The sequence below is a fragment of the Pseudomonas sp. CAM1A genome (genome assembly GCF_047501685.1).
Classification (GTDB): domain Bacteria; phylum Pseudomonadota; class Gammaproteobacteria; order Pseudomonadales; family Pseudomonadaceae; genus Aquipseudomonas.
The window spans coordinates 905,096-952,583 of sequence record NZ_JBFNXP010000003.1 but is presented as its reverse complement, the minus strand read 5'-3'; the positions used below and the strand labels follow the sequence as shown (position 1 = coordinate 952,583).

At 64.4% G+C, this 47,488-nt stretch carries 43 protein-coding genes, 6 tRNA genes and 1 pseudogene (1 of these 50 only partly in view); 21 read left to right on the top strand and 29 right to left on the bottom strand.

The features are described 5' to 3' along the window. The first annotated feature begins 26 nt into the window (after nt 1–26). The gene (locus ABZO33_RS12885; RefSeq protein WP_414536324.1) at nt 27–4,058 is read left to right on the top strand and encodes an RHS repeat-associated core domain-containing protein; all 4,032 of its coding nucleotides are present in this window, start codon (nt 27–29) and stop codon (nt 4,056–4,058) included. Between the two features lie 75 nt (nt 4,059–4,133). Here the strand turns inward: ABZO33_RS12885 and ABZO33_RS12880 are convergent. From ABZO33_RS12880 to ABZO33_RS12860, 5 genes are all read right to left on the bottom strand, one after another. Further along, nucleotides 4,134–4,209 (bottom strand) — tRNA-Gly (locus tag ABZO33_RS12880). Nucleotides 4,210–4,298: 89 nt separating this feature from the next. Next, nucleotides 4,299–4,374, bottom strand: a tRNA-Gly gene (locus ABZO33_RS12875). A 5-nt stretch (nt 4,375–4,379) separates the two neighbouring features. Further along, nucleotides 4,380–4,455, bottom strand: a tRNA-Glu gene (locus ABZO33_RS12870). A gap of 92 nt (nt 4,456–4,547) precedes the next feature. Next, nucleotides 4,548–4,623 (bottom strand) — tRNA-Gly (locus tag ABZO33_RS12865). 4 nt (nt 4,624–4,627) lie between these two features. Beyond that, nucleotides 4,628–4,703, bottom strand: a tRNA-Glu gene (locus tag ABZO33_RS12860). A gap of 448 nt (nt 4,704–5,151) precedes the next feature. Here ABZO33_RS12860 and ABZO33_RS12855 point away from each other — a divergent pair. Next, complete coding sequence (locus ABZO33_RS12855) at nt 5,152–5,919, top strand: hypothetical protein (protein ID WP_414536323.1); 768 nt, start codon at nt 5,152–5,154, stop codon at nt 5,917–5,919. Between the two features lie 84 nt (nt 5,920–6,003). On the opposite strand, the gene ABZO33_RS12850 is transcribed toward ABZO33_RS12855, so the two are convergent. Together ABZO33_RS12850 and ABZO33_RS12845 are read right to left on the bottom strand one after the other, a co-directional pair. After that, entirely contained in the window at nt 6,004–6,486 is a 483-nt protein-coding gene (locus ABZO33_RS12850; protein WP_414536322.1) for a GAF domain-containing protein, read from the bottom strand. Continuing rightward, complete coding sequence (locus ABZO33_RS12845) at nt 6,487–7,374, bottom strand: ATP-binding protein (RefSeq protein WP_414536321.1); 888 nt, start codon at nt 7,372–7,374, stop codon at nt 6,487–6,489. It lies immediately after the preceding gene. 177 nt (nt 7,375–7,551) lie between these two features. Between ABZO33_RS12845 and ABZO33_RS12840 the strand changes: the two genes are divergently transcribed. Next, on the top strand, nt 7,552–9,906 hold the full coding sequence (locus ABZO33_RS12840; RefSeq protein WP_414536320.1) for a response regulator: 2,355 nt from the start codon (nt 7,552–7,554) through the stop codon (nt 9,904–9,906). Here the strand turns inward: ABZO33_RS12840 and ABZO33_RS12835 are convergent. Together ABZO33_RS12835 and msrB are read right to left on the bottom strand one after the other, a co-directional pair. Beyond that, entirely contained in the window at nt 9,896–10,384 is a 489-nt protein-coding gene (locus tag ABZO33_RS12835; protein ID WP_046856557.1) for a glutathione peroxidase, read from the bottom strand. The two genes, ABZO33_RS12840 and ABZO33_RS12835, sit on opposite strands and share 11 nt — an antisense overlap. Nucleotides 10,385–10,396: 12 nt before the next feature. After that, nucleotides 10,397–10,792: a peptide-methionine (R)-S-oxide reductase MsrB gene (msrB, locus tag ABZO33_RS12830; protein WP_414536319.1), complete on the bottom strand. Its 396-nt coding sequence runs from the start codon at nt 10,790–10,792 to the stop codon at nt 10,397–10,399. A gap of 167 nt (nt 10,793–10,959) precedes the next feature. On the opposite strand from msrB, the gene ABZO33_RS12825 reads away from it, so the two are divergent. Both ABZO33_RS12825 and htpX read left to right on the top strand, forming a co-directional pair. Then, nucleotides 10,960–12,171 (top strand): pyridoxal phosphate-dependent aminotransferase, encoded by a 1,212-nt coding sequence (locus ABZO33_RS12825; protein ID WP_046856559.1) that lies wholly within the window; start codon nt 10,960–10,962, stop codon nt 12,169–12,171. Nucleotides 12,172–12,419: 248 nt separating this feature from the next. Continuing rightward, nucleotides 12,420–13,307, top strand: a complete 888-nt coding sequence (gene htpX / locus ABZO33_RS12820; RefSeq protein ID WP_038705666.1) for a protease HtpX — start codon at nt 12,420–12,422, stop codon at nt 13,305–13,307. A gap of 132 nt (nt 13,308–13,439) precedes the next feature. Here the strand turns inward: htpX and ABZO33_RS12815 are convergent, their stop codons facing one another. Further along, nucleotides 13,440–14,090: a thiopurine S-methyltransferase gene (locus ABZO33_RS12815; protein WP_414536318.1), complete on the bottom strand. Its 651-nt coding sequence runs from the start codon at nt 14,088–14,090 to the stop codon at nt 13,440–13,442. 101 nt (nt 14,091–14,191) lie between these two features. Here ABZO33_RS12815 and ABZO33_RS12810 point away from each other — a divergent pair, with 101 nt between their 5' ends. After that, nucleotides 14,192–14,944, top strand: a complete 753-nt coding sequence (locus tag ABZO33_RS12810; RefSeq protein ID WP_414536317.1) for a DODA-type extradiol aromatic ring-opening family dioxygenase — start codon at nt 14,192–14,194, stop codon at nt 14,942–14,944. Between the two features lie 85 nt (nt 14,945–15,029). Here ABZO33_RS12810 and ABZO33_RS12805 read toward each other — a convergent pair. Both ABZO33_RS12805 and ABZO33_RS12800 read right to left on the bottom strand, forming a co-directional pair. Further along, nucleotides 15,030–16,746, bottom strand: a pseudogene (locus tag ABZO33_RS12805) (DEAD/DEAH box helicase). A 291-nt stretch (nt 16,747–17,037) separates the two neighbouring features. After that, nucleotides 17,038–17,793: a spermidine synthase gene (locus ABZO33_RS12800; protein WP_414536316.1), complete on the bottom strand. Its 756-nt coding sequence runs from the start codon at nt 17,791–17,793 to the stop codon at nt 17,038–17,040. Nucleotides 17,794–17,909: 116 nt separating this feature from the next. Between ABZO33_RS12800 and ABZO33_RS12795 the strand changes: the two genes are divergently transcribed. After that, on the top strand, nt 17,910–19,256 hold the full coding sequence (locus tag ABZO33_RS12795; RefSeq protein WP_414536315.1) for a class II 3-deoxy-7-phosphoheptulonate synthase: 1,347 nt from the start codon (nt 17,910–17,912) through the stop codon (nt 19,254–19,256). On the opposite strand, the gene ABZO33_RS12790 is transcribed toward ABZO33_RS12795, so the two are convergent. After that, the gene (locus ABZO33_RS12790) at nt 19,237–20,457 is read right to left on the bottom strand and encodes a winged helix-turn-helix domain-containing protein (protein ID WP_414536314.1); all 1,221 of its coding nucleotides are present in this window, start codon (nt 20,455–20,457) and stop codon (nt 19,237–19,239) included. The two genes, ABZO33_RS12795 and ABZO33_RS12790, sit on opposite strands and share 20 nt — an antisense overlap. Nucleotides 20,458–20,528: 71 nt before the next feature. Next, nucleotides 20,529–20,747, bottom strand: a complete 219-nt coding sequence (locus tag ABZO33_RS12785; RefSeq protein WP_414536350.1) for a DUF1127 domain-containing protein — start codon at nt 20,745–20,747, stop codon at nt 20,529–20,531. A 96-nt stretch (nt 20,748–20,843) separates the two neighbouring features. Between ABZO33_RS12785 and ABZO33_RS12780 the strand changes: the two genes are divergently transcribed. Next, nucleotides 20,844–21,695 carry a LysR substrate-binding domain-containing protein gene (locus ABZO33_RS12780; protein WP_414536313.1) on the top strand — a complete coding sequence of 284 codons (852 nt, stop codon included), beginning with the start codon at nt 20,844–20,846 and terminating at the stop codon, nt 21,693–21,695. A gap of 17 nt (nt 21,696–21,712) precedes the next feature. Here the strand turns inward: ABZO33_RS12780 and ABZO33_RS12775 are convergent, their stop codons facing one another. After that, complete coding sequence (locus ABZO33_RS12775; RefSeq protein ID WP_414536312.1) at nt 21,713–22,462, bottom strand: sulfite exporter TauE/SafE family protein; 750 nt, start codon at nt 22,460–22,462, stop codon at nt 21,713–21,715. A 115-nt stretch (nt 22,463–22,577) separates the two neighbouring features. On the opposite strand from ABZO33_RS12775, the gene ABZO33_RS12770 reads away from it, so the two are divergent. The 3 genes from ABZO33_RS12770 to ABZO33_RS12760 all read left to right on the top strand — a co-directional run bounded on the left by ABZO33_RS12770 (nt 22,578) and on the right by ABZO33_RS12760 (nt 24,604). Next, on the top strand, nt 22,578–23,534 hold the full coding sequence (locus ABZO33_RS12770) for a LysR family transcriptional regulator (protein WP_414536311.1): 957 nt from the start codon (nt 22,578–22,580) through the stop codon (nt 23,532–23,534). Between the two features lie 55 nt (nt 23,535–23,589). Next, nucleotides 23,590–24,045 carry a MarR family winged helix-turn-helix transcriptional regulator gene (locus ABZO33_RS12765; protein ID WP_414536310.1) on the top strand — a complete coding sequence of 152 codons (456 nt, stop codon included), beginning with the start codon at nt 23,590–23,592 and terminating at the stop codon, nt 24,043–24,045. Between the two features lie 130 nt (nt 24,046–24,175). Then, the gene (locus tag ABZO33_RS12760; protein ID WP_011532840.1) at nt 24,176–24,604 is read left to right on the top strand and encodes an organic hydroperoxide resistance protein; all 429 of its coding nucleotides are present in this window, start codon (nt 24,176–24,178) and stop codon (nt 24,602–24,604) included. Between the two features lie 102 nt (nt 24,605–24,706). Here the strand turns inward: ABZO33_RS12760 and efp are convergent, their stop codons facing one another. Further along, nucleotides 24,707–25,276, bottom strand: coding sequence for an elongation factor P (gene efp / locus ABZO33_RS12755; RefSeq protein ID WP_060483780.1), 570 nt, complete (start codon nt 25,274–25,276; stop codon nt 24,707–24,709). A 48-nt stretch (nt 25,277–25,324) separates the two neighbouring features. Next, a complete protein-coding gene (earP, locus tag ABZO33_RS12750; RefSeq protein ID WP_414536309.1) occupies nt 25,325–26,458 on the bottom strand; it encodes an elongation factor P maturation arginine rhamnosyltransferase EarP in 1,134 nt (377 codons plus the stop codon). 135 nt (nt 26,459–26,593) lie between these two features. Here earP and ABZO33_RS12745 point away from each other — a divergent pair, with 135 nt between their 5' ends. Beyond that, on the top strand, nt 26,594–26,992 hold the full coding sequence (locus ABZO33_RS12745) for a hypothetical protein (RefSeq protein ID WP_414536308.1): 399 nt from the start codon (nt 26,594–26,596) through the stop codon (nt 26,990–26,992). Between the two features lie 2 nt (nt 26,993–26,994). Beyond that, nucleotides 26,995–27,477, top strand: a complete 483-nt coding sequence (locus ABZO33_RS12740) for a GreA/GreB family elongation factor (RefSeq protein WP_414536307.1) — start codon at nt 26,995–26,997, stop codon at nt 27,475–27,477. A 10-nt stretch (nt 27,478–27,487) separates the two neighbouring features. On the opposite strand, the gene ABZO33_RS12735 is transcribed toward ABZO33_RS12740, so the two are convergent. Continuing rightward, the gene (locus tag ABZO33_RS12735) at nt 27,488–28,414 is read right to left on the bottom strand and encodes a LysR substrate-binding domain-containing protein (protein ID WP_414536349.1); all 927 of its coding nucleotides are present in this window, start codon (nt 28,412–28,414) and stop codon (nt 27,488–27,490) included. A 125-nt stretch (nt 28,415–28,539) separates the two neighbouring features. Between ABZO33_RS12735 and ABZO33_RS12730 the strand changes: the two genes are divergently transcribed. Continuing rightward, a complete protein-coding gene (locus tag ABZO33_RS12730; protein WP_414536306.1) occupies nt 28,540–29,289 on the top strand; it encodes a 3-oxoacyl-ACP reductase family protein in 750 nt (249 codons plus the stop codon). Between the two features lie 79 nt (nt 29,290–29,368). Here ABZO33_RS12730 and ABZO33_RS12725 read toward each other — a convergent pair whose 3' ends face one another. Beyond that, nucleotides 29,369–30,256 carry a LysR family transcriptional regulator gene (locus ABZO33_RS12725; RefSeq protein WP_414536305.1) on the bottom strand — a complete coding sequence of 296 codons (888 nt, stop codon included), beginning with the start codon at nt 30,254–30,256 and terminating at the stop codon, nt 29,369–29,371. A 108-nt stretch (nt 30,257–30,364) separates the two neighbouring features. On the opposite strand from ABZO33_RS12725, the gene ABZO33_RS12720 reads away from it, so the two are divergent. Further along, nucleotides 30,365–31,552, top strand: a complete 1,188-nt coding sequence (locus ABZO33_RS12720; protein ID WP_414536304.1) for an MFS transporter — start codon at nt 30,365–30,367, stop codon at nt 31,550–31,552. 123 nt (nt 31,553–31,675) lie between these two features. Here ABZO33_RS12720 and ABZO33_RS12715 read toward each other — a convergent pair whose 3' ends face one another. The 5 genes from ABZO33_RS12715 to ABZO33_RS12695 form a co-directional block, all read right to left on the bottom strand. Beyond that, nucleotides 31,676–33,028, bottom strand: coding sequence for a TolC family outer membrane protein (locus ABZO33_RS12715; RefSeq protein ID WP_414536303.1), 1,353 nt, complete (start codon nt 33,026–33,028; stop codon nt 31,676–31,678). A gap of 9 nt (nt 33,029–33,037) precedes the next feature. Next, nucleotides 33,038–34,330, bottom strand: a complete 1,293-nt coding sequence (locus tag ABZO33_RS12710; RefSeq protein ID WP_414536302.1) for an HlyD family type I secretion periplasmic adaptor subunit — start codon at nt 34,328–34,330, stop codon at nt 33,038–33,040. Beyond that, nucleotides 34,327–36,048 carry a type I secretion system permease/ATPase gene (locus ABZO33_RS12705; RefSeq protein WP_414536301.1) on the bottom strand — a complete coding sequence of 574 codons (1,722 nt, stop codon included), beginning with the start codon at nt 36,046–36,048 and terminating at the stop codon, nt 34,327–34,329. The genes ABZO33_RS12710 and ABZO33_RS12705 overlap by 4 nt, the downstream gene beginning before the upstream one ends. Nucleotides 36,049–36,093: 45 nt before the next feature. Beyond that, nucleotides 36,094–36,456, bottom strand: coding sequence for an AprI/Inh family metalloprotease inhibitor (locus ABZO33_RS12700; RefSeq protein WP_414536300.1), 363 nt, complete (start codon nt 36,454–36,456; stop codon nt 36,094–36,096). Nucleotides 36,457–36,520: 64 nt separating this feature from the next. Further along, nucleotides 36,521–37,978, bottom strand: coding sequence for a serralysin family metalloprotease (locus ABZO33_RS12695; RefSeq protein ID WP_414536299.1), 1,458 nt, complete (start codon nt 37,976–37,978; stop codon nt 36,521–36,523). Between the two features lie 442 nt (nt 37,979–38,420). Here ABZO33_RS12695 and ABZO33_RS12690 point away from each other — a divergent pair, with 442 nt between their 5' ends. Next, a complete protein-coding gene (locus ABZO33_RS12690; protein WP_046856576.1) occupies nt 38,421–38,798 on the top strand; it encodes a hypothetical protein in 378 nt (125 codons plus the stop codon). Nucleotides 38,799–39,027: 229 nt separating this feature from the next. After that, the gene (locus ABZO33_RS12685) at nt 39,028–41,157 is read left to right on the top strand and encodes a TonB-dependent siderophore receptor (protein ID WP_414536298.1); all 2,130 of its coding nucleotides are present in this window, start codon (nt 39,028–39,030) and stop codon (nt 41,155–41,157) included. Between the two features lie 160 nt (nt 41,158–41,317). Here ABZO33_RS12685 and ABZO33_RS12680 read toward each other — a convergent pair. Then, a tRNA-Ser gene (locus ABZO33_RS12680) sits at nt 41,318–41,407 on the bottom strand. A gap of 290 nt (nt 41,408–41,697) precedes the next feature. On the opposite strand from ABZO33_RS12680, the gene ABZO33_RS12675 reads away from it, so the two are divergent. The 3 genes from ABZO33_RS12675 to ABZO33_RS12665 all read left to right on the top strand — a co-directional run bounded on the left by ABZO33_RS12675 (nt 41,698) and on the right by ABZO33_RS12665 (nt 44,323). After that, nucleotides 41,698–42,387 carry a crotonase/enoyl-CoA hydratase family protein gene (locus ABZO33_RS12675; protein WP_414536297.1) on the top strand — a complete coding sequence of 230 codons (690 nt, stop codon included), beginning with the start codon at nt 41,698–41,700 and terminating at the stop codon, nt 42,385–42,387. 181 nt (nt 42,388–42,568) lie between these two features. After that, on the top strand, nt 42,569–43,288 hold the full coding sequence (locus ABZO33_RS12670) for a lysophospholipid acyltransferase family protein (RefSeq protein ID WP_414536296.1): 720 nt from the start codon (nt 42,569–42,571) through the stop codon (nt 43,286–43,288). Between the two features lie 63 nt (nt 43,289–43,351). Continuing rightward, nucleotides 43,352–44,323 (top strand): magnesium and cobalt transport protein CorA, encoded by a 972-nt coding sequence (locus ABZO33_RS12665; protein WP_046856580.1) that lies wholly within the window; start codon nt 43,352–43,354, stop codon nt 44,321–44,323. A 124-nt stretch (nt 44,324–44,447) separates the two neighbouring features. Here the strand turns inward: ABZO33_RS12665 and ABZO33_RS12660 are convergent, their stop codons facing one another. Further along, nucleotides 44,448–45,173, bottom strand: a complete 726-nt coding sequence (locus ABZO33_RS12660; protein WP_414536295.1) for an amidotransferase — start codon at nt 45,171–45,173, stop codon at nt 44,448–44,450. A gap of 526 nt (nt 45,174–45,699) precedes the next feature. Between ABZO33_RS12660 and ABZO33_RS12655 the strand changes: the two genes are divergently transcribed. Continuing rightward, nucleotides 45,700–46,503, top strand: coding sequence for a c-type cytochrome (locus tag ABZO33_RS12655; RefSeq protein ID WP_414536294.1), 804 nt, complete (start codon nt 45,700–45,702; stop codon nt 46,501–46,503). A 20-nt stretch (nt 46,504–46,523) separates the two neighbouring features. Here the strand turns inward: ABZO33_RS12655 and ABZO33_RS12650 are convergent, their stop codons facing one another. The 3 genes from ABZO33_RS12650 to ABZO33_RS12640 all read right to left on the bottom strand — a co-directional run. After that, nucleotides 46,524–46,856, bottom strand: a complete 333-nt coding sequence (locus ABZO33_RS12650) for a ribonuclease E inhibitor RraB (RefSeq protein ID WP_038705647.1) — start codon at nt 46,854–46,856, stop codon at nt 46,524–46,526. A gap of 185 nt (nt 46,857–47,041) precedes the next feature. Beyond that, nucleotides 47,042–47,278 carry a hypothetical protein gene (locus ABZO33_RS12645; protein ID WP_023629732.1) on the bottom strand — a complete coding sequence of 79 codons (237 nt, stop codon included), beginning with the start codon at nt 47,276–47,278 and terminating at the stop codon, nt 47,042–47,044. Nucleotides 47,279–47,423: 145 nt separating this feature from the next. Then, nucleotides 47,424–47,488 carry the 3' portion of an LTA synthase family protein gene (locus ABZO33_RS12640; RefSeq protein ID WP_414536293.1) on the bottom strand. 2,011 nt of this gene lie beyond the right edge of the window, so only the last 65 of its 2,076 coding nucleotides appear in the window; its start codon lies off the right edge, out of view; it ends in the stop codon at nt 47,424–47,426.

The window sequence follows — 47,488 nt, the reverse complement described above, 5'->3', positions numbered from 1 at the left end:
ATGGCCTGGACTACCTGTTCAGTTCGGTGGGCACCTACGCCTACGGCTCGACCGAGACACGCACGAAGCAGGGCGAGGAGCACAAGGTCGAGCGCGAGTACAACCGTTTCCACCTGCTGGTCCGCGAGGAGACCACCCACACCGATACCAAGACCCAGGTCACCTCCACCGAAATCACTGAAACGAAGTATTACAGCAAGGACGGTTATTTCCATGAGCAACCTGCCTATTGCCAGCTGCCGGGGATCACCACGCGCATCTGGAAGCGCAACAGCGGCATGCCTTATCTCGAAGGGGACATCCGCCTATACACGACTGACGGCAACCTGGAGAGCGAGGCTCAGGTGCATGGCGATCCACGCATCGACAGGCCGGTGCTTGGCCTGACCACGGCCTACGAGTGGCATCCGACCGGCGGCGAGGGCGCCGATCCGCGTGACCCCAACTTCTTCACGCCACGCCTGAAACGCACCGCACGCATTCCCGACCCTACCGCCGCGCACAAGGATGCGCCGACCCTGTACCAGCACTACAGCTACGAGAAGGCCGCTGCGCTGCCCGGCAACGGGCCGAAATCCTGGCACCGGATCGAGCGCGAGGTGCTGTCGCTGAGCGAGAACGAATCGGGCGATGGGCTGCAGGCGACCGATTACGCCTATTTCGACACGCCCTCCCAATACCAGACCCATGGCAGGGTAAAGGCCGAAACCGTCACCCTCAACGGCAAGCCCACCGTCACCGCCTACTGCTATGACTGCGAGGAGGAAGCGGGCCAGCACGTCACCGCACCGGTGGATCTCCCGGTGCACGTCAAGGCGCTGCATGGCAGGATCAAGCCTCTGCAGGCCAAGTTGCTCGATGACGAGCCGGTGCTGACGATCTTCCAGACCGTGACCGGGTGGGATCACAAGGAGGACGGCAGCCCGGAGGAGTCGCGGCAGAGGACCATGACATTGACCCATTCACTGCTTACCGGCGAGCCAGTGCTGTTCGAGGACAACAATGGCGTACGCATTCTTACCCGGTACGATGAGTTGCGCCGGGTAACGGACGAGATCGTCGCTCCGGACGAGGATGAGTTCAAAGCGACACGCCATTATGACTACACACTCTGCGGTGCCAACAGCTCTGAAACCAAGCAGATCATGACCAACGTCCGCGGCGTCATCACCACCACCTATGTGGATGGCCTGGGCAGGCCGGTACGCGAATGCCGTAGCCACATCGACGAGAACAAACCGGATACGCCGATGGAAACCGTTTCCATCGTCTATAACACCTTCGGCCAGAAGGTCAGCGAAACGCTGATCGACTACCTCCCCCAGATGCCAACAGTAAGCGCCCCCACCCCACCTCCAATCGCCTTGCCCTTGAGACGCACTTTCGCCTACAACAGCTGGGGCGAGGAATGCTGCGTGACAGGCGCCGATGGTGTACAGCAACACAAGTTCATCGAGCCGACCGGGAGTACGGCCCACAAAGGACATATCGAAAAAGCCTGGCGCCAAGGGGTGACGGTGAAGGGCGTAACCCCGATCAGCGGCAAAACGGAATCCTGGTTGAATGCCTTCGGCAAACCCGTCAAAACCCAGCGTCTGCTGGCGAACGGTGAGCCTTATGCCGAGCAGAATTACGAATACGATGGGCTGGGTAACTGCAAAGTGCAGACAGACGAACGCACCCACTCCACACGGTTCGAATTCGACATTTGGAATCGCATGACTCAAACGACGTTGGCCGATGGCACGCAGGTGGCCCGCGACTACAGCAAACATTCGAGCAAGGAGCTTGCTATTGCGATACGTACCAGCAAATCCGCCACGCTGCCGCGCTCAATCGGTAGCCAGATATTCGATGGCCTCGATCGCCTTGAAAGCAAAACGACAGGTGACCGAACCGAGAAGCTTTTCTACCCATCTGGCATGACTCGACCTTCCAGGCACATTTCGGCGAAGGGTGATCAAATCAGCTTCAACTATGATCCCCAGCTGACTGACGCCCCGAAGATGACCGAGGCCCCCGAAGGCATTGCCGAATTCACGTTCAACAAAACCAGCGCACGCCTTGAAAAAGCCATTAACCAACAGGGCACCCGCACCTACGAGTACGACTGGAACAACCGCGTCAGATTGGAAAGCTGGAGCGACGACCGGGGCAAGGTGCTCTACACGATCCGCCAGGGCATATCGCTACACGGTCGTCTTTGCTGGCAACAAATCGATGATGGCCCCGACAGCACGTTCACCTATGACGCGTATGGGCGCCCCGAAAAAACCACCCAGGGCAATCTGCAATCAGATTTTTACTATGACCCCCTCGGGCAACTGAAGAAGGTTGAGCTGGTGGACCTGCACACCCAGGAAAAACTTACCACCACCTTCATCTATGACGATCAGGGACATGAAGAGAAGCGCACCTTCAAACGCGGGGCACAACCGGAACGCTCAATTACGCAGAAATGGCTGCCAGGAAATCTGCTTGAGCTGCGCCATCTGGAAGAGGGCAAAACCAGCCTTTTGAAAGAAGAATTCACTTACGATGAGCGTGGCCGCCTCCTTGAACACTTGTGCTCGGGCCGCGACCTACCGAGCAATGATCAGGGCCAGGAATATACCGCACAAGCATTTACCTACGATGAACTGGACAACATCACCTCGCGCAAGACCACGCTCAAGGATCAGACAGAACACACCGCCACCTTCAAGTACGAGGAAGAGGACCCTTGCCAATTGAGCCGGGTCATTTACTCACCCGCCAGGCCCGACACCACCGAGCGGTTTGACTATGACGCCAATGGCTGCCAGCTCAACGACGAGAACGGCAGGTCGATGCGCTACGACAGTGAAAAGCGCCTGCTGCAAGTGAGCAAAACCTCGAAAAAAGCCGGCGGCACCTACCACTATGACGCCCACGGCCACCTGATTCGCACGAAACAAGCCGAGAGCAGCGACGACACCCTGCTGTTGTTCGAGAAAAACCGCTTGCGCCTGGCTATCCAGGGGGAGATCCAGACACATCTGCTGCATGCCGGCGACCTGCCACTGGGCCAGCAGCAAGCGGGCGACACCAGCGCGACTCGGATGTTCAGTTGCACCGCCAGCGGCAGCGTGATTGCCGACAGCCCGCAGCCTGCCGACGGCAATCCAGGCTACAGCGCCTACGGCCAGCGTTTTGGTACCCTGGCCAGCCTGCTGGGCTTCAACGGCGAATACCTTGACCCCGACAGTGGCTGGTACCTGCTCGGTCGCGGCCACCGCGCCTATAATCCCGAACTGATGCGCTTCCAGGGCCCGGATACACTCAGCCCATTCGGCAATGGCGGTATCAATTGCTACGCCTATTGCCAGGGCAACCCCATTACCTTCAGCGACCCGACCGGGAGGGCCAGCCGCGGCCTGGCAGAGCGCGATGAACGAGGATTGGCCAAACGGGGAAAAAGGGGCGTGGAAATTACGCCTGAGCAAAAGTGGATGATCCAACAACAACAAGGCGGGGGCAGCGGAGTATGGATAGCGCTCGGTGTAGGAATACTGTTCACGGCCCTGGCCATTGTTGCGGCCGTCGTGACGGCTGGTGCGGCAGCAGGTGCCGTAGCAGTATCGATTGCCGCCACCGCTGCCAGCGCTAGCGCAGTGACAGGTTCCACGGCCGCTGCAGTGGCGGGGGTGGCAGTAGCCGGAACCTCGGCGGTGGCAGCTGTAGGCGCCATGGGCGCGTCGGCTGCCCTGCTTGCAGCGGCGCCACAAGTCTTGATGGCGGGCATGTCTGTAGCCGGGGCCATTGCCCAGACCGTTTCATTCGGGGTGGAAACGGCTGCCAACTTCACCCTGGACCCCAGCTTGGCCAAGGCGGCCATGGTAGTTGGTTACGTGTCCATGGGGCTGGCGCTCTCCGACAACGTCTCAGGCCTGGCTCTTCAACGCATTGGTCAAGCTGGGAGTCCAAAGCCTGCCGGTTCGGGACTTGGCTCACAATGGCATGATCAAAAATCAAATTTCCGCATACCCAGACCTACATATGACCGCACTACCCAAAGCGGCAGAAATATCAGGATGTAAGCCAGTTTTCGCTCACGGACGATGATCTGTTGCTCAAAAAAAAACGCCACTTCAAACGAAGTGGCGTTTTCAATTTGGAGCGGGAAACGAGACTCGAACTCGCGACCCCGACCTTGGCAAGGTCGTGCTCTACCAACTGAGCTATTCCCGCAGGGTGAAGCTTTACCGCATGTGGCGTGAAGCGCCTTGAAGACCTTCACCACCGGCACCGCCGGCACCGCCGAAACGATGCATTGAAACTGGAGCGGGAAACGAGACTCGAACTCGCGACCCCGACCTTGGCAAGGTCGTGCTCTACCAACTGAGCTATTCCCGCAAATATGGCGTCCCCTAGGGGACTCGAACCCCTGTTACCGCCGTGAAAGGGCGGTGTCCTAGGCCACTAGACGAAGGGGACTAAGCCGACGCTTTTCAGCGCACCAGAACATGAACCTCGCGATTCAGCCTGGATTTTCTTTTCCTGCCCTGCCGAAGCAGTGCCGGAGAAACTGGAGCGGGAAACGAGACTCGAACTCGCGACCCCGACCTTGGCAAGGTCGTGCTCTACCAACTGAGCTATTCCCGCAATATGGCGTCCCCTAGGGGACTCGAACCCCTGTTACCGCCGTGAAAGGGCGGTGTCCTAGGCCACTAGACGAAGGGGACACGCTGCTCGCACTACCTATTAAAGCACTGCTTGCTTTCACTCCCTGCCGCGTTTCGCTGTGTGCTTTACGCTGCAAGTGGCGCGCATTCTATGGATGCCTTGGGAGGTCGTCAACCCCTTTGTAGAAATTTATTTAAATCAATGACTTCCCGTCGTCATGGGCAGTGATGCAGGATGTGTCCGGGGATTGGCGTTGCTTTTCTGACGCCGGCTCGGCAAGCTCGTAGCGATGTGCCAGCATCTGTAGGTTTTGGATTACGAGCCGATACATTTAGGCAAGGCTTGAAGGCCTGATCGCGGGCAAGCCGCATCGGCGCACCGCCGCTCCCACGAATGCTTCACAGATTCAAGGGCGCGCAGGACTGTTCCGCCAGGCTGCACTGTTCGCTTGCGGGCGGACTCACTACACTCTCGATAGATGCAAAACTTCTTCATGAGGCGTTAACGGTGACACCACTTCTGATCACCCTGCTTATCGTTGCAGGTATCGCGCTGCTGATCGTGATCGGCTACCTGAACAATGTGGTCGAAAACGGCAAGCTCGAGCGTGCCCGGCTCAAGGTCGAACTGGCCGACCGCCTGCGCCGTTGCGGCGAGATCACCGAAACCTTCCCCGGGCAGTTCATGACGCCCGCGCTGAAGCTGCTGCTGACCCGCCTCGAACTGAACCTCAACCAGCGCCAGCTGGCCCTGGACAAACACAGCGGCGACCTCAAGGCGCGTATCGCCGAGTTGGACGGGTTGATTGCCCTGGGCGAGCGAATCCCGGTGAGCAACCCGCCCGCGCCGATCCATACCGAGGTAAAGGCCAAGGACGTACGCTTTTTGCTCGAATTGCTGCACAACCAGATCGTACGCGCCACCCAGGAAGGCTTCCTGGCGACCAACGAAGGCAAGTACTGGGTCAAGGAGATCCGCCATATCCTGGTGCTGCTGCATATCGAGTTCTTCAACAACCTCGGCCAGCAAGCCCTGCAGCAGAACCAGCCGGGCCAGGCGCGCCTGGCCTTCGAGCGTGGCGTGCAGTACCTGCGCAAGCAGCCGGAGCCCAAGCAGTACGAAGAGCAGCTGACCTACATGGAGAAACTGCTGAACCGGGCCAACGCCCAGGTGCTGGACCAGATGGAGCCGGCGGAGAACGACCAGAACGCGCTGACCCAGGGGCTCAAGACCGATGAGGACGAGACCTGGAAGAAGAAGGTGATCTACGACTGACAATGCCGGCCCTATCGCGGGGCAAGCCCGCTTCCACGCCGTAACATCCAAGAACAAGGGGCCTTCGCAGGCCCCTTGTTCATTTCAGCAGTCGGTCAACTCGAGGAACACCTCGACCAACCGCTCCAGCCCCGCCTGGTCGGCCGCGCTGAAGCGCGCCAGCTTCGGGCTGTCCAGGTCAAGCACGCCGATCAGCCTGCCGGCCTTGACCAGCGGAATCACCAGCTCGCTGTTCGACGCGCTGTCACAGGCGATATGCCCGGGGAACGCATGCACGTCCTCGACCCGCTGGGTGGTGCGAGTGGCCGCCGCGGCGCCGCACACGCCACGACTGAACGGAATGCGCACGCAGGCCACTTGGCCCTGGAACGGGCCGAGCACCAGCTCTTCGTTGCGGTTGATATAGAAGCCCGCCCAGTTCAGGTCCTCCACCTGGTTGTAGAGAAACGCCGAGAACTGCGCGGCATTGGCGATGAAGTCACGCTCGTCGGCGAACAGCGCCTGCACTTGCGCGGCCAGCAGGTCGTAGCCGTCGAGGCCTTTGCCACTGGCGTTGAGGTCGATCATTTATTTCTGCTCCAGCAATTGCAGCCCGACCCAGTAGCGGGCGAACTGATAGGCACAACGGCCATTACGGTTGCCGCGGCCGGTGGCCCAGCGCACGGCGAGGATGTCCAGGGCTTCGTCACGCTGCCAGCGCAGCCCGGCCGGGCGCGCCAGCTGGCCGATCCAGTGCTCGACCACGTTGAGGAAATGCTCCTGGCTGAACGGGTAGAACGACAGCCACAGGCCGAAGCGGTCGGACAAGGCGATCTTGTCCTCCACCGCTTCGTTGGGGTGCAGCTCGCCGTCGACCATCTTCCAGTTTTCGTTGTCGCTCTGCTTCTCCGGCACCAGGTGGCGGCGGTTGGAGGTGGCGTACAGCAGCACGTTGTCCGGGGCCTGCTCCAGCGAGCCGTCGAGCACGCTCTTGAGCACCCGGTAGTCGCCCTCCCCGGCCTCGAACGACAGGTCGTCGCAGAACAGGATGAAGCGCTGCTCGAGCTTGTGCAGTTGCTCGACCACCCGTGGCAGGTCGGCCAGGTGGTCGCGCTCGATTTCGATCAGGCGCAGGCCCTGGCCTGCGTGCTCGGCCAGCAGCGCGCGCACCAACGACGACTTGCCGGTGCCACGCGAGCCCCACAGCAGAGCGTGGTTGGCCGGCAGGCCGTTGATGAACTGGTGGGTGTTGCGGCCCAGTTGCTCGCGCTGCTGGTCGACGCCGATCAGGTCGGACAGGCGGATATCGAGGCTGACCTCCAGCGGCATCAGGTAGCCGCTGCGGCCATCGCGCTGCCAGCGGGCGGCCAGGGTGCGGGCCCAGTCGATATCCGGGCGCGGGGCCGGCAGCAGGGGTTCGAGGCGGGCGAGGACCGATTCGGCGCGGTCGAGGAAAGCGGTAAGGCGGGCGTCCATGATGGGCTCCTAGGGATTTCAGTTATCCAGGGCATCGGAGGCGCCATCGCGGGGCAAGCCCGCTCCCACGTAATACTCCGTGGGAGCGGGCTTGCCCCGCGATGGGCCGCAGGCCCCGTTTACAGCGATCAACTGAAATGAATAGACAGACCCGCCAGCAGCCAGGGCTGATCGGCTATGCTTGCGCAGCGCACGGAGCAAGTAACCGGCTTGGGACCCATGGATATCAAGTTCACCAATCGCCTGTCATACAAGCAAGCCCGGTTGACAGTCCTGGTCGGCTTCATCCTGGGAACATTGCTCAGTCTCATCCAGATCGGCATCGATTATGCCAGCGAAGACGCGTCCATCAACCGTGAAATTCAGGCGCTGCTGAAGATCAGCCACGACACCGCCTCGCGCATCGCCTACAACATCGACACCGAACTGGCCCAGGAGCTGACCGGCGGGCTGTTGAAATCCCCGGCGCTGATCCGTGCGCGGTTGATCGATAACAACGACACGGTGCTGGCCGACGTGCAGCGGCCGCGCATGGAAAGCCGCTATCGGCCACTGTCGGACTTCCTGTTCGGCGAGCAGCGCCTGTTCCAGGACCGCCTGTTCCTCGCCCACATGCCCGAGGAATACCTCGGCACCCTGTACCTGGACGTCGACACCTACGCCTTTGGCGGGCGCTTCCTCGACCGCGCCGGGATCACCCTGGTAAACGGTTTCGCCCGCAGCCTGGTGCTCACCGGCATCCTCCTGGCGCTGTTCTACCTGATGCTGACCAAGCCGCTGGTGACGGTGATCGGCGCGCTCAGCGGCAACGATGCGCGCACACCCCGGCAAAACCGCGTGGACTGCCCCAAGGGCCATGAGAACGACGAGATCGGCGTGCTGGTGCGGGTCGCCAACCAGCAGTTCGTCAGCATGGCCACCGAGATCCAGCAGCGGCGCACCGCCGAGAACCGCCTGACCCAGTACCTCAACGAGCTGGAGGATATCGTTTCGGCGCGCACCACCGAGCTCAAGGCCAGCAACAGCCGCCTGAGCCTGTCCAACCAGGAACTGGACGAAGCACGCCAGCGCGCCCTGGACATGGCCCAGGCTCGCGCCGCCTTCCTGGCCAACATGAGCCACGAGATCCGCACGCCGCTCAATGGCATGCTGGGCATGATCGCCCTGGCCCTGGACAGCGGCCTGGCCGCCGAGCAGCGCCAGCAGCTGTCGATCGCCCACGACTCGGGCAAGGTGCTGGTGGAGCTGCTCAACGATATCCTCGACCTGTCGAAGTTCGACGCCGGCCAGCTGGAGCTCGAGCGCATCCCGTTCGACCTCGGCGCGATGGTCGAAGATACCGCCAACTTGCTGTCGCAGAATGCCGCGCCCAGTGTCGAGCTGACCTGCCTGATCGCCCCGGACTTTCCCAGCACGGTGCTGGGCGACCCGACGCGGGTGCGGCAGATCGTCAGCAACCTGCTGTCCAACGCGCTCAAGTTCACCCGCTTCGGGCGTGTCGATGTGCGCCTGAGCAGCATCGTCGGCGGCGTGCGCCTGGAAGTCAGCGACACCGGCATCGGCATCCCCGAGGAAGCCCAGGCACGGATCTTCCAGCCGTTTACCCAGGCCGGCGCGGGTATCACCCGCCAATACGGCGGCACCGGGCTGGGCCTGGCCCTGACCCGCAACCTGTGCAAGGCCATGCAGGGCCATCTGCATATTCATTCCGAAACCGGCTTCGGCAGCCGCTTCAGCGCCGACCTGCCGCTACCGGCGCATACCGAGGCGATCCCGCCGGCGGCAATCAGTGGCCGCGTGGTGGCCCTGGGCAACCCCGGCAGCGGCCTGGCCGAGCTGCTGCAAGGGCTGCTGCCGCGCTGGGGGCTGGATTACGTGCGCCATGAGGACGCCAGCGCACTGGCCGGGCTGCCGGTCGACCTGCTGATCACCGACGACCTGGACCACGTGCTCGACCTGCGTCCGGCCATCGCGGCGCCGATCCTGCTGGTGACCGCCTATGGCAACTTCCTGCCTGCCGAACAGGCCGAGCAACTGCAACCCTTGCAGCAACTGGCCCGGCCCTTGGCGCGCAACGCCCTGTACCAGACGCTGCGCCGCACCCTGCAAGGGGAACCCAACGCGCCGCTGCCCCACGAGGTACCGGCCTCGCGCGAGCTGCGGGCGCGCATCCTGCTGGTGGAGGACAACCCGGTGAACCAACTGGTGGCCAAGGGCATGCTGGGTAAACTCGGCTGCCAGGTGCAGGTGGCCGCCCACGGCCAGGAGGCACTCGACTACCTGGAGCGGGACAGCTTCGATCTGGTGCTGATGGACTGCAACATGCCGGTGATGGACGGCTACGAGGCCAGCCGGCGCATCCGCCAGAGCAGCCGCTGGCCGGAGCTGCCGATCGTCGCGCTGACCGCCAACGCCATGCCCGAGGAGCGCGAACGCTGCCGCGCAGCGGGCATGAACGACTACCTGGCCAAGCCGTTCCGGCGTGAGGAACTGCTGGCGCTGATCGAGCACTGGGTGCCTGTCAGCGGTTGAGCAGTGGCTCGATCGCCGCTTTCAGCGCTTCGGGCTTGGTGGTCGGGGCGAAGCGGGTAACCTTGCCGCTGCGCGGGTCGACCAGGAACTTGGTGAAGTTCCACTTGATCTTCTGCGTACCCAGCAGGCCCGGCGCGCGGCGCTTGAGCTCGGCGAACAGCGGGTGGGCGCCGGGGCCGTTGACTTCGATCTTGCGAAACAGCGGGAAGCTCACGCCGAAGTTGAGTTCGCAGAACTGCGCGATCTCCCGGGCGTCGCCCGGCTCTTGCTTGCCGAACTGGTTGCAGGGGAAGCCCAGCACCACCAGGCCCTGGCGCTGATAGTCCTGCCACAGGCGCTCAAGCCCTTTGTACTGCGGGGTGAAACCGCACTGGCTGGCGGTGTTGACCACCAGCAGCGCCTTGCCGGCGAAGTCGCCCAGCACTTTCTGCTCACCGCCAAGGGTGACGCAAGGGATGTCCAGCAGCGCATCGGCCATGTTCGCTCTCCATCAATCGCGTGGCTTGAAGTCCAGGCATACCGAGTTGATGCAGTAGCGTAGCCCGGTCGGCGGCGGGCCGTCGGGAAATACATGGCCCAGGTGGGCGTCGCACTGGGCGCAGGTGACCTCGGTGCGGATCATGCCGTGGGAGGTGTCGCGGATCTCGATCATCGCGGCCGCTTCGATCGGCTCATAGAAGCTCGGCCAGCCGCAGCCGGAATCGAACTTGGCCTTGGCGTCGAACAGCTGCAGGTCGCAGCAGATGCAGTGGTAGATGCCGTCGCGGCGCTCGCTGTTGTACTTGCCGCTGAACGGCCGCTCGGTGCCCTTCAGGCGGCACACCTGGTACTGGGCCGGATCGAGCATGGCGCGCCATTCGTCCAGGGTTTTGTCGATCTTTTGCATGGTGAGACCTCGGCAGGCTGAATTTCACCTCGCACCGGCTTTTCCCTGGCGCGGGTGGCACGTATATTAGTTGGCTTCGTGTGCAAGGCAGCCAGTCTGGCACCCGGTTCCCGCCCTTTCAAACCTTTCGAAAGAAGGCGGCGCGTATTCTCACTCGGGATCTCATCATGCAGTTCAGCAAATCGAACAAGCTCGCCAATGTCTGCTACGACATTCGCGGCCCAGTGCTCAAGCACGCCAAACGCCTGGAAGAGGAAGGCCATCGCATCCTCAAGCTGAACATCGGCAACCCGGCGCCGTTTGGTTTCGAGGCGCCGGACGAGATCCTCCAGGATGTCATCCGCAACCTGCCCACCGCCCAGGGCTACAGCGACTCCAAGGGCCTGTTCAGCGCGCGCAAGGCGGTGATGCAGTACTGCCAGCAGAAGGAAATCGAAGGCGTCACCATCGAGGACATCTACCTCGGCAACGGCGTGTCCGAGCTGATCGTCATGTCGATGCAGGCGTTGCTCAACAACGGCGACGAAGTGCTGATCCCGGCGCCCGACTACCCGCTGTGGACCGCCGCGGTGAGCCTGGCCGGCGGCAAGCCGGTGCACTACCTGTGCGACGAGCAGGCCGACTGGTTCCCGGACCTTGACGACATCAAGGCCAAGATCACCCCGAACACCAAGGCATTGGTGATCATCAACCCGAACAACCCGACCGGCGCCGTGTACTCCAAGGAGCTGCTGCTGGGCATGCTGGAGCTGGCGCGCCAGCACAACCTGGTGGTGTTCTCCGACGAGATCTACGACAAGATCCTCTACGACGAGGCCGTGCACATCAGCACCGCGTCGCTGGCCCCGGACCTGCTGTGCCTGACCTTCAACGGCCTGTCCAAGTCGTACCGGGTGGCGGGCTTCCGCTCCGGCTGGCTGATCATCTCCGGGCCCAAGCACCATGCCACGAGCTACATCGAAGGCATCGACATGCTGGCCAACATGCGCCTGTGCGCCAACGTGCCGGCCCAGCACGCGATCCAGACCGCCCTGGGCGGCTACCAGAGCATCAACGACCTGGTGCTGCCGCCGGGCCGCCTGCTGGAGCAGCGCAACCGCACCTACGAGCTGCTCAACGAGATCCCGGGGGTCAGCTGCGTCAAACCGATGGGCGCGCTGTACGCGTTCCCGCGCATCGATCCGAAGGTCTGCCCGATCCTCAACGACGAGAAATTCGCCCTCGACCTGCTGCTGTCGGAGAAGCTGCTGATCGTCCAGGGCACGGCGTTCAACTGGCCGTGGCCGGATCACTTCCGCGTGGTGACCTTGCCGCGGGTGGATGACCTGGAACAGGCGATCGGGCGGATCGGTAACTTCCTGCGCACTTATTCGCAGTAAGCGATACCGTTATCGCGGGGCAAGCCCGCTCCCACGCTTGCCCAACACTGGTCGGCGTGGGAACGGGCTTGCCCCGCGATGCTTTTGCCTTACATCCTGCAACGCTCTACCCACAGCCCTCACGGCATCCTCTGCCATACTCCTCGCGTACACAGTTTGAAATAGTCGCCCGGTTGAATAGCAGCGCCCTCCCCCTTATATACCCCGCAGTACGCAACAAACTCATCCGTCAGGAGAACGTAACAACCATGATGCGCATTCTGTTGTTTGTAGCCACCAACCTCGCGGTGGTGCTGGTTGCAAGCATTACCCTGAGCCTGTTCGGCTTCAACGGGTTCATGGCCGCCAACGGGGTTGACCTCAACCTCGGCCAGCTGCTGGTCTTCTGCGCCGTGTTCGGTTTCGCTGGCTCGCTCGTTTCGCTGTTCATCTCCAAGTGGATGGCGAAGATGACCACCGGCACCCAGATCATCACCCAGCCCCGCACCCGTCACGAACAGTGGCTGCTGCAGACCGTCGAGGAGCTGTCCCGCGAGGCCGGCATCAAGATGCCAGAAGTAGGCATCTTCCCGGCCTACGAGGCCAACGCCTTCGCCACTGGCTGGAACCGCAACGACGCGCTGGTGGCGGTGTCCCAGGGCCTGCTGGAGCGCTTCTCGCCCGATGAGGTGCGCGCGGTACTGGCCCACGAGATCGGCCACGTGGCCAACGGCGACATGGTCACCATGGCGCTGGTGCAGGGCGTGGTGAACACCTTCGTGATGTTCTTCGCCCGCATCATCGGCAACTTCGTCGACCGGGTGATCTTCAAGAACGAAGAAGGCCACGGTATCGCCTATTTCATCGCGACCATCGTCGCCGAGCTGGTGCTGGGCATCCTCGCCAGCATCATCGTCATGTGGTACTCGCGCCGCCGCGAGTTCCGCGCCGACGAGGCCGGCGCCCACCTGGCCGGCACCGGCGCGATGATCGGCGCGCTGCAGCGCCTGCGCTCCGAGCAGGGCCTGCCGGTGCACATGCCCGACACGATGAAGGCCTTCGGCATCAACGGCGGCCTGAAGCACGGCCTGGCCGGCCTGCTGATGAGCCACCCGCCGCTGGAAGACCGCATCGACGCGCTGCGCCGTCGCGGCTGATCCAGGCAGCAACAAGAAAGGGCGACTTCGGTCGCCCTTTTTCATTGCCGTAGCGGCCACATCGCGGGGCAAGCCCGCTCCCAGCCTGCCACACACGGACTGGCGTGGGAGCGGGCTTGCCCCGCGATGGCTTCAACGCCGAACGCTGTAGACTCGCTCAACCAGGCTTGCAACACCGGCCTTGAGAAACTTCGGGCTCTCGTCGAGAATCTGCCGCGCCTCGACCTCATCGACCCGCCACGCGGCAAAGCCTGCCCGCACCTCGGCGTCCGGCACCGAGAACGGCGGCCCGTCGATCAACCCCTGGTCGTAATCCAGGGTCACCAGCAGCCCCCGACAAACCGTCGGCAACTGCTCACCCAGCAACGCCATGTACCGCTCGCGCATGGCCAGCGGCAAGGCAATCAACGCCGCCCGGTCGTACACCCCCGCGCAATCAGCCAAATCCTCGGCACGCAGGGCGAACACATCGCCGCACCACAGCTCCACCTCGTCGCTGCGCCACACCTCGAAGCTCCCGTGCTGCGTTACCTGCGCCAACAGCCCGTGCTCGGCAAAGAAATCCTCCACCGCCCGCCGCGACAGCTCCACACCCAGCACCCGATACCCTTGCGCGGCCAGCCAGAGCATGTCCAGGCTCTTGCCGCACAGCGGCACCAGCACCCGGGCACCCGGGGCCAGCCCCAACGCCGGCCAGTGCGCCTGCAGGTACGGGTTCACCTGAGCCTGGTGAAAGCCGATCTGGTTGTCCGCCCACCGCTTGTGCCAGAACGCTGGCTCCATGATCCCTCCCGGTTTTTCGATAAAAGACTGTGAAAACTTATATTGGATCTCGATCGAAGGCTGATCGAAGATGGCAGCATCTTACCTGCCAGGACCCCACCATGCTGCCCAGCCTGTTCATTTCCCATGGCTCACCCATGCTCGCCCTGCAACCCGGCGCCAGCGGCCCGGCCCTGGCCGCGCTGGCCCGCGCCCTGCCCCGCCCTAAGGCAATCGTGGTGGTGTCGGCGCACTGGGAAAGCCGCGAACTGCTGGTGATGAGCAACCCGCAGCCGCAGACCTGGCATGACTTCCATGGTTTTCCGCCGGCCCTGTACGCGGTGCGCTACCCGGCCCCCGGCGAACCGGCACTGGCGCAGCGGCTGGCCGGGTTGCTCGGCGCCCGCCTGGATGAGCAGCGGCCTTTCGACCACGGTGCCTGGGTGCCACTGTCGCTGATGTATCCGCAGGCGGATATTCCGCTAATCCAGGTGTCGCTGCCCAGCCAGGCCGGCCCCGCCCTGCAACTGAAGGTCGGGCAGGCGCTGGCGCAGCTGCGTGAGGAAGGCATCCTGCTGATCGGCTCGGGCAGCATCACCCATAACCTGGGTGAGCTGGACTGGCACGCCGGGCCGGACGCGGTCGAGCCCTGGGCGCTGGCGTTTCGCGACTGGGTGGTGGAGCAGTTGAAGGCGCAAGACGAGGCGGCGCTTGTGGACTATCGGCGCCAGGCACCGTTTGCAGTGCGCAATCATCCCAGTGACGAGCACCTGCTGCCGCTGTTCTTCGCCATGGGCGCTGGCGAGCGGTTTGGCATCGTGCACCAAGGGTTCACGCTGGGGGCGCTGGGGATGGATATCTATCGGTTCGACTGACGCTTCCACGCACAGGGTTACAGCGCTGGAAACAGGCAAAAAAATCCCCGGCCTAGGCCGGGGATTTTTCATTGCAGCGCCAGGATCAGTCCTCGCGGTAGCGGCGCAGCTTCAGCTGCTTACCGGCTACGCGGGTGTCCTTGAGCTTGGTCAGCAGACGCTCGAGGCCGTCTTCGGGCAGCTCGATCAGGCTGAAGCTGTCACGCACCTGGATACGACCGATGGCATCACGCGCCAGGCCACCCTCGTTGAGGATAGCGCCCAGCAGGTTCTTGGCGGCGATGCCGTCACGGGCACCCAGGGCGGTACGGCAACGCACACGGCCTTCGGCCAGCGGCATCGGCGCGCGACGCTCGCGGTCACCACGGTCGCTGCGCTCACCACGTTCGGCACGCTCGCCAGTGCTGCGCTCACGCGGAGTGTGGGTCGGCACCAACGGCTGCTCACGCTCGACCGAAGCCAGGTCCAGCGCCTGGCCATTGGTGGCCTTGCGCAGCAGGGCCGAAGCCAGGGCACGGGCAGTGCAACCCAGGTCGGCGGTCAGGCGGTCGAACAGCTCGCCATGGCTGGCCTCGGACTCGGCCACCAGCGGTGCCAGGCTCTTGGTCAGCTTCTTGATGCGTGCGTCCAGCACGGCCTGCGGGTTAGGCAGGCGGGCTTCGGCAACCTTCTGCCCGGTGACACGTTCGATCACCTGCAGCATGCGGCGCTCACGCGGGGTGACCAGCAGCAGCGCACGGCCATCGCGACCGGCACGGCCGGTACGGCCGATACGGTGCACGTAGGACTCCGGATCGTACGGCATGTCGACGTTGAACACGTGGGTGATGCGCGGTACATCCAGACCACGGGCAGCGACGTCGGTGGCGACGACGATGTCCAGGCGGCCGTCCTTGAGCGAGTCGATCACGCGCTCACGCTGGTTCTGGGCGATGTCGCCGTTCAGCGCGGCAGCCTTGTAGCCTTTGGCTTCCAGGGCGGCGGCCAGGTCCAGGGTGGCTTGCTTGGTACGCACGAAGGCGATCAGCGCATCGAACTCTTCCACTTCCAGCAGGCGCAGCACGGCCGGGATCTTCTGGTCGGCGTGGACCATCAGGTGGGCCTGCTCGATCGCGGTCACGGTCTGGGTCTTGCTCTGGATCTTGACGTGCTTCGGCTCGCGCAGGTGGCGCTCGGCGATGGCACGGATCGAGGCCGGCAGGGTGGCGGAGAACAGCACGGTCTGGCGGGTTGCAGGGATGGCGTCGAAGATCACTTCGAGGTCGTCCATGAAGCCCAGCTTGAGCATTTCGTCCGCTTCGTCGAGTACCAGGTACTGAACGGTAGACAGGACTTTCTCGTCGCGGCGCAGGTGGTCGCACAGGCGGCCAGGGGTGGCCACGACGATTTGCGCGCCGTTACGAATGGCACGCAGTTGTGGGCCCATCGGGGCGCCACCGTACACGGCCACCACGTTAACGCCCGGCATCTGCTTGGCGTAGGTTTCGAAAGCGGTGGCTACTTGCAGCGCCAACTCACGGGTTGGCGCCAGGATCAGGGCTTGCGGTTCGCGCTTGCTCACGTCGATCTTGTTGAGGATCGGCAGGGCGAAGGCAGCGGTCTTGCCGGTGCCAGTCTGCGCCTGGCCGATCATGTCGTGACCGGCGAGGATGATCGGGATCGATTGATGCTGAATAGCCGAAGGCTCTTCGTAGCCGGTGGCCAGAACAGCAGCAACGATATTCGGATTGAGATCGAGAGCGGCGAATCCGCCGGTTTCCTGGGTCATGGGTCTGCCTCTAGGTGCATCCGCAAAGACCCATGCTCCAAAACTGCACATGCCTTGAAAGACCAAACGGTCACCCAGGCAGTTTTGGCGGCGGGGATTTGCGAAAACGATTGAAAAAGGAACATCTTGGGAAGGTCCGACTAGCGGACGCGCAGCCGAAGCTGGGTTCGGAGGATTTGCACCACCTGATTCGAGGTCCGCTAAAAGACCGGCGCGTACTATACCCGAATCCGCCATGAACTGTGAGAAATATTTCTAAGATCAAGGCTTGGATTGGATCCAGGCTGAATCGTTTCCCCACAGGCTCGGCGCTGCCCTCATCCATTCAGGTCGCCGGGCGGATGGACTTGATCAGATACTCCAGCGAGTACCCCAGCTGCGGCGCCAGGGTTGCGGCCCGCGCCCGCACGGCTTCGATATCCAGCGTCTGCTCCAGGTCCGCGGGCACCAGCAGGATCACGTTACCCTCCTTCACCGGCAGCTCCCAGTAATGACGATGGTACAGCCCGCGCAACAAGGCCGCGCCCAGTGGCTTGCCATCGTCACCGGCCCATTGGTTGATCACCAGCCACCCCCCTGGGTTGAGCTGCTTCTGGCAGTTTTCCAGGAACCCCCAGGCCAGATGCCCGACGCCGGGGCCATAGTCGGTATACAGGTCGACGAACAGCAGGTCGGCCTTTTCGGCGCTGGGCAGCAGCTCGAGGGCGTCGCCCACCCGCACATACAGCCGCGGATCGTCGTCCAGACCCATGAACTCCATGGCCAGGCGCGGCACGTCCGGGCGCAGTTCGATGGCCTCGACGTCCTCCAGCGGCAGGAACTTCAGGCAGGCCTGGGTCAGGGTGCCGGCGCCAAGGCCGAGGAACAACGCGCTTTCCGGCTGTTCGTGGCACAGCGCGCCAACCAGCATGGCGCGGGTGTAGTCGTACTCCAGCCAGCTGGGGTCGGCGGTGAAGGTGCAGCTCTGCTCGATGGCGTCGCCGAACTCGAGGAAGCGATAGTCATCCACCTCGTACACGCTGATGACGCCAAAGGCATCCTCGACCCGTGCCAGCAGCCGCTCTTCCCGCTCCGTCGCCATCCCTACCACCTGCCCGCGCAAAACCGCCATTGTCCGCCAATGCCGGTGGTGCAACAAGCACGCGCGGGCGTACCATGGCTGGCAGGCCTTAACGACACTTATGGATAGAGCTTGCAATGACCCGACAATGGACCCCCGACAGCTGGCGCACCCTGCCGATCCAGCAGCAACCGATCTACCCCGACGCCGCGCACCTGCTGAAGGTGGAGCAGACCCTGGCCAGCTACCCGCCGCTGGTGTTCGCCGGTGAAGCCCGCGAGCTGCGCCGGCAGTTCGCCGAGGTGACCCAGGGCCGGGCGTTCCTGCTGCAGGGTGGCGACTGCGCCGAGAGCTTCGCCGAGTTCTCCGCGGCGAAGATCCGCGACACCTTCAAGGTGCTGCTGCAGATGGCCATTGTCATGACCTTCGCCGCCGGCTGCCCGGTGGTCAAGGTCGGGCGCATGGCCGGGCAGTTCGCCAAGCCGCGCTCGGCCAACGACGAGACCATCGGCGACATCACCCTGCCCGCCTACCGCGGCGACATCGTCAACGGCATCGGCTTCGACGCAAAAAGCCGCATCCCCGACCCCGAGCGCCTGTTGCAGGCCTACCACCAGGCCACCGCCAGCCTCAACTTGCTGCGCGCCTTCGCCCAGGGTGGCTTTGCCGACCTGCACCAGGTGCACAAGTGGAACCTCGATTTCATCGCCAACTCGGCGCTGGCCGACAAGTATCACCAGTTGGCCAACCGTATCGATGAAACCCTGGCCTTCATGCGCGCCTGCGGCCTGGACACCGCCCCGCAACTGCGCGAAACCAGCTTCTTCACCGCCCACGAAGCGCTGCTGCTCAACTATGAAGAAGCCTTCGTGCGCAGCGACAGCCTGACCGGCGACTACTACGACTGCTCGGCGCACATGCTGTGGATCGGCGACCGCACCCGCCAGCTCGACGGCGCCCACGTCGAGTTCCTGCGCGGCGTGCACAACCCGATCGGGGTCAAGGTCGGCCCGAGCATGAACCCCGAAGAGCTGATCCGCCTGATCGACGTGCTCAACCCGGACAACGACCCGGGCCGCCTGAACCTGATCGTGCGCATGGGCGCCGGCAAGGTCGGCGACCACCTGCCGGGGCTGATCCGCACCGTGCAGCGCGAGGGCCGCCAGGTGCTGTGGAGCTCCGACCCGATGCATGGCAACACCATCAAGGCCAGCAGCGGCTACAAGACCCGCGACTTCGCGCAGATCCTCGATGAGGTCAAGCAGTTCTTCCAAGTGCACCAGGCCGAGGGCAGCCATGCCGGTGGCATCCATATCGAGATGACCGGGCAGAACGTCACCGAGTGCATCGGCGGTGCCCGGCCGATCACCGAGGACGCGCTCTCCGACCGCTACCACACCCACTGCGACCCGCGCATGAACGCCGACCAGTCGCTGGAACTGGCCTTCCTGATCGCCGAAACCCTCAAGCAGGTACGCCGCTGAGCAACGCCTGACGCAGCCGGCTGCCCTCGGCGCGGGGGCAGTTGAGCTGCACCTGCGCCAGGCCCAACCAGTTGCCCAGCTTCTGCAGGCTGAGCGCCAACGCCTGGTAGCCCGCCTCGTCCAGCCCCATCGCCTCTTCGTGCACCGCATGTACCGCCAGCCGTCCATGGGCGCGCTCGGCACGCAGGTCCAGGCGCGCGGCGATGCGCCCGTCGTGCAGGAACGGCAGCACGTAGTAGCCGTACACCCGCTTGTGCGCGGGGGTGTAGATTTCCAGGCGGTAGCGGAAGTCGAACAGGCGCTCGGTGCGATCCCGCGCCCAAACCAACGAATCGAACGGCGAGAGCAAGGCGCTGGCGTCGATACGCCGGGGAATCCGTGGCACGCCCGCGACATAGGCCGGCTGTTTCCAGCCCTGCACGGTGCAAGCCTGCAAGCGCCCGTCCTCGAGCAAAACCGCCAGGGTGGCCTTGCTCTGCTGCGGCGAGAGGCGAAAATAATCACGCAGATCCTGTTCGGTGGCCACGCCCAGGGCGCCGGCGGCATGCAGCAGCAAGCCCTGGTGCGCTTCAGCCTCGCTGGGCTGGGCCTGATCGAGGATGCCCGCCGGCAGCACCCGCTCGGGCAGGTCGTACAGGCGCTCGAAACCACGACGCCCGGCCACGGTGACCTCACCGGCGGCGAACAGCCATTCCAGTGCGTGCTTTTCTTCGCTCCAGTCCCACCAGGGGCCGGCGCGCTCCTCGCGGGTGGAAAGGCTGCCTGCACCCAACGCACCGCGCTCGCGCACGGCAGCCAGTACCCGGTCGATGACCTCGCGCCGCTCGCGACCAAAGGTCGCCAGTTGCCGGTAGATGCCCTTGCCGTCGGCGGCGTGGGCCATCCGCCAGCGCATCAGCGGGTAAAGCTCCAGCGGCAGCAGCGAGGCCTCATGCCCCCAGTATTCGAACAGTCGGCGCTGACGGCGCTTGCCCCAGGCGAGCTGGTCCAGCAGGTCGGCTGGATAGTCGCCAAGGCGCGAGAACAACGGCAGATAGTGGGAGCGCACCAGCGCGTTGACCGAGTCGATCTGCACCACGCCCAGGCGCTGGAGCATGCGTTTGAGATTGGCGAGGGTCGGCGGGCGCGCGGGTGACGTGCCAAAGCCCTGGGCGGACAAGGCCAGGCGGCGGGCCTGGGCGAGGGACAAACTGAAGGACATGAGGTGGCTCCGTCTGGTGTCCAGACAGTAAAGACGCAATCGCGGGGCAAGCCCCGCGATTGTCGCCACCTTCATTTACGCAACGGGTCCTCCCAGAAATGCCGCTCGGCCTCCTGCTGGATATCCGCCCGCGACAGCCCGAGGTCGTGCAGCGTGGCATCGCTCAGGCGCGCCAGCTCGTCGCGCTGGCGGTGCAGTTCGAACCAGCGCAGCACCAGCCCGCTGGCGTCGTGCCACAGATGCCCCAGGGATGCGGCCGGTTGGTGAGCTTCGTTGAAATGACCTTTCATCATGACGCCCTCCTTGTGGATGGCTTCAGTCTCGCCCCAGGCCTAAGATCAATCCAACGAATGTTTCTGATGCCATGCATCTCGGAGATTGATGCCATGTCCCAGTATCAGAGTCTCGACGCGGACGTGCTGCGCACCTTCGTCGCCATCGCCGAGCAAGGCGGCTTCACCCGCGCAGGCGAAGTGGTCAACCGCACCCAGTCGGCGGTGAGCATGCAGATGAAGCGCCTGGAGGAGGACATCCTGCAGCGCCAGCTGTTCGAGCGCGACGGCCGCCAGGTGCGCCTGACCGCCGAGGGCCAGGTGCTGCTGGGCTATGCCCGGCGCATCCTCAAGCTGCATGGCGAGGTGTTCAATACCCTGCGCATGCCGCACATGGTCGGGGTGGTGCGCATCGGCACGCCGGACGACTATGCCATGCGCTACCTGCCGGGCATCCTCACCCGCTTCGCCCAGGCGTACCCGCTGATCCATGTCGAGGTGCATTGCGATTCGTCCAAGCAGCTGATGCTGCGCCAGGACCTGGACCTGACCATCGTCACCCGCGAGCCCGGCAACGAGGTCGGCCAGCTGCTGCGCCAGGAGCGCCTGGTGTGGGCCGCGGCCAAGGGTTTCTGCCCGCAGGAGCAGCGCCCCATGCCGCTGGCGCTGTTCAACACCGACTGCTTTTGCCGGGCCTGGACCTGCAACGCCCTGGAGCGCCAAGGCATCGAGTATCGCATTGCCTACACCAGCCCGAGCCTGGCGGCGATCTTCGCCATCGTGCACGCCGGGCTGGCGGTGACCGCGCAGCTGCACAGCCTGATTGGCGGCGAAATGCGCATCCTCGGCGAGGACGACGGCCTGCCGCAGTTGCACATGGCCAATGTGATGCTGCTGCGCAATGACCAGCAGCATTCGCCGATTACGGACTGCATGGCCGAGTACATCGTCGAAGGGTTCAAGTAGTACGTCGCAGGCTGCGCCTACAGCTCGAACCCGAGCATCACCGCGCACACCACCAGAAACACACAGAACATCGAGCGCAATACCTTTTCCGGCAACGCATGGGCCAGCTTCACCCCCCAGCTGATGCTCAGCAAGCCGCCCACCGCCAACGGAACACCGATGCTCCAGTCCACGCTCTGGTGCAGGCCGTAGGTCAGCAGGGTCACCGCGGTGCTCGGCGCCGCCAATGCCAGCGACAACCCCTGGGCCACAACCTGGGTGGTACCGAACACCGACGTCAGTATCGGCGTGGCCACCACCGCGCCGCCCACGCCGAACAGCCCGCCCATGGTCCCGGCGAAGCTGCCCAGCACACCGAGCCAAGGCCAGGGGTAGCGCAGCTGGTTGCTCGGCGGCTTCACCGGCAGGAACATGCGCGCCACGTTCCACAGCGCCAGGGCCACCAGGAAACCGACGAAATACAGGCGCATCGCCTGGGCATCGATGCCCACTGCCCAGATCGACCCCAGCCAGGCGAACAAGAAGCTGCACAACGACAGCGGCACGGCGTGGCGCAACTCGATGCGGTTGCGCTGGTGATAGCGCCACAGCGCCAGCAGCACGTTGGGCACCACCATCACCAGCGCCGTGCCCTGGGCCAGTTGCTGGTCGAGGCCGAACAGCACCCCCAGCGCCGGAATCGCGATCAGCCCGCCACCAATCCCGAACAAGCCACCCAAGGTGCCCAGGGCTGCGCCCAAAACGATGTACATCAACCACTCGATCATTCGCGCCTCATCCGCCTGCTTTCAGAGAATGCCGGCATGCTACCCAGTCACGGCTGGCGGGGAAACGCACAGCAGCGCACAATGGCTTTGCGTAATCCGCATAAGCAGAACCCACATGAGCCCCGATATCCTTACCGAACAACTGAGTCTGTTCCTCGATGTGCTGGAGACCGGCAGCTTCTCCGCCGCCGCCCGTCGCCATCCGCTCACGCCTTCGGCCGTGGCCAGGCGCATCGACAACCTGGAAAACGCGGTGGGCAGCCGCCTGTTCTCGCGCAGCACCCACGCGGTGCGCGCCACGCCGGCCGGCAATGCGTTCGCCGAACGGGCCCGGCGCATCATCGAGGAACTGCGCCTGGCCCGGGCCGAGGCGGTATCGCTGAGCAACGCTCCCGAAGGGCTGATCCGCATCGACGCCCCGGCCGCTTTCGGCCGGCGCCACCTCGCGCCGGCCATCGCCGACTTCCTGGTGGCCTACCCCGGTCTCGACGTGCAACTGCGTCTGATCGACAGTTTCGTCGACCTGCACGGCAGCCACTTGGGCGAGGTCGACCTGGTGCTGCGCGCAGGCCCCCTGGCCGATACCCGGCTGGTGGCCACGCCACTGGCGTATATGGTGCGGATCGCCTGCGCCAGCCCGGCTTACCTGGCCAATCGCGGCGTACCGGCCTGCCCGAGCGAGTTGCCTGGGCATGACGGCCTCGACTGGGACGGCCTGGCGCCGCCGTTCGCCTGGCGCTTCGAGGTCGGCGGCCAGACCCGCCTGTACCGCCCGACACGCATGCGCATGGCCGCCAACAATGCCGAGACGCTGCTGTTCGGTGCCTTGGCCGGGCTGGGCGTCGCCCACCTGCCGACCTGGCTGGTCAGCGACTACCTGCTGCGCGGCGAACTGCTCCCGCTGTTCTGCGACAACGGCCTGCCGGCCCCCGAAACCAGCGGGATTTATGCACTGCGCCTTGAACATGAAACGAACTCTCGCAGCCGCTTGCTGCTCGAATTCCTCAAGAGCCGTTTCAGCCCGGTGCCGCCCTGGGACCTGGCGCTGAGAAGCGAGCTGCGCTGGCAATGAGCGCACCAAGCTTTGGCGTGCTAGATTTTATTACTCACCGATTCCAAGGACCTGCATGAACGCCGACACCCAAGCCCCCTGCGACGCGCTGCTGCTGGACAACCAGGTCTGCTTCGCCCTGCACTCGACCTCGTTGCTGATGACCAAGGTCTACAAGCCCCTGCTGCAGGCCCTGGGCCTGACCTACCCGCAGTACCTGGCCATGCTCGTGCTGTGGGAGCAGGACGGCCTGACCGTGGGCGAGATCAGCCAGCGCCTGCTCACCGACCCCGGCTCGCTGACCCCGCTGCTCAAGCGCCTGGAAAGCGAAGGCCTGCTCAAGCGCAGCCGCAGCCGCGAGGACGAACGGGTAGTGCTGGTGCAGCTGACCGACAAGGGCCGCGCCCTGCAGGCCGAAGCCCAGCGCGTGCCGCAATGCATCCTGCAGGCCAGCGGCCACAGCGCCGAGCAATTGCGCAAACTGCAGGCCGAACTGCTCGCCCTGCGCGCGCAGCTGCAAGAAAACCTCTGACGGCTAAGCTGTGAGATGGCTGTTCGGATGAATGGTCGAATATTTAACTTGCGCACTAAATAATTGCGCGCTAAATTAATCCCATACCCACTCAGCGCCGACGGCGCACAGCACCCAAGCGAGGCTCAAGATGCAAAAGGTCACTCCGCTGTACATCGCAGAAGCCACTTCCACCGGTGGTCGTGATGGCAAATCCCGCTCCAGCGACGGCAAGCTGGAAGTCAAGCTGAGCACTCCGAAAGAGCTGGGCGGCGCCGGGGGTGAAGGCACCAACCCCGAGCAGATGTTCGCCGCGGGTTACTCGGCCTGTTTCATCGGCGCGCTGAAGTTCGTCGCCGGCCAGGAGAAAAAAGCCCTGCCAGCGGACGCCTCGATCACCGCCAAGGTCGGCATCGGCCAGATCCCTGGCGGTTTCGGCCTGGACATCGATCTGCACATCAACCTGCCTGGCCTGGCCCAGGCCGACGCCGAAGGGCTGGTGGAGAAGGCGCACAAGGTCTGCCCGTACTCCAACGCCACCCGCGGCAATGTGGATGTGCGGTTGCATGTGACTGTCTGAGGACGCCATCGCGGGGCAAGCCCCGCGATGAAGGCGGCACGGTTTCACAGGCACAAAAAAACCCGGCCAAGGCCGGGTTTTTCGTGCTCATCGCAAGAAGGATTACTTCTTGGAACGGCCCTTGAAGCTGTTGTCGCGAGTGTCGATGTCGATCCACTCGTCGATCTGGATGAAGTCGGCAACCGAGATCTCGGTACCGTTCTTCAGCTTGGCAGGCTTCATGACCTTGCCCGAGGTGTCGCCACGCGCGGCGTTCTCGGTGTAGACAACCTGGCGGCTGATGGTGGTCGGCAGTTCTACCGATACCAGGCGGCCTTCGAAGAAGACGGCTTCGCAGATGTCTTCCATGCCTTCTTCGATGTACGGCAGAACGGCGTCGATGTCTTCGGCGTTCAGTTCGTACATGGTGTAGTCGGTGGTGTCCATGAAGGTGTACGAGTCACCGCTGATGAACGACAGGGTCGCTTCTTTGCGATCCAGGATCACGTCGTCCAGCTTGTCGTCCGCACCGTATACGGTTTCGGTCTTGTAGCCGGTCAGCAGGTTCTTCAGCTTGGTCTTCATGATCGCGCTGTTACGGCCCGACTTGGTGAACTCAGCTTTCTGAACCAGCCACGGGTCGTTGTCGATCCGCAGTACGGTACCGGGTTTCAGTTCTTTACCAGTTTTCATTACGAAGTATCCGAATCTGGATGGATTTATAAAAATCGAGGCCGCGTATCATAGCGAATTTCGGTAAAACTGTACCAGTCTCGTGGCAAGGTCCGGCCGAGCGGCCTGCGTGGCCTGCCACTGGCGGGCATGTTCGCGCACTTCCTCCCAGTGTGGCTGCAGCGCCTGCCAGGCCTGGCCCATCGGGCGATCCATGTTCCAGGCGCGCCACAGTTCAGCCAGCGCCTGCCCGGCGGCGGCCGACAGCCCATGGCGATAAAGGGCGAGGAATGCCTCGAGCTTTTCCCAGTGGGCGTTCTCTTCCTGGATGTAGATGTGCCACAGCATCGGCACGCCAGCCCATTGCGCCCGCACGAACGAGTCCTCGCCGCGCACGGCGTTGAAATCGCAGCTCCACAGCAGCCGGTCGTAGTCGTCCTGGCTGACGAAAGGCAGCACCTGGACGGTCAAGGCGCCGCGCCGATGCAGCGCCCCCACGGCCAGGTCCGCCTCGCCCAGCCAGTGGCCGAGGTCTCCCAGGATGCGCCCCTGTGGTACCAGCAGGTGGGTGGGGTGCACATCGGCGGCCAGCACATCGAGCCAATCGCCCAGTTGCGGGTTCTCGTAGGCGAACAGCGAGATCAGTCGCGCCCCTTCCCCAGGCTGCACGCCCAGGCCCGCCAGGAAATCCGCCCGCTCGCCGGGCGACTGCTGGAACGCCTGGCAACGCGGCAGCAAGGTGGCTTCACGCAGCAACCCACCGGTCTTCTCGGTGAAGCCCGGGAAGAAGAAGAACTTGCGCAGCCCATTGGCCTGGGGCGAGGGCAAGCCATGGCAACCCTCCACCCAGTCTTCGGCGCTGAGGTAGTCCAGGTTCAGCCACAAGGGCGGCGTGGCCTGCTCGCACATGGCCTCGACATAGGTCTGCGGCAGTTGGCAGGCGAAGGCGCCCACCACCACCTGCGCCGGCTCCGCGCCTTGCCACGCGGCCGGCCAGTGGCGCACCTCGACCCCCTGCCGCCACTGCTGCTCGGCGTGGCTGTCGGCCTCTGGGCACAGGCGTGCGAAGGCTTGCAGGTCATCCACCCACAGGCGCACGGCCAGGTCATGCTCGCTCGCCAACTGGCGCGCCAGGCGCCAGGTGACGCCGATATCGCCATAGTTGTCGACGACCGTGCAGAAGATGTCCCAGGTGGTTTTCATCGCCACGTTCCGTTACCTGCGGAAAAAAGACCGCGGATTTTGCTGAAAAATGCCGGCCAACAAAAGCACGGCGCTGAAAATACCTGGCGCGGCATGCGAGAATGGCGCCCTTGCCCCGCCTGCCAGGAGGCCACCATGCCCCGCCCCCGCGAATTGAAGATCACCCTGAATCCGGTACAACTGGTGCTGTGCGTCGCCCTCGGCCTGTGGCTCGGCGCATTGGCGATCGCCGTGAGCCTGTGGCTGGCCCTGCACTTGTGGCCACAGCAGGTGCAACCGCTGGTCGAGGCCACCGTCCCCGCCGTGGTCCAGCCTGCACCTGCCGCCGCGCCGGCACAACCGGCCGACGCCCAGGCGCAGATGTTCGAACACTACAAGGACATCCTGCACAAGCAGGAATTGCAGCAGGCCGCCGAAGCCGCCCAGGGCAACCCGCGCAACCTGAACAGCCCCAAGTGCCAGTTCTGGTTGCAGCAGAACCGCACCGCGCCGACCGACAAGAGCCAGGCCAACGTGCTGGAGTTCTGCTACTGACCATGGACAAGGCCACCCTGCTGCAGCGCATCGTCACCACCCTCGAGCACGACATGGAGGTGCTGCGCCGCGCCGCCCAGACCGCCTACGAGGCCGCAACCGCCGAAGAAAACATCGCCGAGAACAAGTACGACACCTTGGGGCTCGAGGCTTCGTACCTGGCCACCGGGCAGGCGCGGCGCACCGCCGAGATCCGCCAGGCGCTGCAGACCTACCAGCAACTGGTGCCGCGCAACTACGACCCGGCGCGGGGGATCCAGGTCGGCTGTCTGGTGACCCTGGAGGATGAACAGGGCCAACGGCGCAGGCTGTTTCTCGGCCCCGAGGGTGCCGGCTTGAAGATTGGTGAGGCAGAGGCGCTGGTGACGGTGATCACACCTCGCGCACCGCTAGGCCAGCAACTGCTTGGCAAGCACGTGGATGACGAAGTACGCCTGGTGCTGGCTGGGGTGGCGCAGGTGCAGTTGATCATCGATATCGTCTGATCGGGTTCTATCACTGCAAGGCATCGAAGCGCTTTGCCAGTCCCTGCTCGGCAAACTGCTCCACCACGAAATCGATGAAGGCGCGGGTCTTGCCCGGCAACAGCTTGCGCTCGGCGTAGTACAGGCTGATGTGCCCATCGTCGACGTACCAGTCCGGCAGCACCCGGCACAGGCGGCCTGAGGTCAGGTAAGGCAATGCGAAAGGCAGGCTGACCAGGGCGATGCCCAGCCCTTGTTCGGCCACCGCGCAGGCGGCGTCCGAATCGCTCATGGTCAGGCGCTGGGGCAGTTGCAGCGGCTGTTGCTCCTGCCAGCGGCTGGTCAGCGGCCAGCTGCGTACCCTGCCGGTCTGCGGCGAGCGGATGAGGATGCCGGCACAAGCCTGCAACTGTTCCGGCCGGTCAATAGGCCTGTGCTGCCGCACATAGCCCGGCGAGGCCACCAGTACCCGGTGCGCGGGCGTCAGCTTGCGTGCCACCACCCCGGGCGGCAGGTCGAAACCGCCGCCGAGGGCGGCGTCGAAGCCCTGGCCAATCAGGTCGACCTGGCGGTTGTCGAAATGCCAATCCGCCGTCACCGCCGGATAGCGGGCAAGGAACTCGCCCAGCAGCGGCAACACGTACAGGCGCCCGAACACCGTGCCCATGCTGACCCGCAGCACGCCCGAAGGATGGCCCTCACTGTTGGCGAGGTTGGCCACGGCGTACTGGATGGTGCGAAAGCTCTCGCTCACCTCGGCCAGAAAACGCTGCCCGGCCTCGGTCAGGGTCAGTTTGCGGGTGCTGCGCAGGAACAGGCGCACGCCAAGCCGTGCCTCCAGCTGGGCGACGTTCTTGCCCACTGCCGCCGGGGTGAGCGAAAGGCGTCTGGCGGCTTCGGCAAAGCTGCCGACTTCGGCGCTGCGAATGAAGCATTCCAGGCTGCTGAAGGACTCCATCACGGCCATTATCAACTCCTGGTTTATTCTGAGTAACTCGATTGCCATCTTATCAACAGCTAATCGAGCGCGGATACTGCGTCCATCCCAAGGCATCCGGCCTTGCTTCACTGCAGGAGATCAGCATGTCCCAAGCACTTCCCCTCACCGGCAAGGTGGCCCTGGTCCAGGGCGGTTCCCGCGGTATTGGCGCGGCCATCGTCCGGCGCCTGGCCCGCGACGGCGCCAAGGTCGCCTTCACCTATGTCAGCTCGAGCGCCAGCGCCGAGGCCCTGGCGGGTGAAATCAACAATGCCGACGGCCAGGCCCTGGCCCTGCGCGCCGACAGCGCCGACATCCAGGCCGTGCAACAGGCCGTGGCCGACACCGCAAAGGCCTTCGGCGGCCTCGATATCCTGGTCAACAATGCCGGCGTGCTGGCGGTAGCGCCGGTGGCCGAGTTCGACCTGGCCGACTTCGATCGCCTGCTGGCAGTCAATGTGCGCAGCGTGTTCGTGGCCACCCAGGCGGCGGTGAAGCACATGGGCCAGGGCGGGCGGATCATCAACATCGGCAGCACCAACGCCGAGCGCATGCCATTCGCCGGCGGTGCGCCCTATGCCATGAGCAAGTCGGCGCTGGTCGGCCTGACCAAGGGCCTGGCACGGGACCTGGGGCCGCAGGGGATCACCGTCAACAATGTGCAGCCGGGGCCGGTGGACACCGACATGAACCCGGCCAGTGGCGAGTTCGCCGAGAGCCTGATCCCATTGATGGCCATCGGGCGCTACGGGCAGGCAGACGAGATCGCCAGCTTCGTCGCCTACCTGGCGGGGCCTGAGGCGGGGTACATCACCGGGGCGAGCCTGCTTGCCGATGGTGGGTTTGCGGCCTGAACGCACACCCTATCGCGGGGCAAGCCCGCTCCCACGGACCCAGCAACGTCCCGTGGGAGCGGGCTTGCCCCGCGATGGGTCAACGCGCACCGTGTGCCGGCAAACTCGCCTCCATGACCTGCAGAAACGCCCGCGCCGCTGGCGTCGGGCTGGGCGACCACACCGCATACAGATGCCGTACCGGTGCATCCACCAGCGGCACCATGACGACCTCCTGGAAGCCCCGAGCGATGCGCTCGGGGACCAGGCCCACGGCCATGCTCCGCTGCACGAATTTTTCCACCAGGCGAATATGGCCAATTTCGAATTGCACTCGATGCCGCAACCCGGCCGCCTGGAACGCCTCGTCAGTCTGCCGGCGTGCCCCGGTGCCCTCGGGAAAGTCCACCAGCACCTCGTCGGCCAGCTCGGCCAGGGCCAGCTGCGCCCTGCCCGCCAGCCGATGGCCGGGCGGCAGCACCGCCGCCAACGCCTCCCGCGCCAGCAGGCGATGCTGCACGCCCTGCAGCGCCTCGCCCTGCCACAGGCCGATGAAGCCCACGTCCAGGCGCCGTTCGCGGACGTCCGCCATCAACAACTCGCTCTTGGCGGTCAACCAGCGCACGTCCACATCCGGATAACGCTGGTGGAACACCGCCAGCAGATCGACCAGGTCCAGCGCGGTGAGCGAGCTGATCTCGCCGATCGACAGACGTCCACGCACCTGACCGCAAGCGGCCGCGACATCCTCGGCCACCCGCCGCGCCGCCGCCACCGCCGGCCGGGCGCTGAGCACGAAGGCCTCGCCGGCCGGGGTCAGGCGCACCCGCCGCGAGCTGCGCTCGAACAGGCTCACCCCCAACTGTGCCTCCAGCCGCGCCACCTGGTGGCTGAGAGCCGACTGCACTACATGGCAACGCTCGGCGGCACGGGTGAAACTGCCGGTGTCGGCCACGGCCAAGGCATATTCGAGCTGTTTGAGGTTCATCGATCTATCTGCTTTCAAGATGGATAAGTTGAAAACTATACATTGGTGTCATGCCAGACACTTCCTGATACTTGTCGCCACACAACCTTGCCTGCAACGAGACTGCCCATGAACTCCCCGACTCTGAGTCGCGCCCTGATCCTGCTGATGGCCACCGCCACCGGCCTGGCCGTGGCCAGCAACTACTACGCCCAACCGCTGCTGCACAGCATCGCCGAGCAGTTCGGCCTGAGCACCGCCAGCGCCGGCACCATCGTCATCGCCGCCCAGCTCAGCTACGGCGCCGGGCTGCTGTTGCTCGCGCCACTGGGCGATCTGTTCGAGCAGCGGCGGCTGATCGTCACCATGGTGCTGATCGCCACCGCCGGCCTGGTGATCAGCGCCTGCGCGCCAAGCCTGCCGTGGCTGTTGTTCGGCACGGCGCTGACCGGGCTGTTCTCGGTGGTAGCCCAGGTGCTGGTACCCATGGCCGCCGCGCTTAGTGCGCCGGAGCAACGCGGCCGCGCCGTGGGCACGCTGATGAGCGGCCTGCTGCTGGGCATCCTGCTGGCGCGCACCGCCGCAGGCTTCATGGCCGAGCTGGGCGGCTGGCGCAGCATCTACGTGCTCGCTGCGGTGCTGATGGCGATCAGTGCCCTCGCCCTGTACCGCAGCCTGCCGCAGCACCACAGCCACGCCGGCTTGAACTACCCGGCGCTGATCGGCTCGGTGTTCCGCCTGTTCGTCGAAGAGCCGGTGCTGCGCCTGCGTTCGCTGCTGGGCTTGCTGGCGTTCAGCCTGTTCGCGCTGTTCTGGACTCCGCTGGCGTTCCTGTTGAGCGAGGCGCCCTACCATTACTCCGACGCGGTGATCGGCCTGTTCGGCCTGGCCGGGGCGATCGGCGCGCTGGCGGCCAACTGGGCCGGGCGCCTGGCCGATCGCGGTAAAGGGCCGTTGGGGACCACGGTAGGGCTGGTGGCGCTGCTGCTGTCGTGGGTGCCGCTGGGGTTTGCGCAGAGCTCGCTGGTGGCATTGCTGGTGGGGGTGCTGCTGCTCGACCTGGCGGTGCAACTGGTGCACGTGAGCAACCAGAACGCGGTGATCGTGCTGCGCCCCGAGGCGCGCACGCGGCTCAATGCCGGGTACATCACCTGCTACTTCATTGGCGGGGCGTTGGGGTCACTGCTGGGCACGCAGCTGTTCGAGGTGCATGGCTGGGACGGGATCGTAGTGGCCGGGCTGGTGATCGGTGCCCTGGCGCTGCTGGTGTGGGGGCTGGCTGAACGCAAGCGGGGGAAGGCAGTGGTGCCAGCCTGAATGCTTTTCAGTGACTCGCCTACTAGCGTGGGAGCGGGCTTGCCCCGCGATCACCGGCAAAGCCGGTGCCATATCTCGCATCGCGGGGCAAGCCCGCTCCCACGCTGGTAGGCGATCAGGGCATCAACCGGATTTGGCGTCGATGAACGCTTCGTCCACCCGCGCCAGCTGGGTCTCGCTCAACACCCCGGCCTGGTAATGCAGCTTGATCCACGCCAGCAGGTAGTCGTAACGCGCCTGGGCCAGGTCGCGGCGGGTGGTGGCCAATTGCTGTTCGGCGTTGAGCACGTCCAGATTGACGCGCTCGCCGCCTTGCACGCTTTTGCGTGTGGACACCACCAGCGCCTCGGCCGCCACCAGCGCCCGCTGGTAGGCACGCAACTGGCTGGCGCCGGACTGGCAGGCGTTGTACTGCTTGCGCAGCTCGATCAAGGCACCGCGGGTATTGCCGTCGAGCTCGTACTCGGCCTGCTCCAGGTGCCGGCTGGCCTGGCGGGTCGAGGCCAACACGCCGCCCCCGGCGAAGATCGGCACGCTGACTTCGATGCCCACGGTGTTGGTGTCGTAGCGCTGGTTGTAGGTGTTGCCGCTGTCCGACTCCTGGCGCCGTGAGGTGGCGAACGCGGTGACCTTGGGCAGGTGCCCGGCACGGTTGCGCTCGACTTCGTAGCGCGCCACTTCCAGGGCCTGTCGCGATGACGCCAGTTGCGGGTTGTTGGCCAGGGCACGCTCCTGCCAGGCCTCATAGCCGCTGGGGTCAACCACTGGCAAGGCAAAACCCAGACGCAGCGGCGCCAGGTCTTCAACCCGCACCGCCGGCTCGCCGATCAGCGCGCCCAGTTCGCGCAGCGCGGCATCCTGCTCATTGCGTGCCTTGATCTCCTCGGCATCGGCCAGCTCATAGCGGGCCTGGGCCTCGAGGATGTCAGTGCGCGTGCCTTCACCGGCGTCGAACAGGCGCTGGTTCTGCTGGAACTGCTGGCGGTAGGCCTGCTTGCTGGCGACGCTGATGGCGATCTGGTCCTGGGCGAACAGCGCCTGGGTGTAGCTGGTCATCACCCGCACCAGCAACTGCTGGCTCTGGTCGCGGAAGCTCTCATCGGCGAACAGCGCCTGGGCCACGCCCTTGCGATAGCTCGAATAGGCTTCGTAGTCGAACAGCGGCTGCTGGAGGATGAAGGTCGAGCCCATGCTGTTGTAGTTGCGGTCTTCCTTCTGCCGGCGCGAATCGCCGAGGTAGCGCACCTCGGAATCGTTGCGACCCTTGTTGTAACTGTACGACAGGCTGGGCAGCAGGCCGGCGCGGCCGATGGCACGGTATTCCTGGCCGGCTTCGCGGGCCTTGAACGCTGCGAGGTAGGTCGGGTCGCGGCGCAGGGCCTGCTCGTATACCTGGAACGGCCCCATGGCGGCCTGGGCGGCGGTCGGCAGCCAGGCGCAGGCCAGCAGCAGCCCGATCAGTGGGAACTTCTTCACTGGCGGTCCTTATTGTTCGGTCAAGGCGGTGCCTGCACGGTCGAGCAGGGGTTTGAACAGGTAGTTGAGCAGCGAGCGCTCGCCGGTGCGCACGAACAGCTCGGCGGGCATCCCCGGGCGTATGGCCAGGCCTTCGAGACGCGCCAGCGCCTCTTCGCTGACGGTGCTGCGCAGCACGTAGTACGGCTGGCCGCTGCGCTCGTCGATCAGCTGGTCGGCTGACACCAGCGCCACCTCCCCGGTGACCCGTGGCGTGCGGTTCTGGTTGAAGGCGGTGAACAGGATGTCCACCGGCAACTGCGGTGCCACCTTGTCCACCAGGTTCACCGGCAGACGCCCTTCCACTTCCAGCGCGGTGCCCTGAGGCACGATCTCCAGCAGGGTATCGCCGGCCCGCACCACGGCGCCTTCGGTGTGCACGCCAAGGTTCACCGCGATGCCGTCGGCCGGGGCGATGATCTCGCTGTGCTGCAGCTCGAAGTGGGCGGAGTTGAGCTGCTGCTCCAGGGTTGCGGCCTTGACCTGGGCTTCGGCCAGCTGGCTGCGCACCTCTTTCTGGTACTCCTCGCGGCGCTGCTGCAAGTTGAGCCGGGCTTCGACGATCACCTGCTCCAGACGCGCGCTTTCGCCGGCGTTCTGCGCCAGGTCGCGCTGCACCTGCGACAGCTGGCGCTGGTACTCCAGCACGCGGTTGCGCGGGATATAGCCCTCGCCGGCCAACGGGCGCAGGCTGTCGAGCTGCTCGCGCAACGAGTCGGCCTGGGCCTGCAGGTCACCGCGCGCCCGGCGCATGCCGGTCAGCTGCGCCTGGGAGCCGTCGATGCTGGCGGCCAGGGCGCCTTGCTCGCGGGCCTGGGCCTGGCGGCGGCTGTCGAACAGCTGGCGCTGGCCTTCGAGGATCAGCGCCAGGCGGGCGTCGGCATCTTCGAGCAGCTCTGCGGGAAACTGCACCTGGCCGAGGTTGTCGCGTTCGCTCTGCCAGCGCGCCAGGGCGGCGCGGGTCATGCGGTACTGGGCCTGCAGCGCATCGACGTCGGCCTGCACCTGGGTGCGGTCGAGGCGGAACAGCGGCTCGCCCTGGCGCACCAGCTGGCCTTCGCTGACCAGGATGCGGCTGACCACGCCCGCGCCCATGGACTGCACCGCCTTGCGTTTGCCCGACACCACCACGGTGCCCTGCACCGGCACACCCTGGTCGAGCGGGGCGAGGCTGGCCCAGGCCATGAAACCGCCGAAACCGACCAGGGTCAGCCACCACCCCAGACGAACATGGAAACGTGCATCACGGGTGTGCTGGCTCATGCGCCACCTCCGGCTTGCAGGGGTCGTTGCGCCGGGGCCTGGCCCATGGCGTGGAGGATGTCGCGGGCCGGGCCGAAGCCCTGCATGCGCCCTTCGTTCATCACCAGCAGCTTGTCGGCCTGGGCCAGCGCCGCGCTGCGGTGGGTCACCAGCACCACGGTGCGGCCCTGGGCCTTGAGCTGGACGATGGCGTTGGCCAGCGCGGCCTCACCGTGGCTGTCGAGGTTGGAGTTGGGTTCGTCGAGCACGATCAGCCGGGCGTCGCCGTACAGGGCGCGGGCCAGGGCAATGCGCTGCTTCTGGCCGCCGGAGAGATCGACGCCCTCCTCACCCAGGCGCGTGTCGTAGCCCTGGGGCAGGCGCAGGATCAGGTCATGCACACCCGCCAGGCGCGCCGCCTCGACCACCTTGATGCCGTCCAGCTCGCCAAACCGGGCGATGTTCTCGGCGATGCTGCCGCGCAGCAATTCGATGTTCTGCGGCAGGTAGCCGATGTGCGGGCCCAGCGCGTCGCGGTCCCATTGGCTGAGCTCGGCGCCATCGAGGCGCACATGGCCGCCGAGGGTCGGCCAGACGCCGACCAGCACCTTGGCCAAGGTCGACTTGCCCGACCCCGAAGCCCCCAGCACGCCGAGCAGCTCGCCCGGCGCCAAGGAGAAGTTCACCTGTTGCAGGGTGGCCAGGTTGCGCCCGGGCGGGCCGGCACTGACCTGCTCCACCGCCAGTTGCCCGGTGGGCACCGGCAAGGGCATCGGCGTTGGCGGCTCGGGGTGTTCGCGCAGCAGGCCGTCCAGACGTTGGTAGGCCAGTTGCGCGCCGCTCCATTGCTTCCACACCGCAATCAACTGGTCGATCGGCGCCAGCACCCGGCCCATGAGAATGGAGCCGGCGATCATCATGCCCGGGGTCATCTGCCCCTCGATCACCAGCAGCGCGCCCAGCCCCAGTACCAGCGACTGTAGGCACAGGCGCAGGCCCTTGCTGGTGGCGGTGATCACTGCCGAGGTGTCGCTGGCCTTGTTCTGCAGATCGAGGAAACGCCCGTGCAACGTGTACCAACGCTGGCGCAGGGCACCGAGCATGCCCATGGCCTGGATGCTCTCGGCGCTTTGCAGCTGGCTGCCGGCCAGTTGCGTCGATTGCAGCTGGAAACCACTGGCCTCGGCCAGGGTGTCATGGGTCAGGCGCTCGTTGAGGATCGCCAGGGCGATCAGCAGCAACGCGCCGACCGTGGCCATCACGCCCAGCCAGACGTTGAAGGCGAAGATCACCGCCAGGTAGATGGGGAACCAGGGGGCATCGAAGAAGGCGAACAGCGCGGGGCCGGTGATGAACTGGCGCAGCTGGGTCAGGTCGCCCAGAGCCTGGCCGGCTGCACCGTCGCGCTGGCGCAGGTTGCGTTCGAAGGCGGCGCGATAGACTTTCAGGTTGAACGTCTTTTCCAACTGGTTGCCGACCCGAATGACAATGAAACTGCGTACCGCCTCGAGCCCGCCGATATAAACGAAGAAGCCGACCACCATAAGCGTCAGCACCCACAAAGTTGTCGTGCTCTGCGAACTCAGTACACGGTCGTACACTTGAAGCATATATATCGACGGCACCAGCATGAGCAAGTTGATCAATGCCGTGAAACAGCCGACGCTGATCAAGGTCGACTTATGTTCGCCGAGTGCCGCCCACAAAGGCGCCCCGGGCTTTTTGCTCGGTAGTTTCATGTTTCGCCCTTGTTTACCTGAAACTTTTCAAGTTCCAGGGTGGGGTTATTTGGCCTGGCGCTGGAGCACCAGTTGGGTACCGTCCGGACGGGTCCAGGCATAATGCCCGTCGTCACGGCTGAAGTGCACCACGCTGCTGCCATCCCCGCCCACCAGGGCCAAGGTGTCGGGGGTCACCAGCCAACTGCCGGGGCGCAGGCCCAGCAAGTCCCTGGCGCAATCCAGGTCGCCTTCGATTTCGCCTTCGCTGGCGCCCAGGTGCAGGTTGCAGGCTTGCGCCTGCTGCTGTTCGGGGTAAAGCGTCCAATCACCGGCCATTTGCGCGGCGTTGGGGAGTAACAGGCTGCTCGCCATACCTACCTCGGTCATCGACATCAGGGTAATCGCGGCCAGCGCGATCGTTCGCAAGGTTGCTTTCATTCGTCTGCCTCGCCGACAAAAGGGCGACGCGCAAGCGCCGCCCCCTGTTGCATCAGACCACGATGTCGGTGACAGCGGCCTGGCCAACGGTGGTCACCAGGAAATCAGCCGAGGCGTTTCCGGTGAAGTCGATGGACAGGCTGCCCAGGTTGGTGGCCTGGTCATAGGTCAGCAGCGCCTCGCCGGCATGGCCGGTGAAGGCGTTGACGAACTGCAGCGGCAGCTTGTTCACGGCGAACGCGGAGATGGCCGACAGGTCGATCTTGTCCACGCCCGAGGTGAAGTCCATGATGCGGTCCGGCGCCGCCTTGGTGGAGTCGCTGACAGCCGCGAACACGAAGGTGTCCGAGCCGCTGCCGCCCCACAGCTGGTCGGCGCCGCCGCCGCCGTAGATGATGTCGTTGCCGGCACCACCCTTGAGCACGTTGGCCAGCGCATTGCCGATCAGCAGGTCGTTGCCCGAGCCGCCGATGGCGTTCTCGATGGTCACGCCCTTGGCGATGGACACGTTGCCGACCATGCCGCCGACGTCGGAGAACGACGCTTCGTTGAGGTTGATCTTCTGGTTCTGGGTGAAGCCCGAGAAGTCGAAGGTGTCGTTGCCTGCACCGTCCCACACCGAGAACACCAGCTTCGACGAGGCCGAGGTGGCCGAGTAGAAGTCGCGATCAGCGGTGGAGTTGAAGCCGTAGGTGGTGTCGCCGGCACGGGTGGCGTAGTTGGCGCCGTAGAGCTTCTGGATCGCCAGGATGTCGTCCATCAGCGGGGCCGAGGCGTAGTACTGCCCGCCGCCCTTGATGAAGTTCTGGCCGTTGTTGCTCTCGCTCCAGTAGCTCATGATGCTGTAGCCACGGGTGTCCTGGGCGTAGTCGGCGTCACGGTAGGTCGGGTTGCCCTCGCCGGCGTTGTAGTCGCCGGGGTGGGACAGGCCCAGTACGTGGCCGATTTCGTGGGTCAGGGTCTGGCGCCCGTAGTTGCCGGTGCCCGGGGTGATGTTGACCTGGTAGCCGCTGTTGATCAGGTACCAGGATTCACCTTTGTGCGAACCCGGGCCGTCGAACGGCAGGTAGGCGAACGCCGCGCCGCCGTTGCTGGCGCTGAAGTTGCCGTAGGTCATGTGGCCGTCGCCACCCGATGCCGCCTCGGTGAAGGTGACCTTGGCCACGTCCGCCCAGGACTGCATGGAGAGCTTGGCCTGTTGTTTCTGCAGGTCGCTGAACTGGCTGAACGAGCCCAGCCCGCGGCTGTAGAAATCAGACGGTGCCTTGGTCAGGAAGGTGTAGGTGAGGCTGATCGTGCCGTCCTTGTTCAGGTCCTTCCAGGCTGCGCCATCACGCAGGAGGTGGTCGGCGGCCTGGTCGACCGTGAAGGACTTCTTGCCATTGATGTTCGCGCCGCCGCGATCGTACTGGTGGGCAAAGCTATCGATCAGGCCGAAGGACGAACTTGGCCCTTTCGGCTGCAGTGCGGAAACGGCCGATGCAATAGCGTTTTCTTTGACTTTCGACATGCAGGTTACTTCCTTGTTTACAAAAAAGCAGTTGATGTCAGACAGGATTCTCCCACCTGGCGAGAACTTCCTGTCACTCGCCTTTATGAGGCGCAAAAAAACTGACACATAATGAAACTTGATGTCCAGCGTTTTTTGACGTCATTTTTTCGTTTTCGAAAACTCAACTGCGTCGCACTTATTTGCGCAAACTGCGATGGATCAATGGCGCCAGCTGCAAGCATTAGTTCTAATCATGACCCCAGGACTTTATAGACGACGATTCGAAGTTTACTTTCGAAAATGCGACTTGTGCCTGTGGTTTGCCATCAACGCTTCGTTTAGGCGCTTTACTACGCGACAACCTGCCGCACGACCCTCCGTCGCCTCGGCGTTGACTTGCCAGCGTGCGGAGCGCTCAGTAGGCGTTGGTCAAAGGCCCCCTTCCTGACAGGACGACACAATGACAAGACTCACGGTGCAATCCGGCGATTTCTTGCAAGGTGAAGGCGAGTATCGCAATGGAGCGCTCACTCTCAAGACCCCGCGCAGCCCCTCGCCCGGCGAGCGCATTTCGCTGGCGCGGATCAAGGACCTGAAGCTGGCCAACCTCGAGTCGACCCGCAGCCTGGGCACCGCCCTGGGCTGGGGGGTGGCCGGCGCCCTGGTGGCCGGCCCGGTCGGCCTGCTCGCCGGCCTGCTGCTGGGCGGCAAGGAGGAGGAAGTCACCTTCCTCGCCACCTTCAAGGATGGCCGCAAGCTGTTGGCCATCACCGATGGCAAGACCTGGTCGAAGATCGACGACAGCTGGCGCCGGCATCAACGGCCGGCGGCGGCCTGAATCGCACCCCGCTTCGTTCGTATTGACTGTACTGGCCTCATCGCCGGCAAGCCGGCTCCCGCAGGAAACACGCATGCCTCTGCATTGCGCGGTATCGGTGGGGGCGGCGGCGCGCCGGATCCCACGTCTGCATCCCTGAAAGGCTCGGCGGCCTGCTACCATGGCGCCCTTTTGCCTGCCCGACAGCTGCCGAGCGATAACGGCGCGTCCGCTTTTCAAGGAGCCTTGCATGACCCCGCTTCGCCCCCGCCTGCCCTTGGGCCTGCTCGGCCTGGGCCTTGCCCTGCACAGTGGCCATGGCCTTGCCGACGACAGTGTGGCCCTGGCCCCCGTACGCATCTCGGATGTTCAGGACAGCGGCTACCAGGCCCGCGAAGCCCAGGTCGGCGGCCTGCACAGCGCGCCGCTGCTCGACACCCCCGCCTCGGTCAGCGTGTTCAGCCGCCAGCTGCTGGACGACCGCCAGGTGCGCAAGCTGAGCGAGGTCTTGCAAAGCGATGCCTCGGTGGGCGAAAGCTATGCGCCGATCGGCTACTACGAGAACTTCAACGTGCGCGGCTTCGAGCTGAACGCCGCCAGCAGCTACCGGGTCAACGGCCAGACCATCGCCGGCGAACAGAACGTGGCGCTGGAGAACAAGCAGCAGGTGGAGCTGCTCAAGGGGCTGTCCGGGTTGCAGAGCGGCGTGTCGGAGCCGGGCGGGCTGGTCAACTACGTGACCAAGCGCCCGGAGGATGTGCGCAGCATCAGCGTGTCGAGCAACGAACAGGGCGAGCGCTACCTGGCCACCGACCTGGGCGGCTGGCTTGGCGCCGAGCGCCAGCTGGGCCTGCGGGTGAACCTCGCCCATGAGGATATCCGCTCCTATGTCGACCATGCCGATGGCAAGCGCGACTTCGCCTCCCTGGCGTTCGACTGGCATATCAACCCGAATGCCGTGCTGGAGTTGGACGCCGAGTACCAGCATCGCGAGCAGTATTCTGTGCCAGGCTATCAACTGCTTGGCGGCAACCAACTGCCCCATGGCGTCGACCCCAAGGATCACCTGGCCTGGCAGTCCTGGGCCAAGCCCGTGCAGAACGACTCGCGGAACCTGGGCGGGCGCTTCAGGTACCAGTTCAACGACAACTGGAACGGCACCTTGAGTGCCTCGCGCAGCAAGGTAGTCATCGATGACTACAGCGCGTTTGCCTGGGGCTCGAGCGAAGGGTCCTACTTCGGCAGCAATGGCGACTACGACATCTACGATTTCCGCAGCCCTGACGATACCCGCCGCATCGACGAAGCCCAGGCCACACTCGACGGGCGCTTCGAAGCCCTGGGCGTGGGCCATGAGCTGACCGTCGGTACCAGCGCGCAACGCCGCACGCTCGATCAGCGGCCGGGCTACAACGAGTGGCGAGGCACGGGCAATATCCATACCGGTGCGCCAGCCGTGGAGCCGTCGGACAAGCCCATTGGAGAAAGTGAGCGCCGCTTGGACAGCCGCCAGTACGGCCTATTCTTCAGCGACCGCATCACCTTCAATGACAATTGGCAGACCGTGATCGGCGCCCGGGAAGTGCGTCTGGACGAAAAGACCTGGGACCAGTATGGCGTCGCCGGGCGCCATACCCGACAGTACCAACTGCTGCCCAACGCGGCGTTGATCTACAAGCCGCAGCCGGACACCACCCTCTACGCCAGTTATGCAAAAGGCTTGTCCTCCGGCGGCACCGCCCCCTGGTACGCCAGCAACGCGTTCGAGATCCTGGCCCCTACCCTGTCGCGCCAACTCGAAGTCGGCATCAAGCGCGACTGGCAGGGCATGAGCTTCAGCGCGGCCCTGTTCCAGATCCGCCAGGCCTACCAATATGCCCGTCCGGACGATTCCCCTGCGCCGACCTATGTGCAGTCGGGCCAGCAGAAGAACACCGGCCTGGAACTTGGCGCCAGCGGCTGGGTGACCTCCAACCTGCAGATCCAGGCCAGCGCTGCGGCGATCCGCGCCCGGGTACAGAACAGCGACACCGCCGCCTACGAAGGCCACCAGGCGATCAACGTGCCGCGCCTAAGAGCGGCGTTGCAGGCCGACTACGCCCTGCCCGTCCCCGGCCTGGCCCTGCTTGGCGGCGCCCGCTACAGCGCCAGCAAGTACGCCAGCCAGGCGGGCAATGTCGAAGTCGGCGGCTACACCGTGTTCGACATCGGCAGCCGCTACCGTACGAACATTGGCGGCTACGACACCGTGCTGCGCCTGACCGTGGACAACGTCTTCGACAAGCGCTACTGGCGCGACGTGGGCGACTACCTGGGCGACAACTACCTGTTCCAGGGGGCGCCGCGTACGGCACGGTTGTCTGCCTCAGTAAGTTTCTAAAGGGGCTGCTTCGCAGCCCATCGCCGGCAAGCCGGCTCCCACAGGAGATCGCATTATCTTGTGGGAAGCCGGCTTGCCGGCGATGCGATCGCACAGGTAAAAACACAGCGACAAACAAAAAGCCCCCGAACCTTTCGATTCGGGGGCTTCTCGTAGAATGTGGCGGTGAAGAAGGGATTTGAACCCTTGATACGATTTCTCGTATACACACTTTCCAGGCGTGCTCCTTCGACCACTCGGACACTTCACCGTTTTCTCTTCAAGCTATTCAGCCTGTCGAGGCGCGCTAATTTAGTAGAAGAGCTTTTACTTGGCAAGCATTTTTTTCAGAATTTTCATGCGCTTAAGGCAATCGGCCAAAAACTCTGGCCAATCAGGGCAATGCTGCCATTGTACCCAGCGCTTTTTCCCACCCGCTCAGTGCTGCCCAGATGGCGCAAGGCACGGCGGCGTGGCGCTGACCGACCAGTCAGCCTTGGTGCTTTACCTGGCCGGCGCCGCTGGGTAACGTCGTCGCCACGCCATCCAAAGGACTCTGCCATGAGCGAGCTGATTACCTACCACGCCGAAGACGGCATCGCCACCCTGACCCTGAACAACGGCAAGGTCAATGCCATCTCCCCGGATGTGATCAAAGCCTTCAACGCCGCGCTCGATCGCGCCGTCGAGGAACGCGCGGTGGTGATCATCACCGGCCAGCCGGGCATCCTCTCCGGCGGCTACGACCTCAAGGTGATGACCGCCGGCCCCAAGGAGGCCGTTGGCCTGGTCACCGCCGGCTCCACCCTGGCCCGACGCCTGCTGTCGCACCCCTTCCCGGTGGTCGTCGCCTGCCCCGGCAACGCCGTGGCCAAGGGCGCCTTCCTGCTGCTGTCGGGCGACTACCGCATCGGTGTCGAGGGCCCCTACAAGATCTGCCTGAACGAAGTGCAGATCGGCATGACCATGCACCACGCCGGTATCGAGCTCGCCCGTGACCGCCTCGGCCGTGCGGCGTTCCAGCGCTCGGTGAACAATGCCGAAGTGTTCGACCCGCAGGGTGCCCGGGAAGCCGGCTTCCTCGACAAGGTGGTGCCCGCCGAGCAACTGCACGAAGCCGCCCTGGCCGCGGCCCGTGAACTGAAGAAGCTGAACATGCTGGCGCACAAGAACACCAAGCTGAAGGTGCGCAAGGCGCTGCTGGAAGCGCTGGACGAAGCGATCCTGGCAGATCAGAACCACCTGGGCTGATCACTCACGGCTTTCCTCTATCGGCTTCGTGCGAGCGGGCTTGCCCCGCGATGGCGTCACCCTGGGTGATCGCATCGCGGGGCAAGCCCGCTCCCACGTGACCTCCTACGCCATAGCATCGTTTGCCCCCACCAGTGCACATCCGTACACTGCGCCGCGACTGTCCGGTGTGAGTCGTACCATGCTTTATATGCTCCGCATGCTCCTGTTGGCGCTGCACTTCCTGCTCGTGGGTGTCGTCGGCCTGGTGATCGGCCTGCTGCGCCCGTTCAACCCCGACAACAGCCGCCTGTTCGCCCGCCTGTACAGCGTGCCGGCCGCCTGGTTGCTGCGCATCAAGGTCAAGGCCGAGGTCGGCCCGCTGTGGGACCAGCCCCCCGGTTGCGTGATCATCGCCAACCACCAGTCCAACTATGACCTGTTCATCCTCGGCCAGGTGGTGCCCCGGCGCACCGTGGCCATCGGCAAGAAGAGCCTGGGCTGGATTCCGCTGTTCGGCCAGTTGTTCTGGCTGGGCGGCAATGTGCTGATCGATCGCAAGAACGCCTATCAGGCACGCAAGGCCATGCAGACCACCACCCGGACCCTGCGCGCCGATACCTCGATCTGGATCTTCCCCGAAGGCACGCGCAACCCCGGCGAGCAGTTGCTGGCGTTCAAGAAAGGCGCTTTCCACATGGCGATCGAAGCCGGCGTGCCGATCGTGCCGGTATGCGTCAGCCGCTATACCAAACGCCTGGGCCTGAACAGCTGGCGCCAGCGCACGGTGGTCATTCGCTCGCTGGCCCCCATCGCCACCGCCGGCCTGACCCAGCAAGACGTGCCCGCGCTGATCGAGCAATGCCGCAGCCAGATGCAGCATTGCATCGACCATATGGAAAGCGAAGTCACCGCGTCCTGACTTGCCCCGCACCGCTACACAGCCCAAGCTGTGTAGCGTGTTCAATCGAATAAGCGGACAACCATGGGTCGAGTCGTCGCGGCGGCGGTCTACAGCGCCGGCAGGAAGGTCACCAATATCAGCCTCGACGAGGGCGCCGAATGGGCGCGCAAGCCGGGGCACTTCGTGTGGATCGGCCTGGAAGAGCCCAACGCCGAGGAACTGGCCAACCTGCAGCGCCAGTTCGGCCTGCACGAGCTGGCCATCGAGGACGCCCTGGAGAAACACAGCCGGCCAAAGCTGGAAACCTTCGGCGACGCACTGTTCATCGTCACCTATTCGCCGGTACGGCACGAAGGCCGGCTTGAGTTCATCGAAACCCACATCTTCGCCGGCAACGGCTACATCATCACCTGCCGCAACGGCCACTCGAAGTCCTACGCCCTGGTGCGCCAGCGCTGCGAGGCGCGCCCGCTGCTGCTCGAGCATGGCGAGGACTTCGTGCTGTACGCCCTGCTGGACTTCGTCACCGAGAACTACCAGCCGGTCAGCGAGGCCATCCATGGCGAGATCGAGGAGCTGGAACAGAGCGTGCTCAGCAACTCGCTCAAGGAAGAAGACATCCAGCGCCTGCACAGCCTGCGCCGTGACATCCTGCGCCTGCGCCGCTACGTGGCGCCGATGGTGGAGGTCAGCGAGGAGCTGCAGCGCCTGAGCTTCCCGTTCATCGACAAGAACATGCGCCCGTACTTTCGCGACGTGCAGATCCACGTGACCCGGCAGATGGAGGATTTGGCCGGCATCCGCGACATCGCCAGCCAGACCATCGAGATCGGCATGCTGCTGGAGTCGTCACGGCAAAGCATCACCCAGCGCAAGTTCGCGGCCTGGGCGGCGATCCTGGCGTTTCCCACGGCGATTGCCGGGATCTACGGGATGAATTTCCAGAACATGCCGGAACTGGGCTGGCACTACGGCTACTTTGCCGTGCTGGGGGTGATCGGGCTGGGGTGCTCGGGGTTGTACTTCAGTTTCAAGCGGTCGGGCTGGTTGTAATGCCAAACAACGTGGGAGCGGCGGTTCGCCGCTGCGACTTGCCCCGCGATCACCGGCGAAGCCGGTACCATACAGCGCATCGCGGGGCAAGCCCGCTCCCACGCGACCTCAGTCAACGTGGATCTCAGATCACGCGACTACCGGGCTGCTGGACGAAGCGCAGCATCCACTCGCCCACCAGATCCCCCTGGTGCTCGGTAGCAAGGCTGGCAACCGCCTTGGCGTAGACTTCGTCGCCCAGCGAGGCCTGGCGCGCGTCGAGCAAGGCCCGGGAATAGTCGTGGACGAACTCCGGGTGGCCCTGGAAGCACAGCACCTGGTCACGGATATGGTAGGCGGCGTTGGGGCAGAAATCGCTCGAGGCAATCACCGTGGCCCCTTCAGGCAGCTGGGTGACCTGGTCCTGGTGGCTGATCAGCAGGGTCAGCTCGGACACCTGCGGGTCCATCCACGGCGCATGCGCCGCCAGACTGTAACGGTGGATACCCACGCCCCAACCCTTGTCGGCGCGCTCGGCCTTGCCACCGAGGGTCAATGCCAACAATTGGTGACCGAAACACACCCCCAGCAGCTTCTCGCCCCGCTCATACAGCTTGAGCAGGTACGCCTTGAGCGTCTGGATCCACGGATCGTCGCCGAACGAATCAGCCTTGCTGCCGGTCACCAGATAGGCATCAAAGGTTCGCTCGGCCGGCGGATAATCGCCGTTCATCACGTTGTACACATCAAACTCGGCGGCGATCGGCTGGCGTGAAAACAGCTGCTCGAACATCCTTCCGTAGCCCTGGTACTGCGCGATCAACTCCGGCCGCAGGACATCGGTTTCAAGGATGCAGATGCGTAACGACATAGCGGTAGTCCTGAACGACATGTGGGTGGGATTTGCTGTAAAGACTGACGCGAAAGGGGCGTACAAGCAAGTAGGATGTCCAGACGAACGGTAGGCCCTGTAACCCTCGGTAACCCTGGGCGCGCACTCGTCTAGCCCAAGTGTGCCAGCGGAGTGGCCAGTGGCCTTTAAGCATCGGGTAATTTGCATCAATTTGCTTAGAACAAAGGGTTCTGAATCAGGGATGACGTGGCCCCTACTGTTGGTTGTATATCCACATAGAAGGCAAGCAGATCAGGCGCCTCACCACGCCGCTGCGATCGACCCGAAGCCAGACAAGGAAGCCAAGGGTTATTCAGGAATAACAACAAGAAGGCGGTCCGCCATGTTCAGACAATCGAAAGTACGCCAAGCCGGGCTCATACTCTTCGCCACGACCCTGCTGCTGATCCTGCCCAACCTCACCCGGTTGTTCGGTTGATCGCGGCAGTGGCCTTTTCCAAGCGGGCGTGGGTAACCTGCCGACCTTGATGGTTGGAGATCACCCATGCGCCTGTGCCTTACCCTGCTCTGCTTGCTTGTTCCCCTGCCAGCGCTGGCCGCGCAACTGACCCTCGAACTGGGTGACGGCAGCCGGCATTGGCAGAGCGAGCAACTGCTCACCCATCCCCAGGCGCGGGACATCACCATTGAGCAGGACGTGGCCTACAAGCGCACCATGCATTACCGCGCCGTACCGCTGGCGGCATTGCTCGAGGGCGTGAAACCGAGCGACCACCTGCAGGCGGTGGCCCTCGACGGCTTCGCTGCAGAAATGCCCGCCGGCCCGCTGTTGCAGCCAGGCCCGGCACAAGCCTGGCTGGCCATCGAGGACAACGCCCAGCCTTGGCCGCCACTCGGCCAGGGCAAGGCGGGAGCCGGGCCGTTCTACCTGGTATGGACCCAGCCCCAGGCCAGCGGCATCCGCCCGGAGCAATGGCCGTTCCAGATCGCCAGCATTCGCAGCCTGGCAGCGGTCGAGGCGCGCTTCCCCGCCCTGCTGCCAGACCCGGCGCTGCCCGCTGCGGATCCGGTGCGCCAGGGTTTTGCCCTGTTCCAGCAGAATTGCCTGGCCTGCCACCGCCTCAATGGTGCTGGCGACGCGCACCTGGGCCCGGACCTGAACCTGCCGCACAACCCTACCGAATACTTTCAGCCGACATTCCTGCGCCAATACATTCGCGATCCGCAGAGCCTGCGGCACTGGCCGCAGGCCAAGATGCCCGGGTTCTCCACCCAGGTGCTGAGCGAACAGGAACTCGATGCATTGCTGGCATACCTGAAGCATATGGCCGGGCGCAAGCAACAGTAGGACGCACGGGGCCGCGCGGCCTAGGCAATCGGCCGTTCCTGCTTGACGCCCCAACCCTCGACCTCGCCGCCATGGGGCGACACGAGCCGTTCGAAGGCCTGCTCGAAGGCACCGATGCCGCCATGGGTGGCGTACATCACCTTGCTCAGCTCCAGGTGCCAGGCACCGTCGTCGCGCTCGCTCACCTGGGCGCTGAGCGACTCGCCACGGAACTGCACCGCCGCCCGGCGTGCGGCGGCCTCGTCGGGAAACACGGCATAGAACTCGATGGGATGAATACGGGTGAAATCGAAACCGCCAGCTTTCATCTGGCGCAGGACACTGCTGCTGATGTCGTCGTATTGGCTGCTCATGAAACGTCCTCCTGCAAAGCAATGGATAGACTTTCAGTGCACAAAGCACCTGCCTGGCAAGCGTGCCATGCCTGGCAATTCGAGCTGATGCAAGACGCGAGTGGAATCGACGCGGACCCGCAGATTTGGCCGGCGCCTATCTCCAGCGTAGTGCCTGTGCAGGCACTGCGCCAGAGCGTGGCGGCTCAGGGTAGCTGGCGAATGGTGGTGATGGTCACGCCGCTCTGTTCCTTGAGCCAGCGTGCCGTGGGGGAAAAGCTGCGATCCTGGAAGTCATTGAGGTCAAGTTCATCCATGAGCGGGAACAAACGCGAACGGATGGCACGTGCGGCGTCCTCCTCGCTGGGGCATTGCTCGGCATTGAGCAGCAGCGTCTGCGGCTCGCCCTTCTGGTCGGCAAAGCTGACTTCCCATGCTTTCATCGATCAGCCCTCGCTGGCACAACAGTGAATGGAACTGCGTACTAGCTTGACCATGACCAACCGGCAAATGTTCAGCCGCATGCATGAAACCGCATGAAAAAAGCCCGCCGGTCAACGGCGGGCTTCCTTGGGCCACTCGGCGCGGTTACTTCGGCGTGCCGTGGACGACACCGGCGGTGTTGTCCAGCAGGCTCTTGGTGGCCGTCTGGA

Coding starts and splice junctions, on each gene's coding strand:
- ABZO33_RS12650 (WP_038705647.1), bottom strand. CDS start 46,856: ATGAGCAGCCAATACGACGACATCAGCAGCAGTGTCCTGCGCCAGATG.
- ABZO33_RS12675 (WP_414536297.1), top strand. CDS start 41,698: ATGAGCGAGCTGATTACCTACCACGCCGAAGACGGCATCGCCACCCTG.
- ABZO33_RS12655 (WP_414536294.1), top strand. CDS start 45,700: ATGCGCCTGTGCCTTACCCTGCTCTGCTTGCTTGTTCCCCTGCCAGCG.
- ABZO33_RS12740 (WP_414536307.1), top strand. CDS start 26,995: ATGGACAAGGCCACCCTGCTGCAGCGCATCGTCACCACCCTCGAGCAC.
- msrB (WP_414536319.1), bottom strand. CDS start 10,792: ATGCAAAAGATCGACAAAACCCTGGACGAATGGCGCGCCATGCTCGAT.
- ABZO33_RS12695 (WP_414536299.1), bottom strand. CDS start 37,978: ATGTCGAAAGTCAAAGAAAACGCTATTGCATCGGCCGTTTCCGCACTG.
- ABZO33_RS12685 (WP_414536298.1), top strand. CDS start 39,028: ATGACCCCGCTTCGCCCCCGCCTGCCCTTGGGCCTGCTCGGCCTGGGC.
- earP (WP_414536309.1), bottom strand. CDS start 26,458: ATGAAAACCACCTGGGACATCTTCTGCACGGTCGTCGACAACTATGGC.
- ABZO33_RS12850 (WP_414536322.1), bottom strand. CDS start 6,486: ATGATCGACCTCAACGCCAGTGGCAAAGGCCTCGACGGCTACGACCTG.
- ABZO33_RS12710 (WP_414536302.1), bottom strand. CDS start 34,330: ATGAGCCAGCACACCCGTGATGCACGTTTCCATGTTCGTCTGGGGTGG.
- ABZO33_RS12765 (WP_414536310.1), top strand. CDS start 23,590: ATGAACGCCGACACCCAAGCCCCCTGCGACGCGCTGCTGCTGGACAAC.
- htpX (WP_038705666.1), top strand. CDS start 12,420: ATGATGCGCATTCTGTTGTTTGTAGCCACCAACCTCGCGGTGGTGCTG.
- ABZO33_RS12785 (WP_414536350.1), bottom strand. CDS start 20,747: ATGAAAGGTCATTTCAACGAAGCTCACCAACCGGCCGCATCCCTGGGG.
- ABZO33_RS12835 (WP_046856557.1), bottom strand. CDS start 10,384: ATGGCCGATGCGCTGCTGGACATCCCTTGCGTCACCCTTGGCGGTGAG.
- ABZO33_RS12795 (WP_414536315.1), top strand. CDS start 17,910: ATGACCCGACAATGGACCCCCGACAGCTGGCGCACCCTGCCGATCCAG.
- ABZO33_RS12790 (WP_414536314.1), bottom strand. CDS start 20,457: ATGTCCTTCAGTTTGTCCCTCGCCCAGGCCCGCCGCCTGGCCTTGTCC.
- ABZO33_RS12720 (WP_414536304.1), top strand. CDS start 30,365: ATGAACTCCCCGACTCTGAGTCGCGCCCTGATCCTGCTGATGGCCACC.
- efp (WP_060483780.1), bottom strand. CDS start 25,276: ATGAAAACTGGTAAAGAACTGAAACCCGGTACCGTACTGCGGATCGAC.
- ABZO33_RS12735 (WP_414536349.1), bottom strand. CDS start 28,414: ATGGAGTCCTTCAGCAGCCTGGAATGCTTCATTCGCAGCGCCGAAGTC.
- ABZO33_RS12810 (WP_414536317.1), top strand. CDS start 14,192: ATGCTGCCCAGCCTGTTCATTTCCCATGGCTCACCCATGCTCGCCCTG.
- ABZO33_RS12840 (WP_414536320.1), top strand. CDS start 7,552: ATGCTTGCGCAGCGCACGGAGCAAGTAACCGGCTTGGGACCCATGGAT.
- ABZO33_RS12705 (WP_414536301.1), bottom strand. CDS start 36,048: ATGAAACTACCGAGCAAAAAGCCCGGGGCGCCTTTGTGGGCGGCACTC.
- ABZO33_RS12780 (WP_414536313.1), top strand. CDS start 20,844: ATGTCCCAGTATCAGAGTCTCGACGCGGACGTGCTGCGCACCTTCGTC.
- ABZO33_RS12825 (WP_046856559.1), top strand. CDS start 10,960: ATGCAGTTCAGCAAATCGAACAAGCTCGCCAATGTCTGCTACGACATT.
- ABZO33_RS12730 (WP_414536306.1), top strand. CDS start 28,540: ATGTCCCAAGCACTTCCCCTCACCGGCAAGGTGGCCCTGGTCCAGGGC.
- ABZO33_RS12660 (WP_414536295.1), bottom strand. CDS start 45,173: ATGTCGTTACGCATCTGCATCCTTGAAACCGATGTCCTGCGGCCGGAG.
- ABZO33_RS12770 (WP_414536311.1), top strand. CDS start 22,578: ATGAGCCCCGATATCCTTACCGAACAACTGAGTCTGTTCCTCGATGTG.
- ABZO33_RS12775 (WP_414536312.1), bottom strand. CDS start 22,462: ATGATCGAGTGGTTGATGTACATCGTTTTGGGCGCAGCCCTGGGCACC.
- ABZO33_RS12845 (WP_414536321.1), bottom strand. CDS start 7,374: ATGGACGCCCGCCTTACCGCTTTCCTCGACCGCGCCGAATCGGTCCTC.
- ABZO33_RS12800 (WP_414536316.1), bottom strand. CDS start 17,793: ATGGCGACGGAGCGGGAAGAGCGGCTGCTGGCACGGGTCGAGGATGCC.
- ABZO33_RS12665 (WP_046856580.1), top strand. CDS start 43,352: ATGGGTCGAGTCGTCGCGGCGGCGGTCTACAGCGCCGGCAGGAAGGTC.
- ABZO33_RS12690 (WP_046856576.1), top strand. CDS start 38,421: ATGACAAGACTCACGGTGCAATCCGGCGATTTCTTGCAAGGTGAAGGC.
- ABZO33_RS12670 (WP_414536296.1), top strand. CDS start 42,569: ATGCTTTATATGCTCCGCATGCTCCTGTTGGCGCTGCACTTCCTGCTC.
- ABZO33_RS12725 (WP_414536305.1), bottom strand. CDS start 30,256: ATGAACCTCAAACAGCTCGAATATGCCTTGGCCGTGGCCGACACCGGC.
- ABZO33_RS12815 (WP_414536318.1), bottom strand. CDS start 14,090: ATGGAGCCAGCGTTCTGGCACAAGCGGTGGGCGGACAACCAGATCGGC.
- ABZO33_RS12645 (WP_023629732.1), bottom strand. CDS start 47,278: ATGAAAGCATGGGAAGTCAGCTTTGCCGACCAGAAGGGCGAGCCGCAG.
- ABZO33_RS12760 (WP_011532840.1), top strand. CDS start 24,176: ATGCAAAAGGTCACTCCGCTGTACATCGCAGAAGCCACTTCCACCGGT.
- ABZO33_RS12745 (WP_414536308.1), top strand. CDS start 26,594: ATGCCCCGCCCCCGCGAATTGAAGATCACCCTGAATCCGGTACAACTG.